Below are 47773 nucleotides of genomic sequence, written 5' to 3'. Positions count from 1 at the left end.
GCGACGCCAGGGCGCGCGGCACGGCGGAGCGGCGGGTGCGGGCCCAGCCGCAGGCGGCGGCGACCGCGGCCGTGACGGCGAGGCCGGGCAGCCCGGCGATCCCGCCGCCGAGGGCGGCGGCGAGGGCGACCGCCGCCCACGCGGGCCAGCCCGTCCCGGCGACAAGGGCGCGGGGCTCCGGGCCGCGCCGGCCCCGCCCGGACGGCCAGACGGCGATCACCAGCAGGCCGAGCAGCAGGACGAGGCCCGCGACGACGGCGGTCCGCTGCGCCCGGTCGGGGGCGTAGGCCAGCTCGACGACGCCGCTGGTCCCCTTCGGGACGACCCAGCCCTGCTTCCAGCCGTCGAGGCGGACGGCTCGCAGTTCGGCGCCGCCGACGGTCGCGCGCCAACCGGTGTTGAAGTTCTCGTTCACCGTGAGGAAGGAGGCGGTGGCGGCGTCCACCTCCAGCCTGCGCGTGCTGGAGCCCCATTCGAGCACCTTGACCTGCTGCGGCGGCCGGGCCGACGCGGCGGCGCGGGGCTTCGCCCCGACCGTCACCGTGTCGAGGCGGTAGGGGTCGAACGGCGCGGACGCCAGCCGGTTCCGGCCCGCCTGGAGCGCGGCGGGGGTGCACGCGCTGAACCGCAGCGGCCGGCCCGCGAGCAGGTCGCCGAGCGTGCCGGTCGCCTTGGTCTGGACGGCGGCGCCGCCGATCCGCAGTTTCGGGCCGTACCCGCACGGCAGCCGCAGCGGGACGGCGCGGACGTCGGGGATCGGCTTGACGCCGGGAATGACGAGGTCGGTCACCTGGACGGGCTGGGCCTGGCTCTCCCGGAAGAAGGTGAACGTGACCCGGTCGGTCGTCATCGGGGCGAACGCCAGCCTGCCCTGGGCGTCGGACAGCCCTTCGCGGGTCTGGCCGTTCGCCCCCTCGACCCGGACGCGCATCGGCCCGGAGGCAGAGGGCGGACGGGTGACGGTGACGGACGCCAGCCGCTTGCGGCCCTTCCACCGGACGGTGTACGTGGGCGCCTCGTCCCGCTCCCCCGCGATCCAAGCCGTCCCGGGGTCGCCGTCGAAGCCCGCCCTCGGCTGATCGGCGGGGTGGTCGGCCAGGACCGAGCTCGCGGCGACGGCCGGCTGCCCCCGGACGGCGGTGAACCGCTCGACGAGCCGCCGGTCGGTGAGCACGGCCGTGCCGGTGACGGCGGCCCGGCCCGCGGCGGCGGCGGTGAACGTCCGGTCGAACCCCGCCTCCTCCTCGTCGCCGGACCCGAGGGACGGCGAGCACACCCAGCGGCGGCTGCCCTTCACGCACTCCCCCGCGGCGCCCTGCGCCCGGCTCATCACGTACGTCGCGGGCCCGGCGAGGCCGGCGGGCGCGGGCATCGTGAAAGTGCGGGCGGGCCGCACCCCGCCGATCGACAGCTCCGCCACGCCCGCGCGGGCGAAACCCGGGACGAGCGGCTCGGAGGCCAGCCCGAGGATCCGCAGCCGCAGCCAGCGGGTCGGGCCGCCGGGCGCGCGGAGGGGCTGCCCGGTCACGATCTTCTGGACGTCCTGCCGCACCGTCCCGTTCTCGGTCTCGACGGCGACGCGCGAGACGGCGGGGCCGAGGGACCCGTCCTGGAGGAACGCGGCGGTGAGGCTCGGCACCTCGCGGGGCCGGTCGAAGTCGACGCGGAGCCACTGCCCGACCGGCCCGTTCCAGCCGCCCGTCTTCCAGGCGGTGAACTGGTCGCCGTCGAGCGCCGCGAACGGGGTCGCCTCGGGCTCGCGCGCCTGCGGGACGGCGTCGTCGCCCGCCGCCGAGGTGGACGCCGTGACGTCGCGGACGCCGCCGCCGTACGTCACGTGGGTCGCGTAGCGCCTCCAGCCCGTGTCGAGGACGTCGGCGGCCTCTCCCTCGCGGGCGGCGGTCAGCGTCGGAGACGTCTGGTGCAGCTCGCCGAAGTTGCGGCGCAGCAGGCGGGGCGAGTCGGTCACGACCGGGGCGCCCCCGAGGTCGGCGGCGTCGTCGTCCAGCAGGACGGGCCCGTCCGGCAGCGTGCCGCCGTCGGCCATGGGCAGCAGCGACTCCGGCCCCCCGTACACGCGGACGGGGTCCGCGGCGTCGGCGAGGGTCGCCACGCCCGCGGCGCCGGCGACCTCGTAGACCTCCAGCGCCGGGTACTTCTGGTCGACGGCGGTCACCGCGTCGTCGGCGTCCCCGCCGACGGGCCCGCCGAACGCGGCGGCCCTCCGCATCCCGGGAGAGTCGCCGAGCGCCTGGTGGAGGCGGGCGGGCCAGGCGCCCCGCAGCGACTCGCGCCGCAGGTCATTGCGCACCAGGACGTACCGGACACCCATCCGGCCGAGGAAGGCGCTCAGGCCGGGCGACCCCTGCCCGGACCGGACCTGCTGGTCGATCGCGTCGAGCGCGCGCGTGTACCCGGGCGACCCGGCCGGGACGAGCTGCCGGACGCCCCACCGCGCCGACAGCAGCGGCTGGACGATGTCGTCCATGGGGCGGCCCCACAGGTACTCGCCGAACGGCGCGCCCGGGACGGCCAGCACCCCCTGCCGCCCGGCCCGCGCGTTGATCCATGCCGCGGCGTCCCGCCAGTACCGGGGCACCTCCGTGAACTCGCCCGGCCCGGACAGGCCCTGCGAGGCGGCCGTGACGCCGATGCCGCCGAGCGCGACGGCGGCGGCCACCGGCAGGCTGAGCAGCGATCTCAGCGCCGGGCCGGACGCCGGCCCGGCCCCCCGGCCGCGCACGTGGCCCGCCGTGCGGCGGGCCGCGGCGACGAGCGCGTGGGCGAGGCCGAGCGCGAGCGGCAGCCGGACGACCGCGTCGAACTTGTGCAGGTTGCGCAGCGGGGCGAGCGGGCCGTCGAGCAGGTCGCGGAGTTGCTCGGCGAACGGACCCGGCAGGCCGCTGAGGTGGCCCATCGACAGGATCGCCAGCCCGGCGAGCAGCGTGAGCAGCAGGAACGTCCGCTCGGGCAGCAGCCGGCTCAGCAGCCCGGCGAGCCCGATCGCGGCGGCGAGGCCCGTGCAGACGATCGCCACGGGGCCGAGGGACAGGCCGTGCCCGACCGGCCACCAGACCTGCCCGTCCACGATCAGGTAGTTGACCCAGCGCTCCGCGCCGCGCAGGACGTTGATCAGGCCGGTCGGCCCGGCCGTGGTCCGCGCCTTCTCGGTGTAGGTCAGCCAGGAGAAGCCGTAGGTTCCGGTGAGCAGGAGGGGGGCGAGCCACCAGGCCACGGCCGCGCCCGCCGCCGCCGACCACCACGCGAGCATCCGCGCCCGGAACGATCCGCGCGGCCGCGTCACCACGTACGCGACCGGGACGACCAGCACGGCGACGGTCGCGGTCGCGTTGATGCCGCCGCAGCAGGCGATCGCCAGGCCCGACCTCGCCGCCGCCCTGAGCCGCCCCGTCTCCCCGGCCGCCGCGCCGGCCAGCGGCAGGACGATCCAGGGCAGCATCGCGACCGGCAGGTACTCCGAGGAGATCTGCCCGAGCGTGGCCAGCCCGTTCGGGGCGAGCGCGTAGGCCATCGCCGCGAACAGGCGGGCGCCCTGCCCGTCGCCGCCGGCGCCGAAGCCGAGGCGCCCCGCGAGGCGCCAGGTGCCGGTGAACGCCAGGCACATCAGCAGCGCCAGCCAGAACCGCTGGGTGATCCACGCGGGCATTCCGGCCAGGTCGCCGAGCGCGAAGAAGGGGCCCATCGGGAACAGGTAGCCGACGGCCTGGTTCTGGAGCTGGCCGAACTGCTCGGGGTCCCACAGGTGCAGGGCGCGGCCGAGGAACCCGAGCGGGTTCACCGCCATGTCGATCTTGGTGTCGGCCAGGATCGCGCCGGGGCGGGCGCCGAAGGCGAGCGCGGTCAGCGCTAGGCAGCACGCGAGGACGCGCAGCCGCTCCCGCACCCGGCCCGCGACGTCCGGACCGTCCGGCACGGGTCGGCGGGACGCGCCGGCGCGGGGCGGATTCGCCTCTCCCACCGCCATGCTCGCCCTCTGCCCCTCTCTGCTCTCCCGGGCGTCAGCCAGGGTGCCCGTCACCGTACCTTCGGTCGCCTCGCGCACCGGCCTCGCGGGCCCGGACGGCGGCGGCGACGAGGTCCCGCATCCGGGCGGCGGTGCGCGCCCAGTCGAACTCTGCCGCCCGCCTCTGACATTCCGTGGCGATGCGATCACGCTCCGCGCGGTCGGCGAGGTCCTTGAGGGCGCGCCGGACGACGTCGGCCTGGTCGTCGCCCTCGCGGACGAGCCATCCGGTGGCCCCGTCGCGGACGGCGTCGCGCAGGCCGTCCACGTCGTGCGCGACGGTGGGGACGCCGAACGCGGCGGCCTCGATGACGCTGAGGCCCCAGCCTTCGCCCTGGGACGTGCTGAGATGCAGGTCGGCGCGAGCGACCAGGGCCGCCTTCACGTTCTCGGCGACGTAGCCGTGGGCGATGACGACCTTCTCCAGGCCGCGGGCTCTGATCTCGGTCGCGAGGGTGGGCGCCTCGGGGCCGTCTCCGACGATGTGGAGCTTCAGCCCGGGATGGGTCTCGGCGAGGTCGCCGGCGAGGTCGAGAAGGAGAGGGAGCCGCTTGTGCGGGACGAGCCGGGTCACGCAGACGAGATCCGGGTTCCCTGCGGGCTCCGGGACCGCGCCGTCGGGCTCGGCGACCACCGTTCCGTTGGGGACGACGTAGGTCGGACCGCTCCAGCCCAGCCGCTCCTTGACAGCGCGCTCCGTGGACGGCGAGACGACGACGAACGCGTGCCGCCGGTAAGTCCAGCGGCTCACCGGCCCCTCCAGGACCTGGCCGACCCACGCGAGCCATCTGGGGAAGTACAGACCGAACTGAGCGTCGTGCACATGGTGGACGACGCAGAACACCGGGACCCGGCGCGGCATGACCCACGGCGTGAAGAAAGGGATGCCGTTCTGGCAGTCGACGACGGCGTCGAAGCGCCGCCGTCTGAGGCGGAAACCCAGCATCCACAACAGGACCAAGGGATAGACGGTGAAACGGCCGCCGAGACGTACGAACTCCACGTCCTCGACGCGTTCCCTGCGCCTCTGCCCCTGCGCCCTGCTCGTCACGTAATGGACGCGGGCTCCTTCACCGGCGAACCTGCGCGCCAGTTCCCATGCGTAGCGTTCGGCGCCGCCTGCGGCGGGATGCCAGGGATCCCTCCAGTTGACGACCGCCAGCCGCAGCTTCTCGCTCATCCCGTCTTCGCGCGCGACGCGGGAACGTTCTCAGCCAGTGCGGCCGCGTGCGACAGGGCGACCGGACTCGACAGGGCGATGGGTTCCGACAGGGCGACCGGCACCGGGCTCGGCTCACCGAGCACCGCCCGCAGCGGCACGACCGGGAGGTTCGGCCTCACCGGTATGAGAGGCAGCCGGACTCCGGCGCGCGCGCGGATCCGGGCCAGGTCGAGCAGGCATTGCAGCGAATGCCGCCGGACCGAGAACGTCGATCCCGGACGGTCACGCCAGACCACCGGGATGTCCGTCACGGACGCTCCGCGCCGCACGCAGTGGGCGAGGAGTTCGACGTCGAACGAGAAGCCCGACGTGCGCAGGTCCTTAGCGGCGGCCCTTCCGAGGGGGCCGTAGAAGAACTTGAACCCGCACTGGGTGTCGGGGATGCCGCCCACGAGGTCGCGGACGATCCGGTTGAAGGTGATGGCGCCGAGGCGCCTGACGGGCAGCGCGTACCCCTGGACGACCGACCGACCGTGGCGCCTTGACCCGACCACGACCGGGCGGCCCTCGCGCAGCAGGACGATGGCTTCGTCCAGCGCGGCGAGGTCTGTTGCCATATCGGCGTCCATGAAGCCCACGTAAGGGGCCCGCGTCGCGAGCAGTCCGGCGCGGACCGCCGCTCCCTTCCCCCGGCGCTCGCAGCGCACCAGCCGGACGGGGACCGGCCCGTCCCAGGACTCGACGATGCCGGCCGTCCCGTCGGTGCTGGCGTTGTCGACGACGATGACCTCGGCCCGCGCCGCGAGGCCCGCGAGCTTGCCGCACAGCAGATCCAGTCCCGCCGGAAGCCGGTCGGCCTCGTTGAAGGCGGGAACGACGATCTCCAGAAGTGCGGGCCGGTCACGCCTGGTCCCCATCAGGGCCTACACGTCACCGGGAGCCGTAGTTGTACAGCGGCTTGATGACGGGGTCCTTCTGGGAGGCGCTTGCGAGCTGGACGGCGCCGAACGAGGCTCCGGAGGCCAGCAGGACGCCGACGATTGCGGCGATGGCGATGCGCATCAGGGGGTCCTTCGTCGGGGGTCGGGTCTGCGAGGCGTGATACCGCCGAGTAACGGGAAGCTCAGAGTAGTCCTTGAGGGCGTGATTGACCAGAAAACGGCGAGACCCGTCAGCACCCACGCGGCCACCACGGGCGCGAGCGGGGCCGAGTCGCGGACCCCGTCCGCGACCCCGTCGATCCGGTAGACGACCAGGTCAGGCCCTCGCAGGACCTCCGTGGCCGCGCCCGAGGGACGGTGGGCCCCCGGCTCGGCGTCCACGACGACGTACCGTACTCCCCTGTCACGCAACGTGGTCACGGGCGGGGTTCCGGTCCGCGCGGCGGGCGCGAGCTCGACCGCCCTCGGATCCTCGGGGGCGACGGTCGTCCCGCCGACCGTGACGGCGTCGTCCACGATGACGCGGCGGTGCAGGTAGCGGGGCATCGGGTCGAGCACCCGGCGGCCGTGGTTCCACGGGTAGCTCCGGTAGGACGCCCAGGGCAGGACCAACACGTCCCCCGAGGCGGGGTCCCCGTCGATGATCTGCCGTGCGCGCGCCCAGTCGTCCGGGTATCGGACGGCCCGCAAATCGCCCGCCGCGCCCCAGGCCAGCGTCGGCAGCAGGAGGACCGGGGCCGCCGTCGCCGCGGCGGCCACTCCCGGCCACCGGGCCTCGGCCGCCCGGTCGGCGGCCGTCCCCAGCCCCACGGCGACCACGACGGCGAGCGGGGCCGCGAACTGCTGCCCGTCCCGGAGGACGGCGAACCCCGGCCACAGGCCGATGACGCCTTCGAGGACGGGCGCCGCCACCGCTCCAAAGGCAGCGACGGCGAACCCGACCGCCGCCGCGACGGCCGCGCCCCGCCGCCAGCCGGGCTCCCTGCACCATCTCCCATAGGCGGCCAGCGCGACCACCACCACGACCAGCCAGATCGTCGCGGTGACCGGCGCCCCGTAGCCGCTCGGCACCGTCTCGCCGTTCCACACCCCGCCGAGCAGGAGCAGGCTGCCGAGCGTCCCGAACGGGGTGTCCGCCCTGGCCGCGAACAGGCCGACGGCCGTCCCGTCCCCGGGCAGGCCCGCGGGACGCAGCGCCCCCGGCACCAGCCAGGGCAGGCTGAGCACGGCCGCGGCCGCCGCGACCCGCAGGCCGGCGCGAAGCCCCTCACGCGGGCGGCCCGCCCCCGACGGGGTCACGAGAGCGACGGCCAGAGCCGTCATGGCGGAGACCGCCAGCGCCGCGAAGCCGCCGATCGCCGCGGGGAGCAGGGCGCGGATGAGGCGGCGGCCACCGCCGGGCTCGTCCGTCCGCGCGGCCGCCACCACCACCCAAGGCAGGGCCGCGTAGCCGAGGAGGAGGGCCCACTGTCCGAGCAGCAGGCGTTCGGCGACGAACGGGTTCCAGGCGTAGCAGACGCCGGCGGCCAGGCGCGGCAGCAGCCGGGACGAGGGGACCAGCGACGCCGCCGACGTGCACGCCATCACGAAGACGGCCAGCAGGACGAGCTTCTGCACCGCGTCCGCCGGGACGATCGCGGCGAGCGCGGTGACGAACGCGTCGCTCGGCACGTGCCGGGGCACGACCCCTGTCAGCCCGAACGTCAGGCGGGTGAACGCCGGGTCGGGCACGAACACCATGTCGTAGGACAGCACGAAGCCGGGCGCGAGCCCCGGCCCCAGTGCCGCGAGCCCGAGCCCGAGGCCGGTGAGGGCGGCCACCAGGTGCCGCGTCCGGTCGGTCAAGCAGTCCGCTCCCGCATGTGAGCCTGGACGCTACCCGACCGGCTCGGGGTCCCGGGGCAGGCCGAGGATCCGCTCGCCGATCACGTTCAGGTTGACCTCGGTGGTGCCGCCGCCGATCGTCATCGCCCGCGAGGCGAGCAGGTAGCGGGTCCAGCGGGCGCGCAGGGGGGCGCGGCGCCCGCCGGTCAGGGCGCCCTCCTCGCCGAGGAGCGTGAACCCGAACTCGGTGACCTGCTGGCCGTGCTCCATCGCCACCAGCTTGCGGACGTTCGCCGTCGCGCCCGGGTCGGTGCCCGAGAGCCGCTTGAGCGTGGCGCGCAGCCCGAGCAGGTTGAACGCGTGCTCGTCGCAGGCGAGCCGCCCGATCCCGTCGCGGACGAGCGGATCGCCGTCCAAGCCGAGCCCGGCCGCGAGGTCGAGCAGCTTGGGCAGGTCGCCGCCGAGCTGGAAGCTGCTGGTCAGGCCGACCCGCTCGTTCGCCAGCGTCGTGCGGGCCACGCGCCAGCCCTCGTTGACCGGGCCGACGACGAGGTCGTCCGGCACGAACACCCCGTCGAGGAACACCTCGTTGAACACGGCGTCGCCGGTGCACTCGCGCAGCGGGCGGACCTCGATGCCGGGCGACTCCATGTCGACGAGGAAGTAGGTGATCCCGTCGTGCTTGGGACGGTCCGGATCGGTGCGCGCGACGCAGATCGCCCACCGCGCCTCGCGGGCCAGCGACGTCCAGATCTTCTGCCCGGTGATCGTCCAGCCGCCCTCGGCGCGCTCGGCGCGGGTCCGCAGCCCGGCGAGGTCGGAGCCCGCCTCCGGCTCGGAGAACAGCTGGCACCAGATGATCTCGCCGCGCAGCGTCGGCGGGAGGAAGCGCTCCCGCTGCTCCGCCGTCCCGTACCGGACCAGCGAGGGGACGACCCACGCCGCGATCATCAGCGGCACCGGGCGCACCTTCGCCGCCCCGAGCTCCTGCTGGATCACGATCTGTTCGAGGGGCCCCGCGTCCCGCCCCCACGGCTTCGGCAGGTGCGGCGTCACCCAGCCGCCCTCGGCCATCGCCGCCCGCTGTTCGAGCGGCTCCATCGCGGCCAGCTCGGCGACGCGGGCGCGGATCTCCTCGCGGACCGGCGCCGCGTCCTCCGCCAGCTCGATGCTCATCGGGCGCCGGACGCCCCCGACCGCGAGCGCGGCGACCTCCGCGCGGTGCGCGCTCGCCCGCCCGAGGAGCGCGCGGAGGGTAAGGGCCCGACGGTAGAGGAGGTGGGCGTCGTGCTCATAGGTGTAGCCGACGCCTCCGTGGACCTGGATGTTGCCTTCCGCGCAGGTGACGGCGGCGTCCGCCGCCAGGACGGCCGCCACCCCGGCGGCGTAGGCGCGCTGGTCTTCCGGCTCGTCCAGGGCGCGTGCGGCGTCCCATACCGCCGCCCTGGCGCGCTCGACCGCGATGAGCATCCGCGCGCACTTGTGCTTGACGCCTTGGAACTGGCCGATCGGACGGCCGAACTGCTCACGCAGTTTCGCGTACGCGACGGCGTCGTCCAGGGCACGTCCCGCCACACCGCACGCCTCGGCGCCCAGAAGGACGGCGGCGAGGGCGGGCACGTCCACGCCGCTGATGAGGCGGTCGTCCGGAAGGGACACGCCCCCGACCGTGACCGATCCCACCGGCCGGGTGATATCCAGAGACTCCAGCGGCTCGACGGTGACGTCGTCCCGATCCAGAACGGCCCAGCGGTCTCCGGCGGGGAGCACGAAGACATCGGCCAAGGGCGCGCCCAGCACCGGTTGGACCGTCCCGGAGACGGTGGAGCCGTTCGTCGTGAGGCCGCCCGAAAGCCCGACCGCCGCCTTCCGCGCCCCCTCGACGAGGCCGCGCACGTCCGCCCCGGCCGCGTGCAGGATCGCGGACGCCAGCACGGTCGGCGCGTACGGGCCGGGAGCCAGGACGCGGCCCAGTTCCTCCAGGGCGACGGCCTGCTCCAGGATCCCGAATCCCTCGCCGCCGACGTCCTCGGGCAGGTGCAGGCCGAGCAGACCCTGCCCGGCGAGCGCGGGCCAGAAGCCCGCGTCCGCGTCCCGGACGGCCTCGCGCGTGACGGCCCGTTCGGCGAAGCCGCGCACCGCCGCCGCGAGCGCCTCGTGTTCCTCGGTCAGCCCGATGGCCATGGCCACACCTTTCGCAGGAGTGGCCCCAGCGTATTAGAACGGGATTCGGTTGTCAGGAGCGATCGGTCAGGAGGCGAGCTTGAGCTGCCCGAGGAACTGGTTGACGTCCGGCCACTGCTTGCGGTTCGTGTTCGGCATCGACGCGAACACCACCGCCGGCGCCTTCCGGCCGGTGTCGACCACCGCCATGACGACGATCTCGCCCGTCGCGCGCACCCCGGACCGCTTGTAGGTGAGGTAGGAGGCGACCAGCCAGCCCTTGCGCCCGCCCACGTTCAGCGCCTGCGACGCGAGCGGGGCCGTCTTGTGGGGGAACGCGTAGTACTGCGCCTCGTAGCCCTTCGCGGCCAGCCCGGCCACGGTCTTCACGCTGTCCGGCCCCTGGTAGGCGCTCTGCAGGGACGGGATCAGCGTGCCGGTGAGGAGCTGCCCGTACCAGAACCGCCCGGCGTGCCGCTCGGTCAGGAGGATCTGCTGCCCCGACCATCCCGGCGTGCCCAGCTTGTTCTTCTTGGTGGGCACCTGCCAGGGGGCGGCCAGCCGCGGGTACGACAGCCCGGAGTGGACGTCGTTGACCCGCCCGAGCATCCGGCTCGGCTTCCCGGGGAACGTCGCGAGGCGCTTGTCCGGCGGCATCTCCACCTGCGCCGCCTCGGACTGCTCCGCCGCGGCCCGCCGGTCGGCGTTGCCAGGCGGGTCGGCGGGCTCGGCCGGCTCGTCGTCGCCGCTCTTCAAGAAGTAGGCGCCGCCGGCCGCGAGGAGCGCGACCACCAGCAGGCCGATCCCGCCGAACAGCACGAGCCGGGACCGGCCGCCGCGCTCGTCCAGGACGTCGCGCTGCGGCCTCGGCGAGCCGCCGAGCTTGGCGTCCGCGGCGTCCTCGTCGGCCATCCAGTCGGGCATCTGCCAGTTGCCGCTGCTCGGCTTGCCGGGCTTGGCCGGCTGCCCGGACCCGGTGGGGACCGCCGGGACGTACCTGTCGTCGCCGCCGCCGTCGCCGTCGCCCTCCTCGAAGAGCGAGCCCTCCCACTGGGGCGCCTCCTCGGCGGGCTTCTCCTCGACCACGGGCGCCACCTTGACGTCCTCGGGGTCGGGCTCCTCGCGCACGGCGGACTCCCGGCGCCCGGTCTCGACCTTGCCCCAGACGTCGTGCGCTCCGGCGCCCTCGCCGGACGCGGAGAAGTCGGTGCGGCCCGTCGGCGGGGGCACCGGCACCTCCGGCACCTTCGGCTCGGGGAAGGCCGCCTGCGGCCCGGTCGCGCCCTCCGCGCCGTCCCGCGGCTCGCTCTCGCTCATTTCGGTCCAGCGCACACTGCGCTCCCCCTGATCGGACATGCGGCACACGTTACGCCAAGATCACTCGTGCCGTTCCGGCCGGTCATCACGCTCAGGACACATCTTCTCATCGCCTCGGTGGCGGCGGCCCGGGCGCTCACGCGGGACTCGTCAGGCCCGCCTCGGCCACCGGGTCGTCGGCCAGGCGCTCCCTCGCCAGCAGCGTCCCGCCGGCCACCGCGCCGGGCATCGCGAGCACCGCGCCGAACGGGATGAGAAACACCACAAAGGTCGCCGCGCCGAACCCGACGGCGAGCGGGCGGCGGGTCTTCAGCCGCGCGAACCGGTCCCGGCGCCGCAGCCCGCGCCGCTCCAGCGCGATCGACGTCAGCTCGCCCGCGAGGAAGTAGCCCGACACCAGCGCCGCGACCACCGGGACGACCGTCTGCCCCACCACCGGCAGGAACCCGCACGCGAAGAACACGACCGCGAACGCCAGCGCCACGGCCCCGAGGATCAGCGCGTCCTTGACCGCCCGCCCGATCTGGACCAGCAGCGGGACGTCCGGCTCCGGCGGCGCGCCGCCCTGCGACTCCTCCACCCGGACCGCGATGGCCTCGTAGAACGGGTCGCCCACCAGCAGCGTCACCGCCGTGAACGTGATGACCGCGAGGAACAGGGCCGCCCCGTACAGGGCGATCCCGGCCACGACGCGCGCCGACGAGCGTGCCGCGTCGGACCAGCCGTCGGCGAAGCCCGTCACCCATCCGGCCAGGTCGTCGATCCGGTACGCCAGGAAGACCAGCGCCGCGACGTAGACCGCCAGGACGATCAGCGCGGGGATCAGCCCGAACAGCCACTGGGCCGGGTGCCGCGCCACCCATCCGATGCCGCGCAGCAGGTAGCCGACGCCGTTGAAGAAGTCCTTGAAGGCGGACGGCCGCGGCGGCGGACCCGGCTGCTGCGGAGGGTGGGGCTGCTGAGGGCTCGGCTGGAAGCCCGCTCGGGGGCTCGGCTGGGGGCTCGGCCGCGGGCCCGGCTGGGGGCCCGGCTGCGGCGGGCCGCTCCAGGCACCGGGTCGGTCAGGCGGTCCGTACGGTTGGCTCACGCACCCTGACCCTATAGGGCGGGCAGCCCCACAAGACGGACAGAACGGCCCCAAACCGCGCGCCGCAGCTCCGAATCCTTCAAGGCCTCGACCGTCGGCAGCCTTCCGGCGCCCGGCGTCGAGCTGTAGTAGCCGCCGCTGCGCCCCTCGAACTCCTCGTCCAGCGCGAGCCGCAGAGCCATCCGCGCCCCCTGCGCGGGGGTCCGCATCACCGGGGTGTGGGAGAACAGGGCCAGGACGCGCTCGGTGCCGCGGACGTCCCTTCCAAGGCTCGTGGCGACGAACCCCGGGGAGACCGCGTTCGCGGTGACGCCGCTGCCCTCCATCCGCCTGGCCAGTTCCTGCGCGAACAGGATGTTGAGCAGCTTCGACCGCCCGTACACGCGCAGCGCCCCGGACGGACCGTAGGACACGGGCTCGGCCATCCGCTCGACGTCGAGCCGGTCCGAGAACCGGTGCGCCTCCGACGCCATGACCACCACCCGGGACGGCGCGCCCTTCTCCAGCAGGCCCAGCAGCAGGTTCGTCAGCAGGAACGGCCCCAGGTGGTTCGTCGCGATCACGCGGTCGTACCCGTCCGCGCTGACCTTGGCCCGCAGCAGGTAGACGCCCGCGTTGTCGACCAGCACGTCCAGCCGGTCGAACCGCTCCTCCAGCGACGCCGCGACCCGCCGGACGTCCATCTGCACCGAAAGGTCGCCGATGAACGTCTCGACCCGCGCGCCCGGCACGTCCGCCGTCAGCTCCTCCACCGTCGCGGCGGCGCGCAGCTCGTTCCGGCAGACGATCCCCACCAGCATCCCCGCCCGGGCCAGCCCCCGCGCGATCTCCTTCCCGATCCCGGAGGTCCCCCCGGTGACGATCGCGATCCTGCGCTCCATGCCCCCACCGAACCACCCCGCGCACCCCCGGGCAACAGCGCGGCGCCCCTGGCACCGAAGTGGAACACGTTCTACTATTTCCGCATGAGGTTCACCTACGCCGAGGCCATGACGGACCCGTCGTTCTACCTGCCGCTGGCCAGGGCCGCCGAGGAGGCCGGGTACACGAGCATGTCGGTCGCCGACTCGCTGGTGTACCCGAAGGAGTCGGACTCGGTGTATCCGTACACCGCCGACGGCAGCCGGGAGTTCCTGGAGGACAAGCCCTTCATCGAGACGTTCACGCTGATCGCGGCCATGGGGGCGGTGACCTCCCGGCTGCGGTTCACGCCGTTCGTGCTGAAGCTCCCGGTGCGTCCCCCCGTCCTGGTGGCGAAGCAGGCGACGTCGGTCGCGTGCCTGACCGGCGGGCGGCTCGCCCTCGGCGTCGGGCTCAGCCCCTGGCGCGAGGACTTCGAGGTGATGGGCGTCCCGTGGGAACGGCGCGGCAGGCGGATGGACGAGGCCATCGACATCGTGCGGGGGCTGAGCGCCGGCGGGTACTTCGAGTACCACGGCGAGCACTTCGACGTCCCGGCCGTCAAGATCTGCCCGGCGCGGCCCTTCCCGATCCTGGTCGGCGGGCACAGCGAGGCCGCGCTGCGCCGCGCCGTCGTGCGCGGGGACGGCTGGATGCACGCGGGCGGCGGCGACGACCTGGACGGCCTGCTCGCCCGGCTGGACCGGATCCGCGAGGCGGAGGGCAAGGCGGGCGATCCCTTCGAGGTGCACGTCATCTCGATGGACGCCTACACGCCCGACGGGGTGAGGCGGCTGGAGGACAAGGGCGTCACCGACGTGATCGTCGGCTTCCGGATGCCCTACGCCGAGGGGCCCGACACCGAGCCGCTGGCCAAGAAGATCGAGAACCTCGAACGGTTCGCCGAGACCGTCATCGCCAAGACCGCCTCCTGATCCCGAAACGAGAACACGTTACAGTGGATGCCATCGCCTGGGACGCCCCCGACGCCGACCACCCGGCCCGCCGCGCCGCCCGCGCCTCCATGACCGCCGTCGCCGAGGGCCGCAAGGACGACTGGCTGTCCCTGTTCGCCCCGGACGCCCTCATCGAGGACCCGGTCGGCCCCTCCTTCCTCGATCCCGAGGGCGCGGGCCACCGGGGCCCGGACGGCATCGAGAACTTCTGGAACTCCTTCATCTCCACGATCGCCGGCTTCCGTTTCCGCGTCGCCGACTCCTTCGCCAACGGCCCCTGCTGCGCCAACGTCGCGACGATCACGACCACGACGCCCGACGGCGCCACGATGACCATCGACTGCGTCCTCGTCTACACGGTGGACGGCGCAGGAAGGATCACGTCCCTGCGCGCCCACTGGGAGCCCGACCGCGCCATGGCCACCCTCACGACGCCGTGACCTGACGAAGCCCGGCCCGGGGGGAGCCACGCGGTCAGCGCCGCCCTCCCGACCGTCGCGGAGCCGCCTGCCCAACCGCCACCATCGGCGCGAGGCCTGCTGCCGCCGAAAGCACTTCGGTCCGCATCGCCACAAAAGCGCGCCTTCCTTGCGGTGCCGGCAAGCCAGCCTGGCCCCCCGACCAGACACCATCGCACACAGTACGTGTCCCAATCCGGCCAGTTATGGCATTAGATATCACCTTTTCGTTAATTCTGGCGGGCAGTTCCGCGGTCCTATCGTCAGGGCACGCCCTCGGCGGGATGCCGGGGAGAAGGGGCGGGGATGAATCCTTCATCGAAACCGCAGTCTCTGATCGGCAGGTACCTGGCGCGCGAGACCGACCGGCCGGAGTGGGGTGACGGGCAGTACGCGCCGCAACAGAACTTTCTCGGTGACCTTTCCGGGAACACCGTCGACCACTTCATCAACGGAGTGGCGTACTTCAAGGCGCTGGAAGACGAGATCGAGGCCCTGCGCGCGTCCACCGCGAACGGCCGGTACCTGTACCTGACGGCGTGGTGGCTCGGCCTGAGCAGACTGCCGGCCGACACCGAGGTCCAGGCGTTCGGAGAACTCGCCGGCACCATCGTCCAGCAGTTCCCGGTGCTGAAGGACTACACCCGGCCGGTCCGGGTCGGCGCGGAGTACCCGCCGCTGACGCTCCCGAGCGGCGCACTGCTCTCCCGGCGCCTGGAGGAGCTTCACAAGTCCGGCGCCGACGTGCGGATCCTCGCCTGGGTGTCGCCGTTCGCCGCCCGGTACGACGTCCCCGAGTTCGGCGGGATCCGCATCGTGAACGCGCAGACCCTGCTCAGCGTCGCGGAGATGCGCAGCCGCTTCGGCGAGCAGGGCGCAGGCAAGGTGATGGTCAACCTGACAGCGCACCCGCTGGGCGCGGTGCACTGCAAGCTGGTGGTGGCCGGCGACCACACGTCCACCCGCGCCTTCACGGGCGGCATCGACCCGGTCATGAACCGGACTGCCCCGGCCTGGCACGACCTCGCGGTGCGGGTCACCGGTCCCGCGGCCGCCGCGATCCACCGGTTCTTCCAGCAGATGTGGGCCGAGAACCTCAAGCTGCCCGCCGAGAACTTCGTGGTCGACCGCCATCCGATCGAATCGCGGCTCAAGACGGCCACGGCGGTCCCCGACCCGCCGGAACCGCCGCGCGGCAACGGCACCGGCGCCCATGTCCAGGTGCTCCGGACCGTCCCGCAGATGCGGTTCTCCTCGTCCGGCCCCGCCTGGCTCTACGGCAAGAGCTCGGTGGTGCGGGCCCTCATCACCGCCGGCGTCGGCTTCAGAAAGGCGCCGATCAGTTTCGCGCCCGACGGCCTCTTCGAATTCAAGGTGGCGCTGCAGAAGGCGATCGGCGGGGCCGAGAAGTACATCTTCATCGCCGACCAGGCCTTCAGCAGCGAAGAGATCATGGACTGGATCAACGCCCGGCTGCTGCAGAAACCGGACCTCAAGGTGATCCTGCTGCACGGCGGCGATCCCACGAACCCGCCGAGCGGGGACATGCCCGAGGCGGTCAACAAGCACCTGATTCCGAACGTCCCGCAGCTCCTGCTGGGCAGCCGCAGCGGCCTCCAGGGCCTGGAGGTGTACGGCTGGCCCGGCACGGCCGTGCACTGCAAGGCGACGATCATCGACGACGTCTTCTGCATCGTGGGGTCGGCGAACGCGATGCGGCGCAGCCTCTACACCGACACCGAGCTGTCCGTCGCCGTCCTGGACGCCACGGAGACCGGCCTCGTCCGCCGCCTGCGCCGCGACCTGTGGGCCAAGTACTGCGGGATGACCCTGCCGTCGGAGATGCTGATGGCCGGCGCCGTCCAGCCGGGCTACGACGAGCTCCTCGACCTCGGCAACGCGCTGTCCCTGTGGTCCGAGAGCTGGGGCGGCGCGCTCCCGTCCCACGTCAAGCTGCTGCCCGGGCTCAAGAGCTTCCAGCTGCCGATGCCGGTGACCGAACCGTACTCGCAGGAGCAGCACGACCGCGAGGACGCCGACTCGCGCATGACCTTCTGAGCGTCGCCGCGCGGCGGGGCCGGGGGCGTCCGGCACACGGACGCCCCCGGCCCCGGCATGCCCCTCTCACGGCTCCACGCTTGACAGGCCGCGGCGTCCATGGATAGAAACCTTCTGGTTATAGAACCGGAAGGTTTCTCTTGTGGACACCCGTACTCTGGACACGACGTTCGCCGCGCTGGCCGACCCGACCAGGCGGGCGATCCTGACCCGCCTCACCCAGGGCGATGCGTCGGTGGGCGAGCTCGCCGCGCCGTTCGCCATGAGTCAGCCCGCCGTGTCCAAGCACCTGCGCGTACTCGAACGCGCCGGGCTGGTCTCGCGCGGCCGGGATGCGCAGCGGCGGCCGTGCCGGCTTGAGGCCCGGCCCCTCCGGGAGGCCCTGGACTGGCTCGCCGACTTCCGCGAGTACTGGGAGGAGAGCTACCGGCAACTCGACGAGCTGCTCGCCCGGCTCGAAGAGCGGGACGGCTCGTGACCGTCTGGCGGCCCCGCGGGCCGGGCCTCGCGGTCAGCACGCCGTCCGACACCGAGATCCTGCTCAGCAGGACCTTCGACGCGCCCCGGCGGCGGGTGTTCGACGCGTTCACCCGTCCGGAACTGCTCAGGCAGTGGCACGGCGCCCGCGGCTGGCGGCTCGCCGTCTGCGAGATCGACCTGCGTCCCGGCGGCGCCTGGCGCTTCGTCTCGCACGGCCCGGGCGGCGCCGAGATGGGCTACGGCGGCGTCTTCCTCGAGGTGGACGCGCCCGCGCGGCTGGTGCAGAGCGAGATCCGCGACGGCTGGGAGGCCGGCGAGGCCCTGGTCACCACCGTCTTCGACGAGCGGGACGGCCGCACCGCCATGAACATCACCGTTCGCTACCCCACCCGCGCGACGCGCGACAGCGTGCTCCGCAGCCCGATGCGGCGCGGTGCGGGCGAGTCCTACGACCGACTCGACGACCTGCTCTCGAAAGGACACCGCCCATGACCGAGTCCCCAAGCCCGGTGCTGCCCGTGCGCCCCGGAATGCTCCTGCTCGAACTCGTCCCGGTACCCGTCGATGACATCGACCGGGCCAAGGACTTCTACACCGGTCTCGGCTTCAACGCCGACGTCGACGTACGACCCGCGGACGGCGTCCGCTACGTCCAGCTCACCCCTCCGGGCTCGGCCTGCTCGATCGCGCTGACGGAGGGCCTGCCGGGAATGGACATGCCGGTCGGGACGCAGCGCGGCCTGCACCTGGTCGTCAGCGACATCGAGCAGTCCCGGTCCGACCTCATCGAGCGCGGCGCCCACGTGGAGCCGGTGGAGGACATGGGCGGCGTCTTCTACGCCCGCTTCGCCGACCCGGACGGCAACACCTGGACCCTCCAGCACATGCCTTGGCGCCCCTGAATGATTCGCCAGGCCGCAGCGCAGCGTCGGGGGACGTCGTGGGCGCATGGGGGCCGAGCGCCGGGTCGTGAGAGGATCCACGGCAGTCTGTGCTGGTTATGACCGTGGAGGCGTGGATGTACGCGGTGTCCCTGGGCGACGACGGCGCGGAGCTGCGGCCCCTCGAACCGTGGCAGGCCGACGAGTTCCTGGCCCACATCGACCGGGGACGGGAGTTCATCGGCCGGCACGTCGGGCTCCCGGACCGCGTCACGGACCTGGAATCCAGCCGCGCGCACCTGCAGGCGTACGCGGACAAAGCCGCAGCCGACAGGGGGCGCATCTACGGGATCTGGGCCGACGGACGGCTGGTGGGCGGCGTCCTCTTCGTGACGATGGACGTCGACCAGGGCACCGCCGAGGCCGGCTGCTGGCTGGAGCCGTCGGCGGCGGGCAGGGGACTGGTGACGAGGGCGGTGCGCGCCATCATCGACTGGGCCGTCGAGGAGCGCGGCATCCACCGGGTGGAATGGCGCGTCTCGGCCGCCAACCAGCCCAGCATCTCGGTGGCGAAGCGGCTCGGGATGACCAAGGACGGCACCCTGCGGGAAAGCTACCTCTACCGCGGCGAACGGCAGGACATAGAGGTCTGGTCAGTGCTCGCCCCGGAGTGGCGAGCATCCGAACAGGCGCCCTAGAGCCGCTCCCGGTCAGCTGCGGTCCTGGGCGATGGTCCAGCGGCCTGACGTCGCGCGGGGCGCCGGGCGGCTTCCGGGGTCGCCTCCGGAGGGGAACACGGCGATCGCGACGTACACGTGCTGGCCCTTGCCGAGGCCCTTGGGCATGGCGCCGGTGACGTACTGGGCGCCGCTGGTGGCCAGGGCGTCGGCACGGGTTTCGGACCAGACCCCGGCCGACTGGCCGTTCTTCCAGTCGTGGACCTCGAACCGCATCTGGTACTCGTCGCCGAGGCCCATTCCCTCGACGCCGACGACGGCGGTGATGTCCGCCCACGTGGAGAGCGGAGCCACGTAGCCGGGATATCCGTCGGGATGGTCCTTGTCCGGTTCCGAGTGGGAGTTGGCCGGGTCGGCGTGGGTGACGTCCCAGTTGAGGACAGTGAACTGCCCCCACGCCAGAACCTGGGGCCTGGTCTTGCCGTAGCTGCTGCGGATGGGCACTTCGTCCTCCTCGTGTGACCCGAGGGCCAGCGCCTTCAGTTCCGCGAGCGAGCCGCGGAAGGCGTTGACGTCGCAGTGGCCCGTGATGCCCGGTACCGAGCCGCTGGACGAGTACTGCAGGATCGACATCGGCTCTCCGCCGTACGGCATCCAGAACGAGGCGGGAACCTTCTGGTAGAGGGCGGCCGGGGAGCCGGAGCCCGACACGTACCGCGACTGCCAGATCGTGTCGAAGAAGCTGAGGTCGGGCCGGCCGTGCTGCTCCCAGTACCACCGCGGGAAGTAGCCGATGACGGGATGCCCGCCGGTGCGGCGCTTCACCTCGGCCACCCACGCCCTGGCGGTGGGCGCGTCCGCGCCGGACGCCTCGACGTCGAGTGCGAGGGCGAGGCGGGACACGTCACCGGCCCTGTCCAGGAAGTAGCGGGCCTGCGCGGCCCCGTCGCCCCCGTGGAGGAAGTGGTAGCCGCCCGGTACGAAGTCGGCGCCCAGCGCGAGCATCGCCGAGCGGTTGTGGCTCCACGTCGGATTCACGTAGGTGGTCGATTCGCTGACCTTGGAGAACCCGAACCGGATTCCCGAGGCGTGGACTCGCCGCCAGTCCGGCCTGCCCTCGTAACTCGCCACATCGACCCCGTACAGCACGACGGCTCCTCCCCCGGCCCCGCATCGCGGACGGAACCCGATGCGACACCATGAGGAACTTACTCTGAGCAACCGATTGGTCACGATTGCCGATACGGGAGGAAGCCATAGCGAAACGGACCGTAAGACGCTGTCTCCACGGCCCCGCGCATGGAGACCATCGCCCCGGTCGGCCACACTGTTTCGATGAGATATGTCGGCCGGGTGCCCGCAGCGCCGCTCGACCGGTTCATCGACGACATCTACTGCCTGTCCGGGGTGCCGCGCCACCGCCGGATGAACGTGCCGCCGATGCCGTCCGCGCACCTGTTCATCAACCTGGGCGAACCCGCCCGCCTGCGGGACTCCGACCCTTCGGTGCCCCCGGCCGTGTTCGCCGGCGGATGGTTCATGGGCGTATGGACCCGGCGTTTCCTCATCGAGTACCCGGCGCGCGTGCGGCTGGTCGGGGTGCACTTCAAGCCGTGGGGGCTGTCGCCGTTCGTCGACGTGCCGGCGGCCGAGCTGCGCGACCGCTGGGTGCCCGCCGACGCCGTCTGGCAGCGGTCCGTGAACCGGATCCGCGACCGGGCCGGCGAAAGCGCGTCGGCCGACGAGGCGCTGCGGGTGGTGGAGGAGGAGCTGCGGTCGCGGCTCGCCGAGGCGGCCCCGCGCGGACTCGGGCTGGTCCAGCACACCGGCGGACGCCTGGAGACGTCCCACGGCGCGGTCCCGGTCGGGGCGCTGGCCGAGGCCGCCGGGGTGAGCGGCAACCACCTGGCCGCGCAGTTCAAGTCCCACGTCGGCGTCACCCCGAAACGGGTGGCGCGGATCTACCGCTTCGCGCGGCTGATCCTGTCCGTGGACGCCCTGCGCCCGGTCGACTGGTCGGACCTCGCCCACGCGGCGGGCTACTTCGACCGGGCCCACTTCAGCAGGGAGTTCAAGGACTTCACCGGCCACACCCCGGCGGAGTACCTGGCCCTGCGGCGCCGGTTCCCCGCCGAGGCGGGTTTCCCGCCCGACAGCGGCCCGATGCCCGCCGATTGATTTCTTACAAGCGCGGCCGCTCCCGGAGACGACAGGATCGGAGGCGAGCAGGCGACGAGACCCGAGGGGGACCCGTGGGGACAGTGATCATGCACAGCGTCATGTCGGTCGACGGCTTCATCGCCGACGACAAGGACCAGGTCGGAACGCTCCACGACTGGTACTTCGACGGGGACGTCCCGATCGGCGGAGGCGGCGCCGGGGAGTACGACCACTCCGGCACCGGAGGCGGCGTCAGGGTCTCGAAGTCGTCGGCGGAGTACGTCGGGGCGACGTGGGCGTCGATCGGCGTGATCGTGATGGGCCGCACCCTGTTCGACCTGGTGAACGGCTGGGAGGGACGGCCGCCCACGGGCGACCACGTGGTCGTGGTGTCCCACCGGCCCAAGCCCGAGGGCTGGCACCCGGAGGCGTCGTACCACTTCGCCGGCGACGTGACGGCCGCGATCGAGAAGGCCCAGGAACTCGCCGGGGAGCGGGCCGTCGCCGTGAACGCCGGCGACGTGGGCGGGCAGATCCTCGCGGCCGGTCTCGTGGACGAGGTGGCGATGGACGTGGTGCCGGTCGTGTTCGGGACGGGCAAGCGCTTCTTCGGCGCCGTCGACCGGCAGTACCTGCTGGAGGACCCGCACGTGGTCATCCAGGGCGAGCGGGTGCTGCACCTGAGGTACAAGGTGCGTCGCTAGGCCCGCACGGCTGGACACCAAGCCGGGACGCCGCTTCGGCGCTCCCCCGTCACGCGCGAGCACGGGGCGTGCGGGCCGGTCAGTCGACCGGCGCGAGGCACAGGTTCTTGGCCAGACCCCGCGGGTCCACGCCGAGAAACGTCTTGACCATCGCGCTGCTGTTCCAGCCCGAGTAGTACTTGCAGCCGTGGGTGGCATCCTCCCGATCGGGGTCGTCGGGGTCGTCGGCCGTCTGGCCGACGACCTTGTAGGCCGTGCCCTTGGCCAACCGCAGGCCGCACGGCGTCTGGTACCAGTCCCCCTCCTTCGTGCCGAACCCGAAGTCGGAGTCGCCGGAGAGGTACACGCAGTCACCGATCGTGGCGCCGGCGGCCGGCCGCCCGTAGACCTGGCGGCCGACGACCATGGCCAGCCCGAGCAGGCCCGCGACCACCGCGACCGCCACGGCCGTCTGGCGGACGGTCGAAGCCCGGCTCCACCACGATGCCCCGTCACCGACCCGTGTGCGGCCGTCGTTCGTTTCGGCGGGCGGCCGGCGGACCTCGGTGACCGTCGCACGCTCGGCCTGGCCCGGGTCCCGGAGGCCCGGGCCTTCCGGTCCGGCCGCCCGGGCGAGCAGAACGCGCGCCTCGGAGATCGTCGGACGCTCGCCCGGCTCCTTGGCCAGGAGGCGGGTGATGAGCCCGGTGAGCCCCCCGGCGCGCCCCGGCGGCGCCGGAGGGTCGTTGATGACGGCCTTCAGCGTGGCGGAGGTGGTGTCGCGGCGGAACGGGGAGACGCCTTCCACGGCGTGGTAGAGCGTCGCGCCGAGGGAGAACAGGTCGGAGGCGGGATCGTCGTTCCCGTCGATGCGCTCCGGGGCCATGTACTCCAGGGACCCGATGAACGCGCCGGTCGCGGTGAGCGTGGTGTCGGCGTGATGGACGGCGATGCCGAAGTCGGTGAGGACGGCGTCCCCGCCGGGGGTGAGCAGCACGTTCGCCGGCTTCACGTCCCGATGGACGATTCCGGCGGCGTGCGCCGTCTCCAGCGCGTCCAGCAGGCCGGCGGCGACGCGTGCGGCCCCGGCGGCGGGCAGGGGGCCGGACCGCGCGATCCGGTCGTGCAGCGAGTGCCCGTCGACGAGCTGCATGACGATCCAGGGAAGGCCGTCCTCGACGACGACGTCGTGCACGCTGACGATGTTCGGGTGCTCGCGCAGCCGCGCGGCGTTGCGCGCCTCGCGGGTGGCGCGCGCGACCCTTTCGGTCAGCTCGGCGGCGGGCGGCCGCATCTCCTTGACCGCCACGTCGAGCCCGAGGACGGTGTCCCGCGCCCTCCAGACGAGGCCGAACCCGCCGCGCCCCAGCGTCTCGACCAGCCGGTACCGCCCGCCGACCAGCCGTCCGGGGGCCGTCTCCGGTGCACTTGTCACACCGGCGAACCTACCGACGCCCTCAACACTCGTACAAGGATGTTCTTTTGTCGCGACGAGGCTTCCACCGGGGATCCCGGCGGCTCTCGTGCTCGCCGGGGTCAGAGGCCGATGTTGCTCTTGGCGCCCATGTAGGAGCCGGCTCCGGGGAAACCGGCCCCCGCGAGGGCGGCGAACCGCTCGCCGAAACCGAGCCCCACCAGGTCGGAGAGCCCCACGAACTCGACTCCGCGGATCGGCCGGGAGTCGGCCGTCCCGGCCACGACCCCGGCCGCGCCGCCCACGCGGCGCGCCTCGAAGGTGATGTGCAGGACGTGCGCGCCACCGCGAATGTGATCGCAGACGTACAGCAGCCGACCGACCTCGACGTCGACGCCGGTCTCCTCCCGCATCTCCCTGACCAGCGCATCGGCCAGCGGCTCGCCCTCCTCCACCTTGCCGCCCGGCAACGACCACGACCGCCCGGTGTCGGTGTCCTGGTCCAGCAGCAGAATCCGGCCGTCCTCGATGACGACCCCGGTAACCCGTACGTCCACGCCGGCAAGCTCCCCGATGGCCCTCCCTCCACACCTGGAGCGAGGGGCGTCTGCTCGTTCATGCAAGAAGCCGCCGACCAGAACTCGTCTGATCGGCGGCTTCGTGTGCCGTGGAGGTGGCGGGAATCGAACCCGCGTCCTTCGGTGATGGGTCAGGGCTTCTCCGGGTGCAGCCTGCTTAGCGTTTTCTCAGTCCCGGCGCTCACGCAGGCGTGTCGCCGACGGACTCAGTCGCTGTTAGATGTCCCTACCGGGCCCGCGACCGGACCGGAAGGTGGAGTCTCCTAGCGATGCCAGACCCCGGGACGGAGACGCGCCCGGGCTGACAGAGTTCGCTCCTCGCTCAGGCGGCGAGGGCGAACTCGGACTGCTTCTTGTTGGCAGTTATTGGTTTGCTGTCACAGGATTTACGAGGTCACGACAGCAACCCTCGACCCGCTTCCCCTGGCTCGAACGACCGAAGTCGAAGCCGGTCACCCCCATGTTCAATTGTCAAAGCGTCCGTCCGAGGACGTCCGCACGATGACGCTACAAGGATAACGCGTGCGAGGGCAACGTGATTCCCCCGGACACACGTGAACCCCGGTGGACGCGAACGATGTCGCGTCCACCGGGGTCGACCGGCAGGGTCGGGCCGGCCCGGACGGCAGAGCCTCCCCCGAGACGAGGCTCTGGTCTCATCACGGCGACTGAGTCCGCAACCCCCCAAGCGGTGGCTCAGTCACCCGTAAAGACGCACGCGGGGGGCGGGTTGGTTGCGTCCCGTGCGTAAAGAGCTGACAAAGGGCCTAACCGCCGAGGAACTTCGCCGCCAGGGCCGGGGTGTTGACGACGCCCTCGACGGCGATGGCGAAGGCGCGGTCGCCGCTGGATCCGACGAACCAGGAGACGGTCTTGGGACGGCCGCCCTCGTTGTAGGTGGTGAGGGCGGCGACGCCGACGACGTCGCCGGACACGCGGGCGCCGCGGGCGTTGCCTCGGGACGCGGTGCGGCTCAGGACCCTCTTGAGGTTCGAGATGGACTCCGACGGCGGGCTCTGGGCCTGCGGCGCCTGGGCCGTCGTGGACGGATCCTTGAGGACGTAGGGCGGCCGCCAGGTGCCGCTGTAGGCGGCGGCGGCCACCATGGCCATCGCCAGCGGGCTGACCTGGACGGCGCCTTCGCCGACCATGGCCGCGGCCTTGTCGCCGTCGTTCGCGGGCGCCGGGACGGAGCCGGTGAAGGCGGGGACGCCGAGGCCCCAGTTCTTGCCGATTCCGAGCTGCGCCGCCTCGCGGAGGAGGGTCTGGGCGTCGACCTTGCCGCTGAGCTGCGCGAGGGTCGTCTTGCAGGACGCGGCGAAGTGGTTGGCGAAGCTGCTGTCGGGGCGGGCCTTGTTGGTGAACGTCTTGCCGCCGACGGTGACGGTGCCGGGGCAGGTGGTCTCGGTGGACTGCTTCATGCCGGCCTGGGAGAACAGCGCCAGCGCGGACACGATCCCGAACGTCAGGCCGGGCGGGTAGTGGCCCTCGAAGGCGAGGTTCTGGCCGCCCGTGCCGTGGTTGGCCACGGCGAGCACCTCGCCGGTGCTCGGCCGCACGGCGACCATGGACGCCGGGAACTGCAGGGCGGCCAGGGCGTCGTCGGCGTGGTGCTGGTAGACGGGGTCGAGGGTCGTCTGGACCTGCTGCGGCTCCTGGCCGGGCCAGGAGCGCAGCTGCTCTGTGCTCTTGCCGGTCTCGTCCTGCGCGACGACGCTGACCGTGGGCGTCCCGGCGAGACGGCGCTGCTGGAGCAGCTGGATGCCGCTGACGCCGATCGTGTCGCCCGGCTGGTAGGGGGCGCCGACCTGCTGGAGCCGGTCGGCGGTGGCGGGGCCGAGGTTGCCGATCAGCTCGGGGGCGTACGCGGGCGCGATCGGCGCGCGGACGCCCTGGAACTGCAGCCCCGGGATGTGGGTGAGCCGCTGGATCAGCGCGTTGTGCGCGGGGACCTGAAGGGTCAGCAGCGGCAGGTACGTCTGCGGCGGGGCCGACCGGACGCGGCCGAGGAGGCGCTCGGAGTCCAGCCGCCGGCCGCCGTCGATCTTGGTCTGCTTCGCGAGCAGGTCGATGGTCTTCTGCGGGTCGGCGAGCTGCCCGGGGAACACCCCGACCTGGTAGGCGCCGATCTCGCGCAGCGCGGAGCGGCCCTGCGTGTCGGTGATCGGGGAGCGCTTCGGCACCTGCGTCACCACGGCGAGGCGCTGCCCCGGCTTCAGCTTGGTGTTGATGATGGAGGGGTCCCAGACGACCTTCCACTTGCCGCCGACGCGGCGCAGGTGCATCAGGCCGGGGTACTCCCACGGCTGCCCGTTCTCACCCAGGTCGATCTTCACGGTGAAGCGGGCGTCGGCCTCGTCGCCCTTCTTGACGATCTGGTCGACGCCGGAGCCCTCGACCTCGGTGCCGAGCGACAGCCGCAGGGACGCCGCGTCGAGCTGCTGCCGGACGCGGCCGAGCGCGTCCTCGACCTGCCGGCGGTCGGCGCCGACGGTCCGCCCGGCCGCGGCCTCGTAGTTGCCGACCTGCCAGGCGATGAGGAAGTCGCGGACGGCGGGCATCGCCGACGGCTCGGCCCAGCACCCGGTCGTCATCGTCCCGACCAGCGCGCCGCAGGCCGCCAGAGCGACCGCCCGGCGGCGCGCGGGCGAAAGCAGCGGCGTCCGGGCCCCGGCACGGGCCCGCCTCCGGCCTCGGTTCGTCATCGACACCCTTCACCGTCTCCTGAACCGGGCCGCCGCAGCCTTCTGCATCTCCCGCTGGGCTTCCCGCTTGGCGATGGCCTGGCGCTTGTCGTAGGTCTTCTTACCACGGGCCAGGCCGATCTCGACCTTGGCCTTCCCGTCCTTGAAGTACAGGGAGAGCGGGATCAGCGTCCAGCCCGGCTCCTCCGACTTCGCGATGATCTTCTGGATCTCGCGGCGGTGCAGCAGCAGCTTGCGGCGCCTGCGGGGGGCGTGGTTGGTCCAGGTGCCCTGCGTGTACTCGGGGATGTGGACGTTCTCCAGCCACACCTCGCCGTCGCGCACGTGCGCGAAGCCGTCGGCCAGGGACGCCCGGCCGGCGCGCAGGGCCTTCACCTCGGTGCCCATCAGCACCATGCCCGCTTCCCACGTGTCGTCGATGTGGTAGTCGTACCGGGCCCGCTTGTTCTGGGCGATGAGCTTGCGCCCGGTGTCGTTCTTCCGCCCGGTGTCCCGTGCCACGTCCTCAGTCCTCAGTCCCGCGTCGTCGTCTTCAGCCCGGCATCGCCGCGTCGAGGCCGTGCAGCACCGTCCGGGCGCGTCGCTCGGCCGCCTTCGCGGGGCGGTCGGCGGAGACCTCCACGTCGGGTTCGATGCCGACCCCGTCGAGGTTACGGCCGCTCGGGGTGCGGTAGCGACCGACGGTCAGCTCGATGACCGACCCGTCGGCGAGCCGGAGGGGTTCCTGCACCGAGCCCTTCCCGTACGTACGCGATCCTACGATCACCGCGCGGTCGCGGTCGCGCAGGGAGCCCGCGACGATCTCCGCGGCGCTCGCGGTCCCCGCGTCGACGAGCACGACGAGCGGGGTGCGGGCGTCGCCGGGAGCGGTGACGGCGCGCCGCTCGGCGGGCCTGCCGCGCGGCTCGTAGGTCACGACCGGGCCGTCCGCCAGGAACGCCGACGCCGTCTCGACCGCCTCGTCCACCAGCCCGCCGGGATTGCCGCGCAGGTCGAGCAGGACGCCGCCCGCGGGCGAGCGCCCGGTCACGGCCGCGCGGACCTGCCGGCCCGTCCCGCGGGTGAAGGCGCCGACCCGGATCATCCGCGCGCGCTCGGGAAGCTCGGTCACGGTGACGTCCCCTCCAGAGACCTTCGTGCGGACGAGGTGGAACTTCCTGGTTCGACGCTCGCGCTCCACGGTGAGTTCGACCGTCTCGTCCAGACGCCCGCGCAGCGCCTCGGCGACGCGGGAGATGTCCCAGCCGGTCACGGAGGCGTCGCCGACGCGGGCGACGACGTCGCCGGCCTGGACGCCGGCGCGGGCGGCGGGGGTGCCGGGCTGGACGCTCGCCACCAGCACGCGGGAGTCGCCGTCCTCGCGGCCGAGCCACAGGCCGACGCCGCTGTAGCGGCCGGTGAGGCGGCCCTCGACGTCGTCGTACTCGCGGGCCGAGTAGTAGTGCGCCCACCGGTCGCCGAGCCCGCGCAGCATGCCCTCGATGGCGGCGCGGTCGAGGGCGCCGCGGTCGACGGGCCGCGCGGCCCGTCCGCCGATCTTCACGGCGGCCTCGTCGAGGACGGAGCCGCCCCCGGCGACGGCCGCGTGCCGATCGGAGCCCGAGCCGCTCACGACCCCCGCGCCGTAGGCGCAGACGATCGCCGTCGCGATGGCCGCGCCGCGCAGCACGCCGCCCCGTCTCCTGCTCAGCGGGGACACGGACGCGACGGGGGCGCGGAGGGGACGACCATGCGGCAAGTGTAGGGCGGCGCCACGGCCCGGATCCGGCGGTTGGGCCGGATCCGGCGGAGGCGTCAGATTCGCAGGTATCTGCGCAGGGTCAGGAACGAGGAGACGGCGCACAGCAGGACGCCGAAGCAGATCGACACGATGATGACGAGGATCACCACGCTCCAGCCGAGTTGGCTGACGAGCTGGACGTCCCCCGCCAACCGGTCGACCAGGAGTTTCTTACTGAAGATCAGCAGCACCGACGCGAACAGGCCGCCGATCAGCCCGGCGATCGCGCCCTCCAGGATGAACGGCAGCTGGATATAGGTGTTGGACGCCCCGACCAACCGCATGATCCCGGTCTCCCGGCGCCGGTTGAACGCCGACAGCCGGACGGTGTTGCCGACCAGCATCACCGCGGCGATCACCTGGATCAAGGCGATCGTCAGCGCGGCGACCTGCAGTCCGTTCAGGATCCGGAAGAACCGCTTCAGGATCTCCTGCTCGTTGATGACCGAGTCGACGCCGGGCTGGTTGAGCATCGCCTGCGCGACCGCCTTGTACTCCTCCGGGTTCTTCAGCTTGACCCGGAACGAGTCGGGGATGTCGCCCTCGCGGGTGCTCTCCACGAACCCGGGCGAGCCGGCGAAGCGGTCCTTGAAGCGGGCGTAAGCCTGCTGCTTGTTCTCGTACTGGACATCCGAGACCTGCGGCATCTTCTGCAGCTGCGCCTTGAGCGTCTCCCGCTGCTGCTCGGTGACGTCCTGCTTCTGGCAGACGGGGTTGGAGCTCGTCTTCGCGCACAGGAAGATCGAGACCTCGATCTTGTCGTACCAGTAGCTCTTGGACGCGGAGACCTGCTGCCGCAGGAGCAGCCCGGTGCCGAAGAGCGCCATGGCGATGGCGACGGTGATGACGAGGGAGATCGTCATCGTCATGTTCCTGCGGAGACCGATCCAGATCTCCTGGAGAACGAACTGTACGCGCATGCCTCGCTGTCCTTGATCGCCGTTGCTGGGCCGGGAGCCGGGGCGCCGCGGGACGCGGCGGGCGGCTTCCTTTCGGGCACCCCTCGGGGTTTCCTACGACCCGGCGGGAATCGATGGTTCAGATGTCAGTGCGCCCGTGTCGGCACGCCTGTGTCGGTACGCCTGTGCCAGCGCGCCCCGTGTCAGTACGCCTGGCCGTACACGCCGCGCGACTGGTCGCGGACGACGCGGCCGTCCTCCAGCTCGACGACGCGCTTGCGGAAGGCGTCGACGATGGCGGCGTCGTGGGTGGCCATCACGACGGTCGTGCCGGTCCGGTTGATGCGGTCCAGCACCTTCATGATGCCGATCGAGGTCGCGGGGTCGATGTTCCCCGTCGGCTCGTCGGCGAGCAGGATCATCGGGCGGTTGACGAAGGCCCGCGCGATGGCGACGCGCTGCTGCTCGCCGCCGGACAGCTCGTCCGGCATCCGGTGGGCCTTGCCCTCCAGGCCGACCAGGTCGATGACCTCGGGGACGACCTTGCCGATGAAGCGCCGCGGCTTGCCGATCACCTCGAGGGCGAACGCGACGTTCTCGAAGACGTTCTTGTTGGGCAGGAGGCGGAAGTCCTGGAAGACGCAGCCGATCCTGCGGCGCAGGTGCGGCACCTTCCAGTTGCTCAGCCTGCTCAGGTCCTTGCCCGCCACGTGCACGTGACCCTGGGAAGGACGCTCCTCCTTCAGGACGAGGCGCAGGAAGGTCGACTTACCGGAGCCGGACGGGCCCACCAGGAACAGGAACTCGCCCTTCTCGATGGCGACGTTCACATGCTGCAGGGCGGGTCGGTTCTGGCTCGGGTAGACCTTGGTGACGTTGTCGAAATGGATCACGGCTGCATCACGGCGGTTCGCTGTAGGGGTTGGGGAGCGGGCCGGCCCGCGGCCACGGAAGCCTCCGTGACCCCTTGCCTGCGCCGCCCGGCTTCACGGCCAGGTGGGACGCGGAGCCTTCGAGCAGTGTAGAGGGGAGAGGCGACCACCTCGTCCCACTCGCAGTGGTACGGGCGCCCGGGGCCGGCACCGCGTCCGATCAGTTCGTGACGTCCGATCAGTGCCATGTGAACCGTCTCCCGACGTCCGGCCGTTTTATACCGTCTAGCCCCCGGACTTGCCGGAACGACCATACAGTCCGGCTACGCTGGATGATGGCGAAAGATACCTAATAGGTGGACGAACGACCACACAGGCCGACGCTTCCCGCACGGACCGCGTGCCGTTGTCGGAGATTGGGGCCCACGACATGAGCTGCGAACATCTCATCTGCGCCCGGTGCTCGCACCCGGTGGTGGAGGGACGCTGCCCCACCTGCCGGGAGGCCCGCTCGGAGCTGCACGACCACGGCCCGTCCGTGCCGCCCGCCGTCGTCCTGGCGATCCTCGTCGCGCTCCTGTTCGCGGCGCTCGTCCTCCAGCGCGTCTACGGCTGACCGGGGCCGACGCCCCCGACGCGTCACGGCTTCTTGATCGGCGGCGTGCCCGCCTTGGTCACGGCGCCGTCGTCGGCGACCATGTGCGCCTTCGGCTGCGCGGCGCCCTTCCGGGCCTTCGGCGGGTCGAACGCGGCGAAGTGCAGCGTGGCCGTGGTGTCGACCTCGTTGCCCTCGACGGTCCCGTCGAGCAGGTGCTCGGCCTCCTGCGGGATCTCCGGCTTCGGCGTTCCGGGATCCTTGGCGATCAGCGAGGTGTTGCAGAACAGCGAGTAGATCACCAGCCCGCCGCCGTGCTCGGTCCGCAGCCCGAAGTAGGGGAACGGCGTCGCGGTGTAGACGGCGGTGTAGGTGATGTCCTTCTTCCTGGCCTTCTTCCTCGCGCGCTTGGCGTCCTGGTAGAAGCCGGTGGTGACGGGGTTCGACCGCATCACCTTCGCGGCGACGCTGCGCGGCCCCTCGGCGGCGATCGTCGCCTGGATCCCGCCGACGTCGCGGGGACGGATCAGCACGGTCGCGTCCTCCGCGCTCATGGCCGTCGCGTACCCGGCGGCGTCGACCGCGACCTTCGGCTCCTTCGCCTTCTCCTGCAGGAGGGTCGCGACCGTGAGCTTCCAGTGGTCGGCCGGCCCGCGCAGGATGAAGCCCATCAGCGCCCTGCGCCTGCTCTTGGGCTGGTCCACGACCGAACGGTCGACCGACACCACGAACCACTGCGGGTAGGCGGCGTCCCTCAGCTTCGGGACGTAGAGCTTGGGGGCGCCGTAGACGAAGCGCCGAACCGGGTCGCCGTCGTAGGCGGCCTTGCGGAACTCCGCCGCGGTCAGCTGCGACTGGCCGTCGGACGTCCACGTCAGCGCGAGGCGTTCGTCGCCGGCGGCCCTGGCCACGTCCTCGTCGGTCACGTAGGAGCGGAACGCCCGGTCGGCGACCTGGGGGGTGAGCGCCACCGGCGCGGGCGGGGACGTCTCGGGCATGGTGACGGTCGGCCGCGCCTCCGTCCTGCCCTCGGCGCAGCCCGCGGCGGTGAGCAGGGTGAGCAGCGCCCCGGCCGCGACCACCCGCAGGAAGCTGTGCAAAGACCCGTCCCCCGGAGCGAGATTTCAGGGCCGGCCGCCCTCGGCCGACCTCCTCGGCCCGTGATTCTGCCACCCGCATGATATTGGCCGGACCTCCGCCCGCCCGCCGCGAGGCGATAAGCAGTGCCGGGACGGCGATAGGCTCGGACCGTGGCAGGCATCGAACCCGAAGAACAGCTCAAGGAGCTCGCCTCGACCCTGTCCAGCATCGAGCAGGTGCTGGACCTCGACACCATGCGCCGCGACATCGCCGAACTGCGCGAGCAGTCGGCCGACCCCGACCTGTGGAGCGACCAGGAGCGCGCGCAGGCCGTGACGCGCCGCCTGTCGTACCTGGAGAGCGAGCTGAACCGGGTCGAGGGCCTGCGGCAGCGGCTGGAGGACGCCGCCACGCTGTACGAGATGGCCCGCGAGATGGACGACGCCGACACCCGCACCGAGGCCGACGAGGAGCTGGCCGCGCTGCACAAGGCCGTCCAGCAGCTCGAGGTGCGCACCCTCATGTCGGGCGACTACGACGCCCGCGAGGCGCTGGTCACCATCAACGCGCAGGCCGGCGGGGTCGACGCGGCCGACTGGGCCCAGCAGCTCCAGCGGATGTACCTGCGCTGGGCCGAGCGGCACGGCTACCCCACGGAGGTCTACGACACCTCCTACGCCGAAGAGGCCGGCATCAAGTCGACCACGTTCGCCGTGAAGGCCCCCTACGCCTACGGGACGCTGCGCGGCGAGCACGGCACCCACCGGCTCATCCGGATCTCCCCGTTCGACAACCAGGGCCGGCGGCAGACGTCGTTCGCGGGCCTGGACGTCGTGCCGGTGGTCGAGCAGAGCGACCACGTCGAGATCGACGAGAGCGAACTGCGGATCGACGTGTACCGGTCGTCGGGGCCGGGCGGCCAGGGCGTCAACACGACCGACTCCGCCGTGCGGATCACCCACATCCCGAGCGGCATCGTCGTGTCCTGCCAGAACGAGCGCAGCCAGCTCCAGAACAAGGCCACGGCCATGAACGTGCTGCAGGCCAAGCTGCTGGAGCGCAAGCGCAAGGAGGAGGCGGAGGAGCTCTCCGCGCTTCGCGGCGAGGGCACCACGAGCTGGGGTACGCAGATCCGCAACTACGTGCTGCATCCCTTCAAGATCGTCAAGGATCTGCGCACCGGCGTCGAGGTCGGCAACACCTCCGCGGTCCTGGACGGCGACATCGACGAGTTCATCGAGGCCGAGATCCGCTGGCTGCGCCAGCAGGAGAGCGCCTGACCCGAGATCGTCCCCTGAGCGGTCCCCCACCTTTTCGCGCCGACTTTCGTGTTCGCAGAGTGATCACATGATCACTCTGCGAGGATGCCGGATGGTCCGGACCAACGTCGCCATTCGGGGGGCCTCATGGCAGCACGCACTCTCGTTCCGATACTCCTACCCGGCCTGCTGGCCGCCGCCGTGAGCACCGGCTGCTCCGGCGGCAACACCTCCTCCGCGGCTCCGGGGAAGCCGCAGGGGGCGCCCGCCCTCACCAAGGAGGAGGCGCAGCAGGTGCTCGCGTCCTTCGCCACGGGGATGAACCAGGCGGGGCTCAGATTCAGCGGTAGGACGCTGCGCACGGTCGAGACCGACCCGCAGCTCACCATGGACGTCGCCGCGCTCAAGCTCCGCCGCGCCGTCCGGCAGCGTCCGCCCAGGGTGGCCTTCACCCACACGACCTTCTACATCCCGCGGCTCACCGGCTACCCGCACTGGTTCGCCGCCGACACCGTCAGCGGCAGGGGCAAGCAGGCCCTGCGGCACGCGCTGCTGTTCACCCGGGCCGGGCAGAACGCGCCGTGGCTGCTGGCCGCCGACCCGTACCCGTCCGAGCTCGCCCTCGGCCGCGTCGCGCTCGACCCGCAGGGGTACGCCACCCCGGTCGCCCCCGACGCCGGAGACCTCGCGGTCGCCCCCGCGAAGCTCCCCAAGGCCCACGCGGCGCTGCTCACCGACGGCCCCCGCGCCTCCGGGGCGTCCGTCCTGGCCGACGGGGCGAAGACCAGCGAGACCTACAAGGCGCTCAAGGCGGGCGAGAAGACCCTCGCCGGGCGCGGCGTCACGCTCTCATCCCGCTTCTCCCCCGCCGAGTACAAGGTCTACGGGCTGCGCACCAAGGACCGCGGCGCCGTCGTCTGGTACGTCCTCAAACAGAACGAGGCGTACTCGGCGGCCCAGCGGGGCAGGCTCGCCGTGAGCGGCGACCTCGTCGGGCTCGCCCCGTCCACCACGGCCCGGACGCGCCTGGACACCACCGTCCTCGTGCAGTACCTCGCCACCATCCCGCCCAAGGGCCGCGCCACCGTCAGCGGCATGTACCGCAAGGCCGTCACCGCCCAGGGCTCCTGAACCCCGTCGGGCGCCGGCCGGCCCGCCCCTCCTGACCGCTGCGGCGGACCCGGCCGGCGCCCGATGGCTTTTTCTCCTCCTTCGGGCCTGGCGGCCCGAAGGAGGAAAAAGAGCTATTCAGCAGGCAGGGAGCTCGACGTGACCAGGGTGCGGATGGCGCCGAGGGCGACCGAGAGGGTCGCCAGGTCGAAGCTGTCGCTCTCCCAGATCTCGCTCAGCGTCTGCTGGGCTCGTTGGACGGCGGGCTTGTTCTTGTCCGCCCAGTGGATCATTCGCTCCTCGGGGTTGCCGACCGGGCCGCTGGTGACGAGGACGTCGCGGGTGAGGGCGGAGTGCGCGGCGTACAGGTCGTCGCGCAGGGCGGAGCGGGCCATCGAGCGCCACTTGTCGTCGCGCGGGAGCGCGATGATGCGTTCGCGCAGACGGGACAGCTGGAGCCGGTCCGCCAGGTCGAAGTAGATCTCGGCGACCTCCTCCACCGGACGTCCCGTGTCGTGCGCGATGCCGACCAGATCGAAGGTGGAGTAGGCGGGGACGAACGTGGCGCACTGCTCGGCCAGCTCGTCCGGGACGCCCAGTTCGGCGAAGCCGTCGCGGCGCTGCTCGAAGGCCGCGAGGTCCAGCCCGACGAGCAGCTTCGACAGGTGCGCGCTCAGGGTGGCCGCGCCGCCGCAGAAGAAGTCGATCGTCTCCTGGATGTCGAACGGGGGGCGCCGGTTGTGCAGCAGCCAGCGGGCGCCGCGCTCGGTGAGCTTGCGGGCCTCCAGCAGCATGGCGATCTGCGTCGACTCCTCCACCTGGTGCGACAGGTTCTCCACCGACCGCCAGAACCGCGGCATCTGGAAGACGTCGCGGGCGACGAGGTAGGCGCGGGCGATGTCGGACGAGGAGGCGCCCGTCTCCTCGTTCATCCGGAACACGAACGTGGAGCCGCTCGCGTTGACCACGTCGTTCACCACGGCGGTCGTGATGATCTCACGGCGGAGCGGGTGCCGGTCCATGTAGGGCCGGAACCGCTCGCGCAGGGGCGTCGGGAAGTAGTCGACCAGCCACGACTCCAGGTAGGGGTCGTCGGCGAGGTCGGAGGCGACGAGGTCGGCGTCCAGCGCGAGCTTGGCGTAGGCGAGCAGCACCGAGAACTCGGGGCTGGTCAGCCCGTGGCCGGACTGGCGGCGCTCGGCGAGGGCCTTGTCGTCCGGCAGGGCCTCCAGGCGCCGTTTCAGGCGGCCGTCGCGCTCCAGCTTGCGCATGTACCGGGCGTGGACGTGCAGCATCGCGGGCGCCTGCGCGCGGGACGCGGCGAGGACCACGTTCTGCGCGTAGTTGTCGCGAAGGACGAGCCGCCCCACCTCGTCGGTCATCTCGTAGAGCAGCCCGTCGCGCTGCTTGCCGGCCAGTTCGCCGTCCCGCACCGCCTGGTCGAGCAGGATCTTGATGTTGACCTCGTGGTCGGAGGTGTCGACGCCCGCGGAGTTGTCGATGAAGTCGGTGTTGATCAGGCCGCCGCCGCGCGCGAACTCGATGCGGCCGAGCTGGGTCACGCCGAGGTTGCCGCCCTCGCCGACGACCTTGCAGTGCAGCTCGGCGCCGTCCACGCGGACGGGGTCGTTGGCCTTGTCGCCGACGTCGGCGTTGTTCTCGGTGGACGCCTTGACGTAGGTGCCGATGCCGCCGTTCCACAGCAGGTCGACCGGCGCCCGCAGGATGGCCCGGATCAGCTCGAAGGGCGGAAGGGACTTCACGCCGTCGCCGAGCCCGAGCGCCGCCCGGACCTGCGGGGTGATCTGGATCGACTTGACGGAGCGGGAGAACACGCCGCCGCCCTTGGAGAGCAGCGAGGTGTCGTAGTCGGCCCAGCTGCTGCGCGGCAGCTCGAACAGCCGCCGGCGCTCGGCGAAGGAGGCGGCGGCGTCCGGGTCGGGGTCGAGGAAGATGTGCCGGTGGTCGAACGCGGCGACCAGCCGGATGTGCTCCGACAGCAGCATCCCGTTGCCGAACACGTCCCCGGACATGTCGCCGATGCCGACGACGGTGAAGTCCTCGTTCTGGATGTCCTTGCCGAGGGCCCGGAAGTGGTACTTCACCGACTCCCAGGCGCCGCGGGCGGTGATGCCCATCCCCTTGTGGTCGTAGCCGACCGAGCCGCCCGAGGCGAACGCGTCGCCCAGCCAGAACCCGTACTCGGCGGCGACGCCGTTGGCGATGTCGGAGAACGTCGCGGTGCCCTTGTCGGCGGCGACGACCATGTAGGTGTCGTCGCCGTCGTGGCGGACGACGTTCGGCGGCGGGACGACCTTGCCGTCCACGAGGTTGTCGGTGAGGTCGAGCAGGCCGGAGATGAAGTCCTTGTAGCAGTCGATGCCGGCCTTCTGCCACGCCTCCCGGTCCACGGACGGGTCGGGCAGCTGCTTGCCGACGAAGCCGCCCTTGGCGCCCGCCGGGACGATGACGGTGTTCTTCACCGCCTGCGCCTTGGCCAGGCCGAGGATCTCGGTGCGGAAGTCCTCGCGCCGGTCCGACCAGCGCAGCCCGCCGCGCGCGACCGACCCGAACCGCAGGTGCACGCCCTCGACCTTCGGCGAGTACACGAAGATCTCGTAGGTGGGGCGGGGCAGCGGCAGGTCCGGGATGCCCGCGGGGTCGAACTTCATCGCCAGGTACGGCTTGTTCTGGTAGTGGTTCGTGCGCAGGGTCGCCTGGACGAGCGCCAGGTAGGAGCGCAGGATGCGGTCCTCGTCGAGGCTCGCGACGTCGTCCAGCTTGCCGCGGATCTCCTCGGTGATGCCGTCGCTGCGCTCCTCCTCGCCGCCCTGCAGGGTCGGGTCGAGCCTGCTCTCCCACAGCCGGATGATCAGCCGGGTGATGGAGGCGTTGCGCAGCAGCACCTCCTCGAAGTAGCGCTTGGAGAACGCCGCGCCCGCCTGCCGCAGGTACAGGGCGTAGGCCCGCAGGACCATCGCCTGCCACCAGGTCAGGCCGACGTGCAGGACGAGCGCGTTGAAGCCGTCGTTCTCGATGTCGCCGCGCCACAGGACCATGAACGCGTCCTGGAACAGGTCCTTGACGGCCTCTTCCGGGACGTCGGCGGGCGGCGAGTACCGCAGCCCGAGGTCGTAGATCCAGAACCGGCGGCCGTCGGAGGGGTTGATCTCGTACGGCCGCTCGTCGATGACCTCGACGCCCATGTTCTGCAGCAGCGGCAGCACCCGCGACAGCGAGATCGGCTCGCCCATCCGGTAGATCTTCAGCCGCCGCTCGCCGGGCCCGGCGCCGGCGGGCTCGTACAGGTCGATCGAGGTGTCAGTGGCCTCGTCGAGCGCGTCGAGGCGGCGCAGGTCGGCGACGGCGGTGCGGGCCGGGAAGTCGGCCTTGTAGCCCTCGGGGAACGCCTCGCCGAACGAGCGGCCGAGCGTTCCGGAACGTTCCTCCCCGCACTGGTCGACGATCGCGTCGGCGAGGTCGTCCTCCCAGGAGCGGGTCGCGTCGGCGAGCCGCTCCTCCAGCTCCGCGACGTCGACGTCCGGCAGCGGGCGGCCGCGCTCGCCGCGGACCACGACGTGCAGCCGGGCCAGGTTCGACTCGGTCACGTTCGCGCTGTAGTCGACGCTGACGCCCTCGAACGCGTCCTTGAGGAGGTCCTGGATGCGCAGCCGGACCTTGGTGGTGTATCGGTCGCGCGGCAGGTAGACCATGCAGGACATGAAGCGTCCGTACAGGTCCTTGCGCAGGAACAGCTTGAGCTGGCGGCGCTCGCGCAGCCGCAGGACGCCGAGGGAGATCTTCAGCAGGTCGTCCACCGAGATCTGGAACAGCTCGTCGCGCGGGTAGCTCTCCAGGATCTCGATGAGGTCCTGGCCGTCGTAGCTGTCGGGGGTGAACCCGGCCCGCTCCAGCACCTCGTCGAGCTTGGGCCGCAGGACGGGCACGTGCGCGATCGACTCGCTGTAGGCGACGTGCGTGAACAGGCCGAGGAACCGGCGCTCCCCGATCACCTCGCCGGCCGCGTCGAACTTCTTCACCCCGATGTAGTCCAGGTACAGGGGGCGGTGGACGGTGGAGCGCGAGTTCGCCTTGGTGAGGACGAGCAGGCGCTTCTCCTTCGCCTTCTCGCGGACCTCCGGCGGCAGCGCGGCGAAGCCGGCGGACTCGCGCTTGTCCATGCGCAGCACGCCGAGGCCCGAGCCGGGCTCGGGGCGCAGCGCCGTGCCGTCCTCGGTGAGCGTGTAGTCGCGGTAGCCGAGGAACGTGAAGTGCCCGTCGGCCAGCCAGTCGAGCAGCTCGACGCCCTCGCCGATCTCCTTGTCGGACAGCGGCGGCGGGACCTCCTGGACCGCGGTCGCGATCTCGTGGGCGCGGGCGCGCATCTTGGGCTCGTCCTCGACGGCGACGCGCACGTCCTGCAGGACGCGGATCAGGTCCTTCTCCAGCACGTCCAGGACGGCCTGGTCGGTGGTGCGGTCGACCTCGAAGTGCATCCACGACTCGTCGACGTCGGTGTCGCTGTCGTGCTTGCCGCGGAACGCCCGCAGGTGGCCCGCGACGTCCCGGTCGACGCCCAGCAGCGGGTGGACGATCATCTGGGTGGCGAACTGGTGCCGGCTGAGCTCCATCGTCACCGAGTCGACCAGGAACGGCATGTCGTCCGTGACGACCTGGACGACGGTGCGGCCGGGGTTCCAGCCGTCCTCCTCCAGCGTCGGCGTGAAGACGCGCACCTTCGCGCGTCCCTGCGGCCGCTCCTCGCCGAGCGCGCGGTGCGCCATCGCGGCCCCGCAGACGGCGGCCGGGTCGCGCTCCACCAGGTCCTCGCGCGCGACCTGCCGGTAGTAGAGGCGGAGGTAGGCGAGGACCTCCTCCACGTCCCCGCGCGCGTCCGGACGCCGCGCGCACGCCTCGGCGGCCCGCCGGAGCAGGTCGTCCTTCGCTTGATCGAGCATGCCGCTCATCGACAATCTCCCCTTGAGACCCATCGCCACCTCGTTGTGGCGCCGCTCACTGCACGAGCGTAACCAGGAATCGCCGCAAAGCCGACCTGGTCCTGTGCATGGCCGACGTGGCCTATCCCACCTTGCCAGGACGCCGGGGGCGACTCCGGGTGATCTTGGAAATCGGAGGGTGCGGGTGTCAGCCCGTGCCCTGCGCGCCCGTCCCCGTGCCCGTGCCCGTCCCCGTGCCGGTGCCGTCACCCGGGTTGGTGCCGCCGTCTCCGGGGTCGGTCGGACCGGGGTCGGTGGGCGTGCCCGGGTCGGTGGGCGTGCCGGGGTCGGTGGGCGTGCCGGGGTCGGTCGGCGTCGCGGTCGGCGAGCCGGTCGGGGTCGGGGACCCCGTCGGCGTGGGACTGCCGGTGGGCGTCGGGCTGCCGGTGGGCGTCGGGTCGTAGGACGCCGGCGGCTCCTCCTGCACGGGCCGGCGGGTCGTCGGCGGCGCGGTGGTGGGCACGACGTCGGTCGAGGCGGGCGGCGCGCTCGGGTCGCTGACCTTGCGGCCCGCCTTGCCGCTGTCGCCGGAGCCGAGCAGCAGGACGGAGGAGACCACGATGAACGCGACCACCAGGGCGGCCGCCCCGGCGAGCACGGCGGAGCGTCCCGAACCGGCGAGCGAGCGCCGCAGACCGCCGCCCTTCCCGGCGGCGCCGGGCAGGGTGTCGTCGGCGCCCCATGCGGCGGGCGCGCCGGGCGGACCGGACCCGTAGGCGTCCGGGACGTCCCCGGCGGCCTCCGCCGGGGACGCGAAGGCGTCGTCGTCGAAGACGGGGCTCTCGGCGAGGCCCGCGTCGTCGGCGAGCGCGGCGGCGGGCTCGAACGCCTCGTCGCCGTCGCCGCCCTCGGCCGCGAGGACGGACCCGGCGGCCAGCATCGCGGTCTCGTCGGTGTCGCCGGACGGGCGGGCGGCCGGGCGCGCCGCGGCCTCCTCGTGCCCGAGCAGCCGCATCAGCACCTGCCGGGCGCCCGGGCGGCGGGAGGGGTCCTTGTCCAGGCAGTCGACCACCAGGTCGCGCAGCGGGCCGTCGAGGCCGCCGAGCTCCGGCTCCTCGTGCAGGATCCGGTTGATCACGGCGGGGATGGTGTCCTGCCCGAAGGGCGGCTCCCCGGTCGCGGCGTACGCCAGCGTCGCCGCCCAGCAGAACACGTCCGCGGGTGTCCCGACCTCGTCGCCGCTGATCTGCTCGGGCGCCATGTAGGACGGGGTGCCGATCACCCGGCTGGTGAGGGTGGTGCCGCCGCTGAGCGCGCGGGCGACGCCGAAGTCGATGACGCGCGGGCCGTCGGGGCCGATCAGCACGTTGTGCGGCTTGAAGTCGCGGTGCACGATGTCGGCCTGGTGGATGGCGGCGAGGGCCGTGGCGGTGCCGACGGCGAGCCGGTCGAGCGCGGCGCCGGCGAGCGGGCCGTGCTCCAGCACCTGCTGGTTCAGCGAGGGGCCCGGCACGTACTCGCTGACGATGTAGGGGCGGTCGCCGGTCGCGTCGGCGTCGATCACCTGCGCCGTGCAGAACGGCGCCACCTGCTTGGCGACCTCCAGCTCGCGCAGGAAGCGGGCGAGCGCCTTCTCGTCGGACGTCAGCTCGGCGTGCAGCAGCTTGATCGCGACCTGCCGGCCGTCCTCGGCCACGCCGAGGAACACCGTGCCCTGGCCGCCCTCGCCCACCCGGCCGATCAGGGCGTAGGTTCCCAGCCGGTCCGGGTCTCCGGACCGCAGCGCCCCAACCTCCATGAGTGGAACCGTCCCTCTCCTTGATCGGCGAATCGAGCGGGCCCGACCCGAGTTCACCCCTCCGACTGTGTGACGCGCGAGGCCGGAGTCGAGTTCACCCGATCCCGCGACCATTCGGAGCGATACGGACGATCATCTCCGCGTGCGGGCTTTGGGTCGTAGACCACCCTAATGGCGTTACTTCCCCCAGCGTCGAGGGCGCGCCCACTGTCACTACGGAAGGGGCGTCGCCGGAGACAGTGTCACCGGCGGGGCGGGGGCGTACAAGCGGAACGCTGCCACACGCGGGAGACTGAGCCCATGGCGACACTCGACGGCCGCCGCGTTCGCACGCGCGCCGAACTCATGGACGAGCACGGGCTCGGCCGTAGCACCCTGGAGAAGTGGTACCGCGAGCGCGCCTCCAACGGCCACCCCGAGCCGGTGGGCACGGTCGGCTCGCAGCTCGCGTGGGACGCCGCCGAGTGGGACCGCTGGTACGCGGCGCGCCGGACCCGGGACGTCCCGCCCGGCCTCGCCACCCGCGACGAGCTGGCGGAGCGCCACGGGCTCAGCCGCCACCGCCTCAAGCAGCTCTGGGCGGACCGCGCGTCCAACGGCCACCCCGACGTCGCGCACCGCGCCGGCAAGGCCCTGTACTGGGACGAGGCCGCCTGGACGGCCTGGTACCGCGCCCTGGGGGAACGCCCCGCCGAGGAAGGGCCGGACGACCTGGTCACCCTGGCGGAGGCCGCACGCATCCTCGGCCTGGCGCAGACGAGCGTCACCGTCTACGCCAGGCGCCCGCCCGCGGGCTGGCCCGAACCCGCCAGGGTGGAGCCGCTGGCAGGGGGACGCGTGCGGCGGCTGTACCGCCGCCGCGACGTCCTCGCCTACGCGGCCGCTAAGGGGTGAAGTGGGTGAGCACCTCGGGGTTGGCCATGGAGTCGCGGTTGGCGGCCCTGTCGACCGGGGTGCCCTGGAGGATCTTGCGGACGGGGACCTCCAGCTTCTTGCCGGACAGCGTGCGCGGGATGCCGGGCACGGCGGTGATCTCGTCCGGGACGTGCCGGGGCGACAGCGCCGACCGGATCCGCCTGCGGAGGTCCGCCGCGAGCTCGTCGGTGAGCGCCGCGCCCTCCGCGAGCTGGACGTACAGGAGCAGCCGGCCCTCCTGGCCCAGCCGCCCGGTGTCGATGACGAGGCTGTCGCTGATCTCGTCGAACGCCTCGACGACGCGGTAGAAGTCGGCGGTGCCCATGCGGATGCCGCCGCGGTTGAGGGTGGAGTCGGACCGCCCGTAGATCACGCAGCCGCCGTCCGGCAGGACCTTGATCCAGTCGCCGTGCCGCCACACGCCCGGGTACATGTCGAAGTAGGAGTCGCGGTAGCGCTCGCCGCCCTCGTCCTTCCAGAAGAAGACGGGCATGGACGGCATGGGCTCGGTGATGACCAGCTCCCCCACCTCGTCGATCACCGGCTTGCCGTCCTCGCCGAACGCCTCCACCTTGGCGCCGAGGCCGCGGCACTGGATGACTCCGGCGCGCAGCGGCAGGAGCGGCGACGGGCCGACGAAGCCGGTGCACAGGTCGGTTCCGCCGGAGAACGAGCCGAGCAGCAGGTCGCGGCCGACCGCCTCGTACACCCAGGCGAAGCCCTCGGGCGGGAGCGGCGAGCCGGTGGAGCCGATGCCGCGCAGGGCGGACAGGTCGAGTTCCTCGCCGGGGCGGCGCCCCTCCTTCGCCGAGGCGGAGATGTAGGGCGCGCCGACCCCCATGTAGGTGACGCCGTTCTCGGCGGCGAGCGTCCACAGGTCGAGGGGCGCCCCGTCGTACATGACGACGGTCGACCCCACCAGCAGGCCGCCGATGAGGTAGTTCCACATCATCCAGCCGGTGGTGGTGTACCAGAAGAACACGTCCTCGGGGCCGAGGTCCTGGTGGAAGGACAGCGCCTTGAGGTGCTCCAGGACCACGCCGCCGTGGCCGTGGACGATCGGCTTCGGCAGCCCGGTCGTGCCGGACGAGTACACGACCCACAGCGGATGGTCGAAGGGGACGTCCTCGAACTCCAGGGTCTCGTGGCCCTGGCGGGGCAGGTCGGCGTAGTGCATGCCGGCGCGCAGGCCCTCCGGCGTCGCGGCCGGGTCCAGATACGGGACGAGCACGGTGGCGGCGAGGGTCGGCAGCGCGGCCTCGATCTCCCCGACGATCTCGCGGCGGTCGAACCGCTTGCCGTTGTAGGCGTAGCCGTCCACGGCGATCAGTACCTTCGGCTCGATCTGCGCGAACCGGTCGACCACCGAGGAGGACCCGAAGTCGGGAGAGCACGACGACCACACCGCCCCCAGCGACGCCGTGGCCAGGAAGCAGACCAGCGCCTCGGGGATGTTCGGGATGTAGGCGGCGACCCGGTCGCCCTTGCCCACGCCCAGTTCGGCCAGGCCCGCGCGCACCTGCGCGACGTGCAGGCCCAGCTCCCGGTACGACAGCAGCCGGTGCCCGCCCGCCTCCGAACGGAAGACGACCGCCGTCTCGTCGGGCGACTCCTGGACCCGGCGCAGCGCGTTGGCCGCGTAGTTGAGGGTCGCGCCCGGGAACCACTTCAGCCCGTCGACCGGCATGGGCCCGCCCGCCCGGACGGGCCCGTCGCCGCGCTCGCCGACGACGTCGAAATACGACCAGATCGCGTCCCAGAACGCGTCGACCTCCGTGACCGACCACTGCCAGAGCTCGTCGTAGGACTCCTTGAGGACGCCCCGGTCCCCCAGCCAGTGGGCGAACCGCGTCACCCGCGCGTTCGCGACCACCTCCTCCGACGGCTCCCACAGCGCCGAACCCTCGGATACCTCCCGGGCCATCTCTCTCCCTCCCCGCCGCGCCACGCTGCGCGGCCATCCCAATATCGGGCCCGCCCGGCACACCGCGCAACCTGCCCGCCACGCCCGCCGCCAAGCCCCGGAACCCGTCCTATCGCAGGTCAAAACGCGGCCCCGGGCAACCCCGCGCCCCCACACAGACCCGGGCGCGCACATCCTCCGTCCCCACACATCGCAAGAACGGGCAGCTCATGGAGCGCACACCGTCGGGCGCGGTGGTGTGTCGGCCGCCGCACCGGGACGCGCCCTCCCGGAGGGATCAGCCCCGCTGGGGGCGGCAGTTCTGACCGCTGACCCTGACCGGCCCCTCGGCCCAGCCGGACTGGCAGCGGTAGGTGCTGTCGTCGCGGCGGTCGATGACGGTGAAGTCCGAGATCGGCCCCCACCGGCCGGGGCCGCAGGTCCGCCCGAAGACCTGGGGGTACCGCGACTCCACCTGCTCGCACACGAACATCTCTCCGGCGCTTTCCGCCGAGGCCCGGGCGGGATCGGCCGGGGGCGTGGTGAGCAGGAGCGCGGCGGCGCCGAGAGCGGCGGCGAGGACGGTGGACAGGGCGACGGCACGACACGGCACGGTAATCACTCCTTGACGTCAAGTGATTACTCGAAGTTACCGAGGGTGTGCGGGCGGCGTCGCCTTTCCGAGGTGACAACCTTGTCTCACCCTGCCCGCCTTCTCCTATGCCCGCCTTCTCCTATGCCCGCCCTCTCACATGCGGGTCAGGTCGGCGACCGCGCTCACCACCGCGCCCGTGTCGGCGAGCGTGGCCAGGACCTGGTCCGCGCCGGCGGCGCGGAGCTCGGCCTCGGTGGCGCTCCCGGTGGCGACGGCGAGGATCGGCGAGCCGGCGATGTGCGCGGCCTGGACGTCGCGGGGCGAGTCGGCGACGTAGACGGTCGCGGACTCGGGGTAGCGGGCGCCGTGGCGCTCGCCGGCGCGGGCGCGGGCGACCTCCAGGAGGGCGGCCTTGCTGTAGACGCCGTTCTCGTACCCGCCGGCCTCCAGGTCGAGGCGGCCGGCGAGACCCAGCTCGGTCACCTTCAGCACCGCGTTCGGCTGAAGGGACCCCGTCAGCACCGACTGGACGACACCGGGCACGTGCGCGAGCGCCTCCACGGCCTCCCCGGCGCCGGCCAGGACGCGGCCGTGCGCGCGCAGGTCGGCGCGGCGGCTCGCGAACGCCTCGGCCAGCGCGTCGAAGAAGGCCGGCAGGTGGTCGTCGGTGGTGACGACGTCGTTGAACGCGAGGGTCTCGAAGATGATCTCGGATTCGGTGCGGCCGGGGGTGGGCGCCAGGCGCAGCAGCGGGCGCCCGACGGTCCGCTGGAACGCCTCGGCGTAGGCGTCCCGGGTGATCCGCCCGACGTCGACCAGGGTGTGGTCGATGTTCCACAGCACGAGACGGTTCAGCGTCGACATCCCGTTCCCATGACGGCTCCAGGGGGTGTGCTCCGGCGCCGTCCGGCGGACGGCGAGGCGAGCCTATCGTCAAGCCTGCCACCCCTTCGACCGCCGGTGAAGGGGTCCCGGGGGCGCCCCCCAGAACGACGCCGCGCCTCAGCCCATGTACGGGTAGCGGTGGTCGGTGGGCGGGACGAAGGTCTCCTTGATGGAGCGGGCGCTCATCCAGCGGGTGAGGTTGAAGATCGAGCCGGCCTTGTCGTTGGTGCCGGACGCGCGGGCGCCGCCGAACGGCTGCTGGCCGACGATCGAGCCGGTCGGCTTGTCGTTGATGTAGAAGTTCCCGGCGGCGAAGCGGAGCCGCTCGGTGGCCTCGGCGATGGCGGCGCGGTCGTCGGCGATGACGGCGCCGGTCAGGCCGTAGTCCGAGACGCCCTCCATCTGGGTGAGGACCCTGTCGTAGTCGGTGTCGTCGTAGACGTGGACGCCGAGGATCGGGCCGAAGTACTCGGTGGTGAAGATCTCGTCGGTCGGGTCGGACGACTCCAGAACCGTGGGACGGACGAAGTAGCCGCGCGAGTCGTCCAGCTCGCCGCCGGCAAGCACTGCTGCGCTGTCGATCCCGCGGGCGCGCTCGATGGCCCGGCGGTGCTTGGCGAAGGCCCGGTCGTCGATCACGGCGCCCATGAAGGCAGACAGGTCGTCGGCGACGTCGCCCATGGTGAGGGCGTCGACCTCGGCGCAGAAGTCGTCGCGCATGCCCGTCCAGACGGAGCGCGGGATGTAGGCGCGGGACGCGGCGGAGCACTTCTGGCCCTGGTACTCGAAGGCGCCGCGGACGAGCGCCGTCTTCAGGACGGCCGGGTCGGCGGACGGGTGGGCGACCACGAAGTCCTTGCCGCCTGTCTCGCCGACGATGCGCGGGTAGCCCCGGTAGCCGGCGATGTTCTCGCCGATCGTCCGCCAGAGCTGCTGGAACGTGGCGGCCGAGCCGGTGAAGTGCAGGCCGGCGAGCTCGGGATGGCGCAGGGCCACCGCGGAGACGGCGGCGCCGTTGCCGGTGACCATGTTGATCACGCCGGGCGGGAGGCCGGCGGCCTCCAGCAGGCGCATCGTGTGGTGGGCGGCGAGCTGCTGCGTCGGGGACGGCTTCCACACCACGACGTTGCCCATCAGCGCGGGCGCGGTCGGCAGGTTCCCGGCGATCGCGGTGAAGTTGAACGGCGTGATGGCGAGGACGAAGCCCTCCAGCGGCCGGTACTCCAGCCTGTTCCACACGCCGGGCGGCGACAGCGGCTGCTGCTCGTGGATCTGCTGGGCGTACCGGACGTTGTACCGCCAGAAGTCGATCAGCTCGCAGGCGGCGTCGATCTCGGCCTGCTGCACCGACTTGGACTGGCCGAGGATCGTGGCGGCGTTGACCGTGGCCCGCCACGGCCCGGCCAGCAGCTCGGCGGCGCGCAGGAAGATCGCGGCGCGGTCGTCGAAGGGCATGGCCCGCCAGGCGGGCGCCGCCTCCCGCGCCGCGGCGATCGCCTCGGTCACGTCCGCCTCGGTCGCCTCGCCCAGCCGGCCGAGCACGTGCCCGTGGTCGTGCGGCTCCACGACGTCGACGGGCGTGCCCGCGCCCATGCGCCGCTCGCCCCCGATCGCCATGGTCAGCTCGGTCTGCGCGCCGCGCAGCTCCTTGATCCTCGCCTCCAGCGCGGCCCGCTCGGCGCTTCCCGGCGCGTACGTCCTGACCGGTTCGTTCATCGGAACCGGCACGGTGGTGACGGCGTCCATGACGTCCCCCTGCGATCCGGCGGCATTGTTCGACGTGCCGGGGGACCTACCCCGCGCCCGGGCCGCTAGTCGAGGAGGTCGCCGAGTTCCTGGGTGGCGTACCAGAGCAGCTCGTGGCCCTCGGCGCCGTCCACGGTGAAGCGGGCGTCCTCGTCTCCGGCGTCGGCGGCCGCGAGGGCCTGCGCGGCGGCGGCGACGTCGGGGACCGCGCCGGGGTCGTCGACATGACCGGAGGCGATCAGCTTCCAGGGGACGGGGGCGGCGAGCTCGACGAGGGCGCGGTCGCCGTTGCCGAGCGCCGCGTCGCCGCGCGGCCAGGAGACCTGGCCGTCGGGGACCTCGGCGGCCAGCACGACCCGGCGGCGCGGGACGGACGGGTCGGCGGCGAGCAGGCGCAGGGAGGCGCGGGCGGCGGCGGACATCGCCGCGTACTCCAGCTCCTCCTCGTCACCGCCCGCGTACCACTCGCGCAGCGCGGGCGTGACCGCGTGGGCGGCGAGCGGCGCGGGAGCGATCTCGCGCGCGGCGTGGACGCCGGCGAGCAGCGTGAGCGTGGACGGCAGGTAGACGCGCATGACGGTCAGCAAGTCTGCCAGACGGTCAGGGCAGCAGGTCCATTCCGCGCAGTTCGGCGATCGTGGTGTCGGGGGCGGTGTGCAGGATGCCGCGGATTCCGAGGGCCTGCGCGGCGCGGACGTTGTGCTCGATGTCGTCGATGAAGACGCACTCGGCGGCGGCGAGGCCGAGCAGGTCCAGGGCGTGCCGGAAGATCCGCTCGTCGGGCTTGCGCATCCCGACCTCGCAGGAGATGACGGTCGCGTCGAAGAGCTCGGCGAACAGGTCGCGGGGGTACTCGTTGCCCCAGGAGTTCGACAGCAGGGCAGTGCGGGCGCCCGCGGCGCGGACCGCGCGCAGCGCCTCGTACATCGGC

39 protein-coding genes and 1 other RNA gene (1 of these 40 only partly in view) are annotated in these 47773 nt (G+C 72.5%); 13 read left to right on the top strand and 27 right to left on the bottom strand.

The genetic code is table 11. The features are described 5' to 3' along the window. The 9 genes from ABD944_RS17980 to ABD944_RS17940 all read right to left on the bottom strand — a co-directional run. A partial coding sequence (locus tag ABD944_RS17980; protein ID WP_345177876.1) for an alpha-(1->3)-arabinofuranosyltransferase domain-containing protein occupies positions 1 to 3985 on the bottom strand: 3985 nt, incomplete at its 3' end. Between the two features lie 34 nt (positions 3986 to 4019). Continuing rightward, the gene (locus ABD944_RS17975) at positions 4020 to 5204 is read right to left on the bottom strand and encodes a glycosyltransferase family 4 protein (RefSeq protein ID WP_345177875.1); all 1185 of its coding nucleotides are present in this window, start codon (positions 5202 to 5204) and stop codon (positions 4020 to 4022) included. After that, complete coding sequence (locus tag ABD944_RS17970) at positions 5201 to 6103, bottom strand: glycosyltransferase (protein ID WP_345177873.1); 903 nt, start codon at positions 6101 to 6103, stop codon at positions 5201 to 5203. The genes ABD944_RS17975 and ABD944_RS17970 overlap by 4 nt, the downstream gene beginning before the upstream one ends. A gap of 13 nt (positions 6104 to 6116) precedes the next feature. Then, positions 6117 to 6248, bottom strand: a complete 132-nt coding sequence (locus ABD944_RS17965) for a hypothetical protein (protein WP_258942032.1) — start codon at positions 6246 to 6248, stop codon at positions 6117 to 6119. Further along, entirely contained in the window at positions 6248 to 7972 is a 1725-nt protein-coding gene (locus tag ABD944_RS17960; RefSeq protein WP_345177872.1) for an MmpA family trehalose lipid delivery protein, read from the bottom strand. The genes ABD944_RS17965 and ABD944_RS17960 overlap by 1 nt, the downstream gene beginning before the upstream one ends. Positions 7973 to 8002: 30 nt before the next feature. Next, entirely contained in the window at positions 8003 to 10135 is a 2133-nt protein-coding gene (locus ABD944_RS17955) for an acyl-CoA dehydrogenase family protein (protein WP_345177870.1), read from the bottom strand. A gap of 66 nt (positions 10136 to 10201) precedes the next feature. Further along, a complete protein-coding gene (locus tag ABD944_RS17950; RefSeq protein ID WP_345177868.1) occupies positions 10202 to 11470 on the bottom strand; it encodes a flagellar basal body-associated FliL family protein in 1269 nt (422 codons plus the stop codon). A 97-nt stretch (positions 11471 to 11567) separates the two neighbouring features. After that, complete coding sequence (locus ABD944_RS17945; RefSeq protein WP_345177866.1) at positions 11568 to 12518, bottom strand: EI24 domain-containing protein; 951 nt, start codon at positions 12516 to 12518, stop codon at positions 11568 to 11570. 11 nt (positions 12519 to 12529) lie between these two features. Further along, on the bottom strand, positions 12530 to 13399 hold the full coding sequence (locus ABD944_RS17940) for an SDR family NAD(P)-dependent oxidoreductase (protein ID WP_345177865.1): 870 nt from the start codon (positions 13397 to 13399) through the stop codon (positions 12530 to 12532). A gap of 84 nt (positions 13400 to 13483) precedes the next feature. Between ABD944_RS17940 and ABD944_RS17935 the strand changes: the two genes are divergently transcribed. The 7 genes from ABD944_RS17935 (at position 13484) to ABD944_RS17905 (ending at position 18949) form a co-directional block, all read left to right on the top strand. Further along, a complete protein-coding gene (locus ABD944_RS17935) occupies positions 13484 to 14353 on the top strand; it encodes a TIGR03619 family F420-dependent LLM class oxidoreductase (RefSeq protein ID WP_345177862.1) in 870 nt (289 codons plus the stop codon). 23 nt (positions 14354 to 14376) lie between these two features. Continuing rightward, positions 14377 to 14814 (top strand): nuclear transport factor 2 family protein, encoded by a 438-nt coding sequence (locus ABD944_RS17930; protein WP_345177860.1) that lies wholly within the window; start codon positions 14377 to 14379, stop codon positions 14812 to 14814. Positions 14815 to 15138: 324 nt separating this feature from the next. Further along, positions 15139 to 16890 (top strand): phospholipase D family protein, encoded by a 1752-nt coding sequence (locus ABD944_RS17925; protein ID WP_345177858.1) that lies wholly within the window; start codon positions 15139 to 15141, stop codon positions 16888 to 16890. Between the two features lie 142 nt (positions 16891 to 17032). Beyond that, the gene (locus tag ABD944_RS17920) at positions 17033 to 17368 is read left to right on the top strand and encodes an ArsR/SmtB family transcription factor (RefSeq protein ID WP_345177856.1); all 336 of its coding nucleotides are present in this window, start codon (positions 17033 to 17035) and stop codon (positions 17366 to 17368) included. After that, a complete protein-coding gene (locus ABD944_RS17915; protein WP_345177854.1) occupies positions 17365 to 17862 on the top strand; it encodes an SRPBCC family protein in 498 nt (165 codons plus the stop codon). Before ABD944_RS17920 ends, ABD944_RS17915 begins: the two co-directional genes overlap by 4 nt. Beyond that, positions 17859 to 18272, top strand: a complete 414-nt coding sequence (locus tag ABD944_RS17910) for a VOC family protein (RefSeq protein ID WP_345177852.1) — start codon at positions 17859 to 17861, stop codon at positions 18270 to 18272. Before ABD944_RS17915 ends, ABD944_RS17910 begins: the two co-directional genes overlap by 4 nt. Positions 18273 to 18388: 116 nt before the next feature. Further along, complete coding sequence (locus tag ABD944_RS17905; RefSeq protein ID WP_345177892.1) at positions 18389 to 18949, top strand: GNAT family N-acetyltransferase; 561 nt, start codon at positions 18389 to 18391, stop codon at positions 18947 to 18949. 12 nt (positions 18950 to 18961) lie between these two features. On the opposite strand, the gene ABD944_RS17900 is transcribed toward ABD944_RS17905, so the two are convergent. Further along, positions 18962 to 20077, bottom strand: a complete 1116-nt coding sequence (locus tag ABD944_RS17900) for a glycoside hydrolase family 25 protein (protein WP_345177850.1) — start codon at positions 20075 to 20077, stop codon at positions 18962 to 18964. Between the two features lie 186 nt (positions 20078 to 20263). Between ABD944_RS17900 and ABD944_RS17895 the strand changes: the two genes are divergently transcribed. Both ABD944_RS17895 and ABD944_RS17890 read left to right on the top strand, forming a co-directional pair. After that, complete coding sequence (locus ABD944_RS17895; RefSeq protein WP_345177848.1) at positions 20264 to 21106, top strand: helix-turn-helix domain-containing protein; 843 nt, start codon at positions 20264 to 20266, stop codon at positions 21104 to 21106. A 74-nt stretch (positions 21107 to 21180) separates the two neighbouring features. Continuing rightward, a complete protein-coding gene (locus tag ABD944_RS17890; RefSeq protein WP_345177846.1) occupies positions 21181 to 21792 on the top strand; it encodes a dihydrofolate reductase family protein in 612 nt (203 codons plus the stop codon). A gap of 79 nt (positions 21793 to 21871) precedes the next feature. On the opposite strand, the gene ABD944_RS17885 is transcribed toward ABD944_RS17890, so the two are convergent. The 8 genes from ABD944_RS17885 to ftsE form a co-directional block, all read right to left on the bottom strand. Then, positions 21872 to 23206, bottom strand: coding sequence for a serine/threonine-protein kinase (locus tag ABD944_RS17885; protein WP_345177845.1), 1335 nt, complete (start codon positions 23204 to 23206; stop codon positions 21872 to 21874). Between the two features lie 101 nt (positions 23207 to 23307). Next, positions 23308 to 23742 (bottom strand): NUDIX domain-containing protein, encoded by a 435-nt coding sequence (locus ABD944_RS17880; RefSeq protein ID WP_345177843.1) that lies wholly within the window; start codon positions 23740 to 23742, stop codon positions 23308 to 23310. Positions 23743 to 23850: 108 nt separating this feature from the next. Next, positions 23851 to 24223: a transfer-messenger RNA gene (ssrA, locus tag ABD944_RS17875) on the bottom strand. A gap of 307 nt (positions 24224 to 24530) precedes the next feature. Then, positions 24531 to 26468 carry a penicillin-binding transpeptidase domain-containing protein gene (locus ABD944_RS17870; protein ID WP_345177842.1) on the bottom strand — a complete coding sequence of 646 codons (1938 nt, stop codon included), beginning with the start codon at positions 26466 to 26468 and terminating at the stop codon, positions 24531 to 24533. A gap of 9 nt (positions 26469 to 26477) precedes the next feature. After that, positions 26478 to 26969 (bottom strand): SsrA-binding protein SmpB, encoded by a 492-nt coding sequence (gene smpB, locus ABD944_RS17865; RefSeq protein WP_345177839.1) that lies wholly within the window; start codon positions 26967 to 26969, stop codon positions 26478 to 26480. A gap of 31 nt (positions 26970 to 27000) precedes the next feature. After that, a complete protein-coding gene (locus ABD944_RS17860; protein ID WP_345177838.1) occupies positions 27001 to 28137 on the bottom strand; it encodes a S41 family peptidase in 1137 nt (378 codons plus the stop codon). 125 nt (positions 28138 to 28262) lie between these two features. Then, positions 28263 to 29168, bottom strand: a complete 906-nt coding sequence (gene ftsX, locus ABD944_RS17855; RefSeq protein ID WP_345177836.1) for a permease-like cell division protein FtsX — start codon at positions 29166 to 29168, stop codon at positions 28263 to 28265. Positions 29169 to 29350: 182 nt separating this feature from the next. Continuing rightward, on the bottom strand, positions 29351 to 30040 hold the full coding sequence (gene ftsE / locus ABD944_RS17850) for a cell division ATP-binding protein FtsE (RefSeq protein WP_067453578.1): 690 nt from the start codon (positions 30038 to 30040) through the stop codon (positions 29351 to 29353). A 409-nt stretch (positions 30041 to 30449) separates the two neighbouring features. On the opposite strand from ftsE, the gene ABD944_RS17845 reads away from it, so the two are divergent. Continuing rightward, complete coding sequence (locus ABD944_RS17845; protein WP_345177834.1) at positions 30450 to 30635, top strand: hypothetical protein; 186 nt, start codon at positions 30450 to 30452, stop codon at positions 30633 to 30635. 23 nt (positions 30636 to 30658) lie between these two features. Here the strand turns inward: ABD944_RS17845 and ABD944_RS17840 are convergent, their stop codons facing one another. Then, positions 30659 to 31714 (bottom strand): DUF8094 domain-containing protein, encoded by a 1056-nt coding sequence (locus ABD944_RS17840; protein WP_345177832.1) that lies wholly within the window; start codon positions 31712 to 31714, stop codon positions 30659 to 30661. Positions 31715 to 31864: 150 nt separating this feature from the next. On the opposite strand from ABD944_RS17840, the gene prfB reads away from it, so the two are divergent. Together prfB and ABD944_RS17830 are read left to right on the top strand one after the other, a co-directional pair. Beyond that, positions 31865 to 32974, top strand: coding sequence for a peptide chain release factor 2 (gene prfB / locus ABD944_RS17835; protein ID WP_345177829.1), 1110 nt, complete (start codon positions 31865 to 31867; stop codon positions 32972 to 32974). Positions 32975 to 33100: 126 nt separating this feature from the next. Next, positions 33101 to 34084 carry a DUF8094 domain-containing protein gene (locus tag ABD944_RS17830; protein WP_345177826.1) on the top strand — a complete coding sequence of 328 codons (984 nt, stop codon included), beginning with the start codon at positions 33101 to 33103 and terminating at the stop codon, positions 34082 to 34084. Positions 34085 to 34197: 113 nt separating this feature from the next. Here the strand turns inward: ABD944_RS17830 and ABD944_RS17825 are convergent, their stop codons facing one another. Beyond that, on the bottom strand, positions 34198 to 39030 hold the full coding sequence (locus ABD944_RS17825; protein ID WP_345177824.1) for an NAD-glutamate dehydrogenase: 4833 nt from the start codon (positions 39028 to 39030) through the stop codon (positions 34198 to 34200). A gap of 178 nt (positions 39031 to 39208) precedes the next feature. Beyond that, positions 39209 to 40798 carry a serine/threonine-protein kinase gene (locus ABD944_RS17820; protein ID WP_345177822.1) on the bottom strand — a complete coding sequence of 530 codons (1590 nt, stop codon included), beginning with the start codon at positions 40796 to 40798 and terminating at the stop codon, positions 39209 to 39211. A gap of 300 nt (positions 40799 to 41098) precedes the next feature. On the opposite strand from ABD944_RS17820, the gene ABD944_RS17815 reads away from it, so the two are divergent. Next, complete coding sequence (locus ABD944_RS17815) at positions 41099 to 41692, top strand: hypothetical protein (RefSeq protein ID WP_345177821.1); 594 nt, start codon at positions 41099 to 41101, stop codon at positions 41690 to 41692. Here the strand turns inward: ABD944_RS17815 and ABD944_RS17810 are convergent. From ABD944_RS17810 to ABD944_RS17785, 6 genes are all read right to left on the bottom strand, one after another. After that, positions 41682 to 43637 (bottom strand): acetoacetate--CoA ligase, encoded by a 1956-nt coding sequence (locus tag ABD944_RS17810; RefSeq protein ID WP_345177819.1) that lies wholly within the window; start codon positions 43635 to 43637, stop codon positions 41682 to 41684. The two genes, ABD944_RS17815 and ABD944_RS17810, sit on opposite strands and share 11 nt — an antisense overlap. Before the next feature lie 277 nt (positions 43638 to 43914). Continuing rightward, positions 43915 to 44229 carry a hypothetical protein gene (locus tag ABD944_RS17805; protein WP_345177817.1) on the bottom strand — a complete coding sequence of 105 codons (315 nt, stop codon included), beginning with the start codon at positions 44227 to 44229 and terminating at the stop codon, positions 43915 to 43917. A 135-nt stretch (positions 44230 to 44364) separates the two neighbouring features. Further along, entirely contained in the window at positions 44365 to 45075 is a 711-nt protein-coding gene (locus ABD944_RS17800) for an HAD family hydrolase (protein ID WP_345177815.1), read from the bottom strand. 138 nt (positions 45076 to 45213) lie between these two features. Further along, entirely contained in the window at positions 45214 to 46842 is a 1629-nt protein-coding gene (pruA, locus tag ABD944_RS17795) for an L-glutamate gamma-semialdehyde dehydrogenase (protein ID WP_345177813.1), read from the bottom strand. Positions 46843 to 46907: 65 nt separating this feature from the next. After that, positions 46908 to 47417, bottom strand: a complete 510-nt coding sequence (locus ABD944_RS17790; protein WP_345177890.1) for a DUF6912 family protein — start codon at positions 47415 to 47417, stop codon at positions 46908 to 46910. 25 nt (positions 47418 to 47442) lie between these two features. After that, a protein-coding gene (locus ABD944_RS17785; RefSeq protein WP_345177811.1) for an HAD family hydrolase crosses the window boundary here: on the bottom strand, positions 47443 to 47773 show its 3' portion. Its footprint extends 305 nt past the window's final position; the window shows 331 of its 636 coding nt (coding positions 306-636); its start codon lies off the right edge, out of view; the stop codon is at positions 47443 to 47445.

Origin of the sequence: Actinomadura verrucosospora, assembly GCF_039540335.1 — a bacterium.
GTDB classification, from domain to species: Bacteria; Actinomycetota; Actinomycetes; order Streptosporangiales; family Streptosporangiaceae; genus Spirillospora; species Spirillospora verrucosospora.
The sequence above is the reverse complement of the archived record's forward strand: the minus strand, read 5'-3'. Positions and strand labels throughout refer to the sequence as shown.

Coding starts and splice junctions, on each gene's coding strand:
- ABD944_RS17975 (WP_345177875.1), bottom strand. CDS start 5,204: ATGAGCGAGAAGCTGCGGCTGGCGGTCGTCAACTGGAGGGATCCCTGG.
- ABD944_RS17970 (WP_345177873.1), bottom strand. CDS start 6,103: ATGGGGACCAGGCGTGACCGGCCCGCACTTCTGGAGATCGTCGTTCCC.
- ABD944_RS17965 (WP_258942032.1), bottom strand. CDS start 6,248: ATGCGCATCGCCATCGCCGCAATCGTCGGCGTCCTGCTGGCCTCCGGA.
- ABD944_RS17955 (WP_345177870.1), bottom strand. CDS start 10,135: ATGGCCATCGGGCTGACCGAGGAACACGAGGCGCTCGCGGCGGCGGTG.
- ABD944_RS17950 (WP_345177868.1), bottom strand. CDS start 11,470: ATGTCCGATCAGGGGGAGCGCAGTGTGCGCTGGACCGAAATGAGCGAG.
- ABD944_RS17940 (WP_345177865.1), bottom strand. CDS start 13,399: ATGGAGCGCAGGATCGCGATCGTCACCGGGGGGACCTCCGGGATCGGG.
- ABD944_RS17935 (WP_345177862.1), top strand. CDS start 13,484: ATGAGGTTCACCTACGCCGAGGCCATGACGGACCCGTCGTTCTACCTG.
- ABD944_RS17925 (WP_345177858.1), top strand. CDS start 15,139: ATGAATCCTTCATCGAAACCGCAGTCTCTGATCGGCAGGTACCTGGCG.
- ABD944_RS17910 (WP_345177852.1), top strand. CDS start 17,859: ATGACCGAGTCCCCAAGCCCGGTGCTGCCCGTGCGCCCCGGAATGCTC.
- ABD944_RS17905 (WP_345177892.1), top strand. CDS start 18,389: ATGTACGCGGTGTCCCTGGGCGACGACGGCGCGGAGCTGCGGCCCCTC.
- ABD944_RS17895 (WP_345177848.1), top strand. CDS start 20,264: ATGAGATATGTCGGCCGGGTGCCCGCAGCGCCGCTCGACCGGTTCATC.
- ABD944_RS17870 (WP_345177842.1), bottom strand. CDS start 26,468: ATGACGAACCGAGGCCGGAGGCGGGCCCGTGCCGGGGCCCGGACGCCG.
- ftsX (WP_345177836.1), bottom strand. CDS start 29,168: ATGCGCGTACAGTTCGTTCTCCAGGAGATCTGGATCGGTCTCCGCAGG.
- ABD944_RS17845 (WP_345177834.1), top strand. CDS start 30,450: ATGAGCTGCGAACATCTCATCTGCGCCCGGTGCTCGCACCCGGTGGTG.
- ABD944_RS17830 (WP_345177826.1), top strand. CDS start 33,101: ATGGCAGCACGCACTCTCGTTCCGATACTCCTACCCGGCCTGCTGGCC.
- ABD944_RS17825 (WP_345177824.1), bottom strand. CDS start 39,030: ATGAGCGGCATGCTCGATCAAGCGAAGGACGACCTGCTCCGGCGGGCC.
- ABD944_RS17820 (WP_345177822.1), bottom strand. CDS start 40,798: ATGGAGGTTGGGGCGCTGCGGTCCGGAGACCCGGACCGGCTGGGAACC.
- ABD944_RS17815 (WP_345177821.1), top strand. CDS start 41,099: ATGGCGACACTCGACGGCCGCCGCGTTCGCACGCGCGCCGAACTCATG.
- ABD944_RS17810 (WP_345177819.1), bottom strand. CDS start 43,637: ATGGCCCGGGAGGTATCCGAGGGTTCGGCGCTGTGGGAGCCGTCGGAG.
- ABD944_RS17800 (WP_345177815.1), bottom strand. CDS start 45,075: ATGTCGACGCTGAACCGTCTCGTGCTGTGGAACATCGACCACACCCTG.
- pruA (WP_345177813.1), bottom strand. CDS start 46,842: ATGGACGCCGTCACCACCGTGCCGGTTCCGATGAACGAACCGGTCAGG.
- ABD944_RS17790 (WP_345177890.1), bottom strand. CDS start 47,417: ATGCGCGTCTACCTGCCGTCCACGCTCACGCTGCTCGCCGGCGTCCAC.